Here is a 57,023-nt window from a genome sequence, read left to right on the forward strand (position 1 = left end):
CTTGCCGCCACATGCGCTGTGCCACTGCAGATACGCAATAATTGGGATTGCGAATATGCGATAAATAATAACAACCGCACTACTGCGCATAATAGGCAGGACAGGCAACATTGCCTTACTTGACATTAGGCAATGTTGCGACGTAAAGCATCAAATTACAAAATATGTTGGAGACATAAATATGAAAATTACGCTTCCTCCACTAAATGATACCAGAGAATACAACCGGAAAACAACTGACTATGGCAACGGGATGATAGAAATAGTTGCTTACCATCAACCAAAGGAAACATATATAGGAGAAAGGCCACCATCATCTAAAAATAAGCCTAAATTATCCGATGAAGAACAGGAAAAACGAACCCGTAGTCAAATTCATGCCATCAGGAGACGGATAAAAGGCTATGCTTTAATTAATGATTTTGAATGGTTTGTTACACTGACTCTCGATCCCCAAAAAGTAAACAGTTTTAATTATGACGTTTCAAAAACAGTTCTGCTAAAATGGTGTCGGTCAATGCGTGATAAATATGGGAAATTTAACTATCTGCTTATTCCGGAATTACATAAATCAGGTGCAATTCATTTTCACGGCTTACTCGGAAAAATTCCAAATGAAAACTTTGTACAGGCAGTTAACCCTAAGACAAATATACCCGTAGTAAGAAACGGCCGACAAGTATATAATCTGACAGACTGGAAACATGGATTCAGCGATTGTGAAAAATTAGAAAACTCAGAAAAGGCATCATCATATATAACCAAATATATAACTTCCGCTTTGTTGACTGATAAAGATATGTATGGGAAAAAAAGATACTTTAACTCACAAGGTTTAAAAAAGCCAAAAGTATCTTTTAGCATGGAAGATAATACTAAATTAAATGATTTTATTCCTAATTTTGGTATTGTTGGAACGGATAGTGATGGTAAAAATTATGTAGATGTCGGTTTATACAAACTTACTACAGACAGAGAAACAGGTGCACTAATCCAAAAAGATACGAATTATGTAATTAGAGCAAAGAATGAATATAAGTAGAAAGGAGGTGTTTTCATGATCGATATAAACGTACCTATCAGCGAAAAATACATGCTGACAATGAAAGAAGCCTCCGTATATTTTGGTATCGGTGAAAACAAATTGCGTCGTTTTGCGGAAGAAAGCAAAAATGCGAAATGGCTATTTATGAATGGAAACCGTATACAAATAAAGCGGAAACAATTCGAAAAAATATTGGATGAAGTTGATACTATTTAATGCAAAAAGAGCCAAGATGTGCTATAATATAAGTAAGTCATATCAAGGCTCTTTCCAATTATGGAAGGAGAAAAAAATGGAGAAAAGAAGAGATTTAAAAGGAAGGATATTAAACAACGGAGAGAGCCAGAGAAAAGATGGAAGATACGCATTTAAATATATGGATGCATTTGGAAAAGTACAGTTTGCTTATTCCTGGAAATTGACCGCTACAGACAGAGTACCTAAAGGAAAAAGGGATTGTATATCACTCCGTGAGAAAGAAAACGAAATACAAAAAGACCTTTCAGACGGAATTGATACGATCGGCAAAAAAATGACTCTTTGCGAACTCTACAAAAAGCAGAACGCAAGCCGGGCAAATGTTAAAAAAAGTACCCTGCTAGGCCGCCAGAGGCTTATGAGAGCCTTAGAACAGGATATACTGGGATTACGTAGTATAGACAGTATAAAACCCTCTGACGCTAAAGAATGGGCTGTCCGCATGAAAGCAAAAGGATATGCTTATAAAACTATCAATAATTACAAACGTTCTTTAAAAGCGGCTTTTTATATCGCTATTCAAGATGATTATGTACGTAAAAATCCTTTTGACTACAAAATGAGTGATGTTATTGCAGATGACAGCAAGCCACGGGAAGCATTGACAGAGGACGAAGAAAAGAAACTTCTTGCATTTGCTAAAACGGATATGATTTATAAAAAGTATTATGATGTGATTGTGATATTGCTAAATACAGGGCTTAGAATTTCCGAACTGTGCGGATTGACTGTAAAAGATTTAGACTTTGAGAAAAGGTTAATCCATGTAAATCATCAACTATTGAAAGACAGTGAACACGGTTATTACATAGATACCCCAAAGACTAAAAGCGGTGTCCGCCAAGTCCCCATGAATCAAACAGCTTATGAAGCATTTAAACACGTATTAAAGCAATGTGAAGGTATACAATCGGATATCATAGACGGCTACAGCGATTTCTTATTTCTCACGCAAGAAGGACATCCAGTAATAGCTCAATACTATTCAGCAACTTTTCGGAATCTTGTAACAAAGTATAATAAAACACATGAGGACGAACTGCCGTATTTTTCACCGCATGTATTAAGACACACCTTTTGCACAAGATTAGCCGGAAAAAACATGAATCCGAAAAGCCTGCAATACATCATGGGACATAGCAGTATAGAAATCACGCTTAATCTGTACGCACATGTTACCATAGACGGAATACAGGCTGAAATGGAACGGTTAGCGGAATAAGAATTTACTACTTTTTTACTACGTTTGAAGTGTTCTCTATAATAGAGATATAAGAAGATACGTGAAGTATCTACCAATAGCGAAATATCCACGAAGCCCTGATTTACAGGGTTCCGTGGAGATATAAGAAGATATGAGAAGATATAAGAAGTTATAAGAAAATCTGTATTAAGTTTCATCTAAATCTGAAACATGGATTTCCTATTCTTTTACCTATCTTTATTATTTCAACGCCTAAGAGGGCAGAAAGGAGAAATTTTATGTCAGCAATCATTCATCTCATGGGAAGGGTCACCAGAGATCCCGTCATGCAGCAGGGGAGGAACAACGGAACGGAGTATATTTCTTTAGACCTTGCCACCTCACAAAGAAGCCAGAACGCACAGAATAACCCGGAAAATCCATATGAATCTGTTTTCTATCAGTGCTATCTGAACAAGCATCTGGCAGAACGGCTTTCGAAGGCGGGAGTCAAGAAAGGAACCTGTCTATATATCTATGGAGAGCTTGAACTCCATCCCTTTGTTTACAGTCAGGGACAGAGAGCGGGCCAGGCCGGTTCCGGTGCCAGGATCAATGTACGGGACTGGCAGTTCTGTCTTTCCAACAAGCCAGAAGGAGATGCAGGCGGAAATCAGGCAGGCACACCGCCGTACAATGGAGGCGCAGCTACGCCGGGAGCCGGAGGATATCAAACTTCAGGTCCGCAAAACGGCGGTTATCAGAATCCTGCCGGTGCTGCACAGGGAGGCGTGTATCCTGCCAATGGAAATGCTACCGGAAACGGGAACTATCCAGGTGGCAGTAATCCATCCGGTGGAGGCAGCTATCCCAATGGAGGCAATGGCAATGCAAACGGGAACGGTAATTATTCCAATGCAGGGAATGGCAATGCAGGCGCCAGCTATCCCAATGGAGGCAGCAACATGGGCAACGGCCCGCAACCTGCGAACGGAGGAGCCCCGCAAGGCGGTTCTTACCAGGCAAATGCCCCTGCACAGAATAGTGCGGCTGGAAACCAGATGTACCAGCAGCAGAGAGGGAATGCCCAGTACGGCCAGACACCGCCGCAGGGCGGCTTTGCCGGGGACGGGTTTACCAATATCCCGGAAGGTATGGCCTCACAGCTTCCCTTCACTGCATAACTTCAGAATCACCCGGTTACGGAGCCTGCCAACGATAACTTCAGAATCACCCGGTTACGGAGCCTGCCAACGGCAACCGCTCCTGCAGATCACTTCAGGAAAGGAATTGCGTGTTTACGTTTGAACACAGCAGTTCCTTTTTTTCAAAACAATTCGAACTGCAAAATATTTTTATGAAAGGAATCCACAATGAAAACAAGAAAAGAAGAACACAGAAGTATCAAGATGATAAAAGCAGCGGCACTCGTTTTGTTTCTGGCGCTGCTCTTTACTCCGGAACAAATGAACCGGTCTGTCATTGCCGGCATCGCGATCACCGGGATTGTAGGAAGCTTTCTCTTCCTCCTGATCCCCATGATGCTGCATATCTCAGTCCCGTTTTCTTTAAAAAATACTCACACGCACAAGCGTAAGAAACAAAAGAAGGAAGCCCCTTTCTTTGACATGGAGACGCTGCTGATCCGGCAGATCAGTTACCAGGTTACGGATAAGATCAGGGCGGCTTACCCGGAAGCATCTTGGGAATATACCAGACCCATTAAAGCCGAGTCCCTGCTGAATTGCAACCTTATCCGCATCCGGACCTTCCATACGGGAGATTACAACTTTGCGGATGTTTCCCTCGACCAGTTCGGGCATCTGAAGCTCTTCATGATGACCATTACGGATTTCACGCCCCTTCCGGGACAGAAGAATCCAGATGGCGCTAAGACTGATCATCCTGAAAATCCGGCAGAACCTCCCATCCATGTGGATCCGGAATCCTGGTATTCCCTCATTGGGAAGCCGTTACTGACGGAGTTGATCGGAGACCTGCAGGCAAGGGGACACCAGAAGCTTTTTATCAATGAAGCCGGGGAAATATTTATTTATGCGAACAATACCCCGGAAATAAAAGATACCTTCCAGCATTTCCCGCCCAGAGATTACTGGGTAGCCCTCATGGACATCTTTACCCGTGATGAGCTGAAAGCAGTGGAAACCAATGACACCCTGGAAGTATCCTGGGCATAGAAGGGAGAGAATGATTATGGCAAATGGAAATTTATTACCCAACTGGTCCTTTAAGCGAAAGCTGCCGGAACCGTTCGAGGATTATACCGATGACCCGGTATTTAAAAATGTTTATTCCAAGCATTGCATACAGCCCCAGAAGCGTTCCACGCTCCATGCGGCGACGCTTCGGGCAATCCTGGCATATCTGGAACTGGAATCGCCAACAAGCGGAAAACCGCCGGAGGAACTTGGTGCAATCGGAAGCCAGGGAAATAATTTTACGATTGCGGAATATCCGAGCAAGACCGGAGAACTCCATGTAGTAGCCTACAACCGGATAAACGGCAAGTTTACGGCAGGCTGTTACCAAACACCTCCGGATCCGGAAAGCAATCCGGAAAAATATATGCTGAAAGAGGATGAGAAAAGCGGCGCTGCCCTGATCTTTGCGCTCATCCCAACTGCTATGGCAGATGACGAATTCAATGAGCATTACCAGAAGCTGAGGGAAGACCGGGATAACGGCTATCCAAACATGGACGATACGGTAGAGACTGCGGCAATCCTATGCGATAACCTTTACCGGCGCGTCCGTTACGGAACCTCTCTTCCGACCGGCGGAATCCCAAACGATACGCCGGGCAACGGTTCCATTTCCCAGCTGAAAGCATTTACGGTACAGAAAGGCACTCATTCCCCAACGGATGTCATTCTTGGGACTTTCCAGGTTCTAAAGCCTGGCACTTCTACCCGGAAAGTAATGGCAAGCGTTTCAAAAAAAGATTTCGTAGGCAAATACATCCTGTCCGAATCCCGGACACTGACTCCCCAGGAAGAACTCACCGTGCCGCAGCTCCCTGACTGGTACATCATACCGGCAGAGATTAAACGGATCTGCGAACACGCCAAAATAACCACAAATACCGTGTCACCCATGCGGAACTTCTTATTAAGAGGGCCTGCAGGGACGGGAAAGACCGAAGGTGCCAAAGCAATCGCTTCCGGCCTTCATCTCCCATACCGGTGCATTACCTGTTCTGCAAATACCGAGATCTTCGATTTGCTCGGACAGATCCTGCCCGATGTAGACGGGAAGCTTTCCGCCCTCCAGAGCGAATATCCCACCTTCCAGGACATCATGATGGACCCGGCAACGGCTTACCAGAAGCTGACCGGTACTTACGATGAAACGGTGGATGAGGATGCGGTCTACCAAAAGCTGGTGGATACTATTTTCGATGAGATGCACGACCACTACGCAAAGCAGGATTCCCACCAGAAGTTTAAATATGTGGACACTCCGCTGGTAGGAGCGATCCGTTACGGCTATCTTGTGGAATTACAGGAGCCTACGGTCATTGCCAATCCCGGCGTGCTGGTAGGCTTAAACTCCCTGCTGGACCGCTGTAACAGCGTGTTCCTGCCAAACGTGGAAGTCATTGACCGCCACCCGGATACCACGATTGTCGTGACTACCAACAATGATTATGCGGGCTGTAAGCAGATGAACCAGTCTGTCATCTCCAGGATGAACCTTGTGATCGACCTGGATGAGCCGGATGAGGATACCTTAGTCAAGCGTGTCCTTGGAATTACTGGCTGTACAGATAAAAAGACCGTAACCACCATGGCAAAGATCGTCAAAGCCGTATCCGAATACTGCCGCGAGAACCTGATCACAGACGGATGCTGCGGAGTCCGGGAGCTGATCTCCTGGGTGCAGTCCTTCATGGTCTGCGGGGATATCCGGGAAGCCGCCCGCTACACGGTCCTCTCCTCTGTTTCGGCAGACGCGGAGAGCAGGCAGGAAGTGGAGAACGGCTGTCTCGATTCCATCCTTTCGGCGTAAAGGGGGCTTTTTATGAGGGATTATCAGATCACAGAGGAAGAAATGCGGGGAGTTTTGGCCGCCAATCTTTCTTATCTCAGGAAATCCAAACGGTGGAGGCTCTCCCAGAAAACGCTGGCAAAAATTTTGCACGTACCGAGGAAAGCCATCATGAATTACGAATCCGGCAAAGTCCTTCCGCCGACCTATATCACTTACCGTATGGCGCTGTATTTTTGCTGTACCATGGAAGAACTTCTAACGGAGAAGGTATTTTAAGCGCAACAGCCGTATAGCTCTTTTAAATATGCGCTGTATGGAGCCTTTGCGTTTACAAATAAAAAAATGAAAAGAAAGGATGAATGAATTTTGAACAGCAACCAGAAAAAACTACAGCAGTTGATCAAGGATCAGACCCTTACCCTGACGGATGAGGAACTGTTCCTGTCCTCTGCCTACCAGAAATACCTGTCCTCTATGGCGAAAGCGGCTACCGGCCGCTACCGCCAGGGACTGCAGACGCTAATGGAGTGGGACGCTTCCGATGGCGCCGGACTTGCTTACACGGATAACTATAAGATCCACATCAATGCCGGCAACTCCATTACCCAGAGCTTCCCGTCCCGGATGCTGCGCTCTGAGAGCCTTGTGGGGATGAACGGTCATGAAACGGCTCATCTCTTATTTACAGACTTTACAACCCTTGGGTTATATCTGCGCAGCATGGAGAATGGTTCCTTCTATCCGGAAGAACCGTCTTTCGATGACCAGTACCAGGAAAGCTGTGAGGAAATGCTGGAAGCCGTGCATGAAAGAGACAAGGCTGTATGCCTGACGCTTTCTGAGTGCGCCTCCCATATCAGCAATATTTTAGAAGACATTTACATCGAAGCCCGCATGTGTGACGCCTATCCCGGCTTTTTTAAGCAGGGGATTGAGCTGAACTGCCTGCGGATGAATGAGCTGATGCCGTCCCTTCAGAGCCAGATTGACAATGGCTTCTCGGATTTTGCTATTGTGGCAAACCTTCTCCTGCAATACTGCAGGGCAGGTACGGTTAATAATCTCCACGGTTACACCGGTCCCTATCTGGATTACCTGGAGGACTGCGTACCATATGTGGAGGAATCTATCTACTCGGATGACGTGAAAGACCGGCTCCATGCCTCCAACCATATCCTTGGGATTCTCTGGGAGTATATCAAACCAATGGTGGAGGACACCAGGGACAGGCTTAAAGTTGCTTCGGAGGAAGATGCGAAAAACCTGTTAAATGAGATTCTGGGCGATCAGATCCAGGGCGTCGCCCCTCTGCCCTCCGGCAAAAACGGGGCAATGCCAAAGCAGGCGGAAGCCGGAAAGAAAGCACAAAGCGCCAATCCACCTCTGCAGTTTTCTCCACAGGCACGCCAAAATATCATGTCCGGTGTGCAGGATGTGGTGACGGAAGAAGGCGACCGGATCCAGCTTGCAAAGACTTCCACAATCTTAGAAGGAAACAATCCGGGCATCACTTATAATCACCAGTATCTAGGTTCCGGTTATGAGAAATCCGCCAGTGACCTTTTCCGTATCCTGAACAGTGTGGCAACGGAAAAAGCGGAGGAACAATACCAGCAGGAAATGACGGAAGAACTGCAGAAAGCGGCCAATGATATCCATTACGGCAACGCCCATACAGGGATCCATGTGACGGTAAACCGGATGTGCAGTGTATCGGATGATCTGGTAAAAGCATATCAGTCTGTCGCACCGCCTCTTCTCCGGGCTTCCAAGAGACTGCAGAAGACCATCGCCCCGCTCCTGAAGGAAGAAAGCGAAGGCGGTAAGATAAAAAACCTGCAATTTGGAAAACGCCTGGATACAAGGGCGCTGCACCATGAGGACGGTACATTTTTTATAAGGACAAGGCTCCCTTCGGAAGAGCAAAAGCTGGCGGTAGGACTCCTGATCGATGAAAGCGGCTCCATGAGCAGCTCCGACCGGATCACTTACGCAAGGATGACAGCGATTGTACTCTACGATTTCTGCCAGAGCCTGCAGATCCCGGTCACCATCTACGGACATACCACACCGGACTGTGAAGCCGGGGTTGCGTTATATTCCTATGCGGAATTTGATTCCATTGATACTTCAGACCGCTACCGGCTGATGGACATGAGCGCCAGAAACGGCAACCGAGACGGCGCCGCTTTGCGATATGTTGCAGAGCATCTGAGCAAACGTCCGGAAAACCAGAAGCTGCTCATCATCATTTCCGATGGACAGCCAGCGGATTACGGGTACATCGGCACGGAAGCGGAGGCAGACCTGCGCGGGATCAAGAAGGAATATTCCAAGAAGGGAATCATCCTCTTTGCGGCTGCTATCGGCTCAGACAAGGAGAACATCAAACGGATCTATCAGGAAGGATTCCTGGATATCACAAAGCTCGAAGAACTGCCGAAGAACATGGCGCTTCTTGTAAAGCAGTATTTGAAATAATGACACGTTGAAATTCGTATTGTGCCGTATATTACCTGATGAGATGGTTCCTACAGTACGATGCGAAACAGCTTAATAATATTTAGAAAGAAGGGACATTGATTCATGAATCAGAATTATCAGACGAGGATCTCCCCTCAGATCTGCAAAGTACAGACCGACCGAAAGCTGATCGCCGTCTATGACCAGTTGAAATACGCTGCGCTGACACACTATGCACAGCTCCACGCGAAAGGCGAGTATAAGGAAAATGACCATAAGGCAAATTCCCTGATCAAGCTCACCATCCAGGACTATTCCAACGGCACCGGCGATAAGAATATAATCGCCCAGTTCAACCTGGCTCCCGAACAGATCCAGTTTATTTTAACCCGGATCACTGCAGGGTTCCAAGAATTTGAATGGTCCCAGAGCAAGATCTACGGCGCGCCTGATGCACAGGGGTATTCTACGGCACAGCAGTTTTCCATCTCACGCCATACTAATGATTCCAGCGGACGGCCGATGAAGAGCCCGTGGCGGATCCAGATCGTAAATGGAAAAGGTGTGAAAGTCCAGAACCAGAAAGGCGGTTCCTATATGAAATCCGGAAGCTTTCTCTCGGAGAAAAATGCGTTTATCCAGCTGACGGATATGGACCTCTATACGCTCCTAAAGCGCACGGATTCCTATATCACCAACTGGGAAGCGTGTATGGCGCCGTCACTGATCGCAAACGGAAAGCAGGCGTATGAGAAACAACAGCAGGACTGGCAGTCACAGAATCAGGGGCAGGATCAAGGGTATGCTCAGAACGGGCAATATCAAGGGCAGGCTCAAGAATATTCCCAGAACAGTCAGTACCAAGATCAAACTCAGAATTATGCACAGAACGGACAGTATCAAAACCAGACTCCGTACTATATGCAAAATAATACACAGAATAACCAGTACCAAAATCAGGGGCAGGGAAACACCTATGCCGCTTAGATTTCAGGCACGATCATTTTTGGAAAAGGAAGCGGCCCTATGGCGGCTTCCTTTCCGTTAGAAAGAAGGTGAATCTATGAAATATTCCGATATCTGCACACTGGATGCACAAGGACGGATTGTAATCCCGACCAAGATGCGGAAGATTTTAAATCTTGTGAATCAGGATTCTCTGGAAGCGGAGCTTTCCGGCCAGGAGATCCATCTTAGGAAATGCGGGGAACTGCCAATAGATACACACAGGCTCGCATCCCTCCTTACCATCCTGTACAACAGCAGCCGGCACGCCGTTGCTCTCTGTTCCGATACACAGGTCGTTAGCGCGGTAGGAAGTTTTCTTCCAGACAGAACCCCTGTCTCCAGGGAACTCTCTGCCTGCATCCAGGCTGAAAAAGAATATCTCCCGGACATGAGCAGGCCAGTCTATCTTACCTCCTGTCCAGGCACACCAGTCGCTGCGCTTTTCCCTGTCCACTCCGAAAAACCTCTGGCATTAGCAGTGCTTTCTGCAAAGCCGCTTACCGAGGTAGAAATTGGATGTGCAAGATTAGTTGCAGCCACAATCGCACGTGAATTTGATTAACAAAAAATAATCTCATTTATTTAAAAGAAAGGATAAAAATACCATGAAAAAAATACATCTATTAAACCCGGAACAACAACAGTTTGCAGAGCAGAACCATCAGATCGTAGACCGTTTTCTCTCCAGGAAAAGGCTAGATGCAGAAGAGTTTTATGATGTCGTCATCTTTGGCTATCTGTTAGCCGTACAGGAATATCTGGAGAAACCCTGATTATCCGATTACGCCTTCAGTACCATCGCATGGCGGAACATGAATGACTGCCTCATCAATGAATATGCCTACTGGAACTGCGGGAAGCGGGCGGCTGTTACCGGTCCCTTAGAGGAGGAATACCTGTCCATTGACACGCTTCTCCCCAACCGGATGCAGCGGGCGGCAGAAACTATGGATAACCAGAAACTGCTGGTCAAGCTGCTTGCCTATATCACCCCGAAAGAACAGGAAGTGGTCCGCCTAAAAGCGGACGGCTACACCTATCAGGAGATTGCAGAGAAATGCAGCCTCACCGTATATGGCGTGGAAAGCCGTTTCAGCCGGATGCGCCGACGGTTACGAAGTCTTGCCCTGATGTAGAGGAGGATTCCTATGAACGATTTGCAAATACAACGGGCGGCAGAGCTTCTTCAAAATGAATTTGGCCCGGAATGGCAAACCATTGCCGGGATGCTCGGTACGGAAGGATTACGGAAGCGTGTAGGAAAGGAGCTGACTTCCTTTATGGCGTTTCCGGAGCGCGGAAATGGCGGAGACAGCCACTGGAGAGGGAACTGCTCTCCGGAAGTGGTTGCTTCCATCCTGCGCTATGTTCTGGACTGCAAGCGTTACTACGGCAAAGATATAAGCCAGTTTACCATGATGGACCCCATGAGCGGTTCCGGAACTTCCCAGACTGTAGCAGACCAGTTTCAAGTACGGTCATTGCTTTATGACCTGAACCCGTCTCCAGCTTGCGGATATGGCAACTGGAACGCATTAAGAAATGATGTAGAGGATTCGGCAGACCTGATCTTTTTCCATCCGCCGTACCACGACATCATCAAATACAGTGGAAATATGTGGGGAAGGCCCCACCCGGATGACCTGTCAAGATGCGAGAATTACCAGGACTTCCTGGAAAAATTAAATTACTGTATCCGGAAGTTCTTCTTCGCACTGCGCAAAGACGGCAGGCTCGCGGTACTGGTGGGGGATATCCGCAAAGACGGCCATTTCTACAGCATGCAGAACGACCTGATGCGCATGGGAGACTTTGAATCCTTTCTTGTGAAAGGCCAGTTCAACTGCGTATCAGATAACCGCAGGTACAAAAAACCGTTCATCCCGGTCGTCACGGAATATGTGCTGATACTAAAGAAAGCCGATTCCCTGACAGTCCCCTTTTCCTGCAGGCAGGAAGGCTGCCTGTCGGTAAGCAGGACGGACCTCCAGACGATCACCTGGCACCATCTGATCCGGATGACCATGGAAAGCATGGGAGGGACAGCGGCATTATCGGATCTATACGATCTTCTGCGGGGCCATCCCAAAGCACGGAAGAATCCGCACTATGAGGACCGGATCCGGGCAACCATCTACGAGCATCCGGATCAGTATCTCCGGACAGCCCAGGGATGCTACCGCTTAAATTATGCCGTGGCATAAAAGCATAAAACAAACAAAATCCAACATGGAACTGAAAACAAATCCACAATTTTAAGAAAGGAAGACATCTACTATGAAAAGACACCGAAAACAAGAACTGCAGAATACCAGGAAAGCAACCGTCACCATGACAGGCACCCCATCTCTGCCTCTCCGTGTCGGAGAAAACGCATGGATCCGTACCCGTCACCAGTTCTTTACGACTTCTATGATATTAAAGATCCTGGAGGTAGCAGAGGACGGCATAAAATTTGAGACCTGCAATACCATTTACAATCTCAGATATGAAACTGTTCCTGCCGAGAGCGGGGTGATATGCGCTTGACAAAGATCCATGAACTGGGAAGCAGCCTTCAAAAGCTGCTTTCCACCCTAAAGAAAAACCGTGAGATGATCCCCCTTGAAGTTCTGAGGTCCCATTACCGGCAGCCTTATTATGCCCTGATCCGGCAGATCAACGGCACTGCATCTGCATTTGTGAAGGCGGTCCTTACCGACCGGCTTATCATGAATCCGGATATTTCTATAGAAGAGCAGGCGGCGGTCATCAATCAGGTGATCGCAGATTCCGGCATGGAACAGCAGATGAGTTCCTGCATTTCCATGACCTACAGTGCGGATCAGCTTTATCAGATGGCGCTGGAACTCCGGCAGAAGATTGAATGTGCCTTATGGCCATATATCGACCTAAAAACCTGCCTGGTGTTTGACCTGGACAATCCGGATGCGGAACCTGTCACTTATAACACTTTGACCAGACAGATCTGCAGGAATGGGAGCTGGGAGAATCAGGAATTAGATCTTCAATGGAAATTTATCTTTTACCCAAATACAAGGATTTATCCAGACAATGAATTACCCAAAGAAGAAAAGGAGACAAATCACTATGACTACACAAATGGAACGGAAAACAACTGCACGCCTGTCAGATAAAGAAATGGAGAAAATCTACCGCATACGGCAGCGTTTTTACTGGGAAATGGATTTTATCAGCCGCTGCAGGGAACGTAAACTGGAAGAAATTGGCTTATGCAACCTTCCTTACCAAACGCTTCCGGAGGAGAAAAAGCTTCTTGACCTGGCCTATGAACTCTATAACAATATGGAAGACTCTAATACGACCTATAATGTGACACTTGATCTTGTCATTGATGAGATTGAACGCCGGATACAGGATAACCGGATTGTTACTGCTGCGGAACCTCCCGGAAATCCACGGGTTGTTATTATCATTGAGGACGGAATTGTCAGTACAGTGCTGGCATCGGATCCGGATATCCAGATTGACATTATTGAGCTGGACCGAAATTATGCGGATTCCGAGCTTCGTTCTTCTACTTATGATGCTGCCCTAAAAGAACCCGGCCTTCAAAACTGCAGTTACTCACTGCATGTGCCAGGTTATGAGCAGGAAATGGAAACAGAGGTGGATGAGTAATGGCAAATATCTGTTGTGATGACGTCTATTTCTATTCACAATCCAATCCGGAACATCTGGCTGCATTGTGGGAAGACCTGGAGACATCCATCGTTTTCTGCCGCAATGAAGATCTGGCAGGGATCAGGAACCTGTTTGAATTAAAGGGTATTCCCACAGAAAGTCTCTCCCTCCGGGGAACGGTCATCGCTATGGAACGGAATCCGGATAATATCCTTCTCAGTACTTCTGCCGCATGGTCTCCGCTTTATGGGGCATACCATGCGATTGCCGAAGCTTATCAGGTGGATTTTGTCATGCAGAGCATCGAGCCGGGTTGCAGGACCTATATCAATACCGATCATTCCGGCCAGTATTTCCCAGACCATTATGCAGTATCCATACAAGACGAAACTTTCCTGACACCAACAGGTATTCCGGTGAGTGAGAAACTGGAATATGGAGAACTGTTTACTACGGATGCCGCTCTGCTGGAACACTTTGCCGAGATGGGATATCCTGCAGATACACTGAAAATGCTGGAGACGCTTTTGGAAGATACGAGAATGGAGGTTCACTGCTTTGAAGATCCTTATTCCCTGAATGACTGACAGACGAGGAGGCATGATGTATGAAGCTATATGTATTATGCAGTTATGGAGATGGATTGAACGATCCCGATGTCTCCACAGATTATCAGGAACTCTATGAAAAGATGGAGAAAAGTTTCCGCATGACACGGGATCACGTTTCCCAGACAGAAGAAGAACAGGAGAATACCTATCTGAGCGGATACAGTGCCAGGGCTGTCATACAAGGTGACTGGATGGAATGGTCTATTACGGAGTTGGAACTTCCAATATCCAACCTGTGATAAATCAAAAAAACAAATATATACTGAGCCGCTTGATTTCAGGGCGGCTCATTTCTGTCAGCAAAGCCCGAAAAACCGTGATTTGCTTTTTCAATTGGATAGGCGCAAACTTTTTGCTATAATAAATTTACAATTATGGAGATAACCATATTTGAAATTCGCAAGGAGGTTCGCTCATGGTGGAAGGAAAGTATTTTTTTAATGGAAAAGATATTACTATGAATATGTTCATCCAGATTCGGGATGTGATTGATATTATTCAGGAAACAACCGGGTTAAATTTCCCGGATGCGACTTTGGCTTTTTATGAATCCCAAACATACAAAGCCCTTCAGAACACGGAGAACACCCTATGGGCAGAATCTGCCGGTTATATTGCAGACCGGTATTTTGAGGAATGTACAGAAACAAACTGTATTTAAGGAAATATTACGAGCCGCTCATATTGGGCGGCTCTTTTCAGCAACATACAAAAAGGTTTTTACCTGCAAAACTCATGCGCACGATGATCTCATTGCGGTATCTGTCTTATATGCCGCTGCACATCCCTTATGGCTAACAGTACCTGATATAATAGTCTTCCAGGGAAATATTACATTCTTCCCTTGCGGCTACAAACTGGTATTCTTTTATCAGTTTCTGTCTCTCTCCGGCATCCTTCTGGATCTTCATGAGGATAGAAGCAACCTCAAAATCCTCATAGATATGGCAAATTAATACATCCATCAACTCCCTCAATACCGGCAATCGTTCATACTCTGATTTTAAATCAATCCGTAGAATCCCCATCTGCTTTCCGTCAACCGCATACTTCAGAGATGGGCACACTTCCATCGTTCCAATCAGTAACCCGGTCTTCCTATCCAGAACACTCCACCTGACAAAATCTTTTGCCTCGTATCGGCTCAGCCAGTATTCCACACATCCCCGGAACTTATCCTTATCCGTATAATAAAAATCATCTCCACAGCAGTCCCCGTTAAAAAAGCGTGCTGCTTCCGGATCGGAATAACAGGAAAACAGCCCCTCTGCATCTTCTGCCTCCAGTTTTCTTATCTTGAAATGTCCGGTTTCATATTCTGGACATATAGTAAATACATCCATGTTCTGTCTCATCGTCTCCACCCTTTTTATCCTGCAGTAATTTGCCCATATATATCTGGCATTAGCTCCCATTATATAGAACATACATTCTTTTATCAAGTAGATATTTCCAATCCTCTTTTCCAAATTTTGGCAGCCTTTGTATATAGTATCCCCAATATTTAGTATTATATACACAGATAAATCAATATTTTGTATTTTGTTATTTGACACCATCAAGATATAGTGGTAATATGATATTGTAATTATTTTTTGTGTCAGTCCGAAAAGGATATCACACGCAGTTTAGGTTTGTATATGAAGTCAGGAGAATCACTATGCCCGGCATAGGATCTTCTGGCTTTTTTTGTTTGTAGAAGGGAAGATGTCTCTTTTGCATTTTGCAGGTTTTCTGCATTTAATGGGAGAATGGACGCTTATGGTGTACATTCTCTTTTTTTGCCTGAACGCAGACGGAAGGAGGATGAGTAAACAATCCCTTCGGATGACACCACAAGAAAAGGAGGTCTCACATGACATACGAAACATTTAGGAACGAGGTTTTACAGGGCTTACAGAGCCGGGAGATTGGCAATGTCAGTCTCAGCCTCACAAAGACACTGAAATCCAATGGGGAGATGAAGCACGGGGTTGTGTTCAAAAGCCCTTCCTCAAATACTTCTCCCACAATCTATCTGGAAGAATTCTATGAATTTTATCAGGCAACAAAGGACTTTGATACCGTGATTGACCGGCTTTCAGACCTGTACCGCTCTTTGCCGGTGATACAGGTAAATGAAACGGAACTCTATGATTTCTCTACTGCCAAAAGCAAGATCATTATGAAGCTGGTCAACACAGAGAAAAACCGTACATTCTTGGAAACAGTCCCGCATATCCCATTCCAGGACCTGTCTATCGTCTACTATTATCTCATCGGGAAATCGGACAGGATGCTCCTGGATATGCCAGTCCGGGATGGGCTGTTAAAGAAATGGGAGATTGATACTCTTAAGCTGCATCAGCAGGCGTTGGCAAATTATAACCGTTTGCTGCCAGTAAAATTCGGCAATTTGGATCAGTTTCTTCTGGACAGAGGTTTGCTGGAAAACGAGTATTATGCGGCTCTTTCTGCCAATGACTACACTAATTCCATGTATTTTTTAACAAATGACTTTTTCTCAAACGGCGCTGTCTTAATGACCTGCAAAAACCTGATGGATAAGATTGCAGATTTCTTTGAAGAGGACTTCTACATTATCCCAAGCAGTATCCATGAAGTGCTTTTGTTCCCAAAATCCAAGGCTCCTTCCAAAGAGAAGCTGGATCAGATGATACAGGAGGTTAACCGGGATTATCTGGACCCGGCAGAATATCTGTCTGACCACGCTTATTATTACAGCAGATCAGGTCAGGATTCAAATGGTTATGTCATTCAAAACCTGTTCCAGCGTCTGCCCGGAACTATTTCTTAGGAATACCCCAAAACAACAAAAAGAAAGGACGAATATCATGAACCAGATTCAGGAAATCACATCTCTGGTGCAGGAATTAAATGAGCACAGAAATGCTTATTATAACCTAAACGCACCAACGATCACGGACAAAGAATATGACCAGTTATTTGACAAGCTTCAGAAGCTGGAAGAGGAGACCGGATTCATCCTCTCCAATTCCCCGACTCAGACCGTGGGCTATTACCCGGTCAGCAGTCTTTCAAAAGTGCAGCATCCCATCCCTTTGCTTTCCTTAGATAAGACCAAGCAGGTGACGGAGATCACAGCGCTTCTTGCCAGGAACCCGGCATTACTGATGCTGAAGCTGGACGGACTTACGACCAAACTGGTGTATGAGGACGGGCATCTGATACAGGCTTCCACCCGTGGAAATGGAGAAGTCGGCGAAGAAATTACCCACAATCTCCCTGCCTATCAGAATGTCCCCTTATCAATCCCTTACCGGAAACGCCTGGTCATCACCGGGGAATCCTACATCCACATCAATGACTTTGAACGTCTCAAAGAAACACTCACAGACAGCAACGGAAAGAAATTCCGTAATGCGCGCAATCTTGTCTCAGGCACAGTACGGAGCCTGAATCCGGAAACCTGCGCAAAACGCTGCGTCTATTTCTCGCCATTCAATGTATTAGAAGGGCTGGATGAAAGTCCCTACAGCGACAGCAGGCAGATGCGGCTTTCGCTTTTAAAGGAGCTTGGCTTTGATACCTGCCCCTATATTTCTATAGAAGGGCCGGCGCCGACAGAAGAACTGGCTGCCACCAGTATCGACATGCTGGTAACCGAAGCTTCCAGGCGGCACATCCCGATTGACGGCATCGTTGCAGTCTTCGACAGCCTCAGTTACTCCAAAAGCTGCGGGAAGACAGGACACCATTACAAGGACGGGCTTGCTTACAAGTTTGAGGATGAGCAGTATGAGACCATTTTGCGAAACATTGAATGGACGCCTACCCGCTTCGGAGAGATTGCGCCGGTCGGTGTTTTTGACACGGTTGAGATCGACGGCTGTGAAGTATCACGGGCATCCCTGCATAACTTAAGCTTCATAAAGAATCTGGAGCTGGTTCCAGGGTGCAGGATCCTGATCTCCAAACGGAACATGATCATTCCCCACATCGAGGAAAATCTGGACCGGGGAAGATATCAGGATATGGTCCCGCCGCTCTGCCCGTGCTGCCAGTCGGCCACCTTGATTAAACGGCGGAAAACCAGCGACGGCAGAATCGTGGAGACTGTCCACTGCAACAATTCGGCATTTGACAGCCAGATCCTGCGGAAGTTTGAGCATTTCGTGGGGAAGAAGGCTATGGATATCGAAGGACTCTCTTCAGCTACGTTGGAGAAGTTCTTAGAGCTAGGCTATCTGGATTCCTTTCAGGATCTGTACCATCTGGATCTGTACCGCGAGGATATTCTTGCACTGGACGGATTTGGCGAGAAATCCTATGAACGCCTCTGGAGCGCCATTACCAGAAGCCGGGAGACAGACTTCGTGCATTTCCTGGTAGCAATGGACATCCCCATGGTGGGGCGTACCAAAAGCCGTATTTTAAATACCGTATTTTCCGGAAACCTTCATGACTTTGAAGCCGCTGCTGTCGGCAGTTATGACTTTACAGCGCTGGAGGACTTCGGGGAGATACTGAACCACAACATTCACACATGGTTTTCCAACGAAGAAAACTTGTGTTTATGGAAAGAATTACAGAAAGAACTTACATTCAAATCAAAGGAGGAACACATCATGAGAGAAGTAAAAGAAAATCCATTTATGGGACGAACAGTTGTTGCGACAGGAAAGCTTACGCATTTTACCCGCGACGGTATCAACACAAAGATCCTGGAGCTTGGAGGAAAACCCGGAAGCTCCGTAACGAAAAAAACCGATTACCTGATCTGCGGGGAGAAGGCAGGAAGCAAGCTGAAAAAGGCCCAGGAGCTGAACATTCCGGTTCTGACAGAAGAGCAGTTCCTGGAGATGATTGCGTAACCAGCACTTATCACATAATAAGGGAAACAGCCATGAAAGAAAAGATTTATGAACTATGCCCGCACTGCAATGCGGAGGTCTCGGTCTTATGGGATACAGCGTCACAAGGGTATCTGACAAACTGCCCTTCCTGCGGCAAGCGCTTACTGCTCTGCAGTGAATGTGTAAACCGTGACGGCTGTGACTATGATCAGGAATCCGGTCTGTGCAGACGGGTGGTAGAAGCCATGTGGAAGGAGCTTTCTGATATACCTTTGGAAGTCCCGGACGCCGGAGACGAATTCTTTGCAGAACCATTTACACTGCAGGGGATCTCATTTCCGGCCGGAATCACACGGACAGAACTCTGGCACTGGTTTGATGACCGCCATCCGAAAGGCGTGGCATATTTACTGTATGGATTACGAAAAGAATAAGCAAAGAGAATCATTAGATAAGAGAATGGGAAGGTATGGCTTGATGCCATACCTTTCTTTTCGGAAGGGAAAAATTATGAAATTTGCAGAGAAAATATTTGAGAGGGCAACGGTAAAAGGAATTGCAGATTACCTGTTATACGGCATGGTTCCAGACCGGGATGACCGTAGTTACGAGACACGTCTGGATAATGCGGATCTGACTTACGAGAAAGTTGCCAAACAATATGATGAGGATGGGGCTTCGATTCTGCTGTCTGCTGCAAATGAGCTGGCAAATGAACATGCCAGCGTGTACATGGAACTGGGGCTGCAGGCTGGAATCCTGTTAATCGCCGATCTGTTCCAAAATATCTGGCGGGAAAGAGACCAGGACGGATATCGTATGGCTTCGGATAACCATAGGACACAGGAAGAACAAAATCCAGATACCAAATCAGATGTAGATCTGAATGCCGAATCTACTGTAGATGCAGATACCGAATCTGACGCAGATGCAGATACCGATATGGCATCGGAGTTCCGGCACTCGGTCCTGCAGCAGATCATCCGAAACAGGCTGGATACCGCTTTGGAGAATACCCTTAGAAAAGACAGGAGATACCAGAATTCAAAGCAGAAAGCCAAAGAAAAGGCCGGCAGACTGTCAGAAGATATGTTCACGCCTGAACAATGGAATCTGATTGACGATGCCCTGGAAGAAAGCAATGCAAGCGGTTCCGAATATGGGCGGGTTGCTTATCAGCAGGGATTTTTTGATGCTTTAAGCTTTTTCAAAGACATTCATTCAATGAAGGGGAAATCTATATGAATACACCAGAAAATAAGAATAACACTTTAAAACTGAAACCGATTGGTACGGACTCGTGGTCACGTCCAGTCTATGAAGACCAGTATGGGCATTTATGGAAGGATATTACATTAGGCCGTAACAACCCAAAGCTATGTTCTGCACTATATAATGCATTTGACGGCGAGCCGGATCTGCCGATTCGGAGACCATTTATCATTTTATCCAATGAAAAACAGATTGACGAGGATAAAAGATTTCAATATCAAATGCTGGACAGATACAGATGCGATTGCGACTATTACCTTGGATACGGCAACCGGAATCCTGATGTCTTATCATCAAAAGATGAGCGTGAACACATAGAATCCATGAAAAAGATGTGGCTTAATTTCCCAGACGGAGAAAAACCCAAATGGCTAACATGGGATCAGATTCTTGAATATGAAAAAGCAATGTGTACTGGGGCTTAAAACAAGAGCCATTCCATCCGGAATGGCTCACTTTAATACCTGCATATAGGAAAGGAAAAATAATGTTATTAAAAATTTACAGAAGGGAGTAATACCTATCCGGTGAAACCGGTTGTATTCAGGTTGCTAAAGAAATACATAAAACCAGCCATAACAGCGTGAAAGCTCTGCAAGTAGCATGGGAGGACAGGCTGGTAGCCATTTGCCGCATGGTAAGTGGTTGGTATGAAAATATGTTGGTTCAGTTGTGGAATTTCAAGCTTTGTGGCGTGCTATCTGGCAAAGGATGTAGATGAGATCATTTATACCCATGTTGCCAACCAGCACGAGGACAGTCTGCGCTTTTTACATGACTGTGAAAAGCTGCTCGGACGGAAAATCCACATTCTGCAATCGGATAAATATGACAGCGTTGATGATGTCATAGAACGGACAAGATGCATCAATACCGCCTACGGCGCACCCTGTACAAAATGGCTGAAGAAACAGGTCCGCAGGGACTGGGAACAGAAGCATTATGAACATCACACTTATGTATGGGGATTTGATGTAAACGAAAAGGCAAGGGCGGAAAAACTCTCAGAGACCATGAGCGACTATGACCATGAGTTCCCGCTGATTGACAATTATCTTTCGAAAGAGGAGTGCCACGGCATTGCGGACAAACTGGGGTTAAAGCGGCCGGTTATGTATGACCTGGGCTATCCGAACAATAACTGTATCGGATGCGTCAAAGGCGGCATGGGCTACTGGAATAAGATCCGCGTTGATTTCCCGGAAGTCTTTGAACGGCGGGCAAAACAGGAACGGTTGATCGGACATAGCTGCATCAAAGGGATATTTTTAGATGAGCTGGAACCAGACCGTGGAAATATGAACATGGAGATCATGGAGGACTGCACCATCTCCTGCCAGTTATTAACAATGTAAGCAAAGAAACAATCTCACGAAAAATACGAAAGGAAAAACAAAATGAAAAAATCATTAATGGAAAACGTCACTCCCATTGCGTGGAATGAACGGATACACTTTGAATGTCACCATTGCGGCGCATGCTGCCGCAATGTAAAGGACAGCGTCCCGCTGGAGAGCCTGGATGTCTACCGGATCGCCAGGTTCCTGCAAAGCCAGGACAAATCTCTTGATTCCATAGAACATTTACTGTCCCTGTATGCAGAGCCGGTTCCGATTCATGAGTGTGGTTACTTTATCTACACACTAAAGACAGTCGGCTCAGACGATGCCTGCATTTTCCTAAAGGATAACCGATGTACGATCCAGGCCGCAAAACCGCGGGCCTGCCGTACTTATCCATTGGTAGCGGAGCCGGATGATTCTTCCTCTTTTCAGTACTATCTCAGTATGGAGAAGAGCCACCATTTTACAGGCAGGAAATTCAAAGCACGGGACTGGATGAACCAGTATTTTACACAGGAAGATCGGGCATATGTCAATGCAGACATTTCGGCAGTACCAGAGATTGCGCGGCTGCTCAGGCAGATACCAGAGACTCACAAGCACAGGGCATTGTTCTTTTTTCTGCAATATAAATACACAGACTTTGACCTGGATCAGCCGTTTCAGGAACAATACGAACGAAATAATAGAGAACTAATTGCTTCCTTAGAGGCAATGATTTCATAATCAAGGGAAAAGCTGTAGCTTCCTCTGGCTTCAGACATAAGAGAAATAGTTACCATGCTTGTAAAACTATTATAAATAGACTATAATAGATACACTGAGAGAAAGGGGACTCCAGATAATTGAAAGTACCATCGGATTGCGACTTATACAAAGGTTATGAATCCTAATGAATGGTTGTTGGAGGTATTATATTAATGATAGCAACAAGGTTAAATGTTACAAATACCACAGAATTACGAAAAAATGGAATAAATGCTTTAAAAACTGCATTAGGCGTTACTAGAACCCTCAAATTTTTAGAACAGTTTGATAACGGTGGTTCTGGAGACTGTACTGCCGAAAAATATGAACCCGAAGAAACCGAACCTTCCGATGCAGAAATAAGGAAAATGTTTGGATTTTAGTACCTTCTTCCTTTTTCGCACCATATACAATCAGTTCAATCCTAGAGCTTTCAAGTGATGTGCTCAATGAAATCGCACGAAAGTATGAAAACTTGCAGAAAGGGCGCAAGAGGTTCAGTGAACCTCTGCACTGCGCGGACCGAAGCGGAGCGTAGAAAAGGTGCTATGATGAGAGGATTATTGATTCAAACAGAAGCAAGAACTATTTTAAACCGGGGAATAAGTCAAGGCATTAGCCAGGGCATTAGTGAAACAAAAAAGAAACGGCACTTAGGATGCTGAAAGCGGGAAAGCTGACGGTCGAGGAGATTGCGGAATACTCTGCCCTTAGTGTGGCAGAAGTGGAACAGCTTGCGAATCTTCAGACAATATAAAACAGCGACAAGCAAATAAGGTTACGCAAATTTCTGTTTTGGCTATGTAACTCATTCTAACAAATATAGAAGACATTGAATCCTTCCAATAAAATACTGGGAATAAGCTTATGTTCCTGCCTGCTATATTGAAGGATGAAAGAGCAGTAGTGGGATAGCAGAGGGCAGTATTCATGGCGATATCCCAGAAGTGATTGAAAACTGCAGAAAACAATATAAAAAATGAAGGAGATACAATGAGAGGACCATTGATTCAAACAGAAGCAAGAGCTATTTTAAACCGAGGCATTAGTCACGGCATCAGTGAATGCAAAAAAGAAATAGCACTTAGGATGCTGAAAATGGGAAAGCTGACAGTTGAGGAGATTGCGGAATACTCAGCCCTTAGCGTGGCAGAAGTAGAGCAACTTGCGAATCCTCAGACAATATAAACAGCAGGGAAACAAAATAGACTGAATTTCTGTGCCATCTGGTGATAAGATTACCATAATCACCAGATGGTTTTTTCATGTCAGGAACAAGCTCTGCTGCTCATATTCCTGTTCCCGCCAAAGCTCTGGCGGAGTCTTATGAAGCGCATACTCCGTAAATTTGTCATCATAAACCCAGTCCTCCAATTCACCCTCATCCAAAACCAGCGGCATACGATTATGAACAGGACCTACAGAAGCGTTCGCCTCTGTCGTAAGAATAATAAAACGCGCCCCATCCTGAAACCGGTTATAGAATCCTGCCATAAATAAAACCGGCCTGTCTTCTCTGAAAAATATCACCTTATTCTTATCTGAATCCCACTCATAAAAATGCCTGGCCGGAATCACACAGCGCCTGTGCAATACGCTTTCACGAAATGTCCTCCGTTCCAGTGCCGTCTCTGCTCTGGCATTAATCAGCAGTCCTTTTTTCTGATACTGCAGGAATCCCCAGTGCATTTCATTCAGTTCCAATGCCGGTGAATTTTCCGCTGCAGAACCTGCCAATAACGGATTTTTCTGCCGGCTGTGGCAAGTCAGAATACCGGCAGGCTGGGAGGGGTAAATATCCCCTGTACGCATTTTCTGTATCCGCAGATCTACGCCGCGGATCACCCGTTCAATCTCTTTGGCTGTCCCCTCATCTACATAGAACCGTCCGCACATAATTTTCTCTCCTTTTCCTGTCGCAGCGTATCCATTCATCCAGCGTGAGTGGGGTATAGTCCGAATACATGCAGAAACAATTAATCATATTCGACGGAATTGCCCGTTTCTCCCCGTCCGGATTTTTACGGATACTGCCCCTTGTTATTTCCTGGAATTGTTCAATCAGCCGCTGGTCATAGGTATCATGCACATGGCCATAAAGCATATATACTTTAGGATTCCCATTTCCGTCCAGACGATACTGCCCGTTATAACATATGATAGGATAGTGGCAGAGAATGACCTTCCGTTTGTTATCCTGCAGTTCCTCATAAGGTTTGATCCACACAAAACGGCTGGCATTATAATCCTTATTCTTCAGGAACCGGTCATGGTTCCCCTGGATTAGGTAGAGACGTCCATTCAGCTTCCCTAGCAGTTCATTGGTTTCTTCCGCCTTTCCCCATGACAGGTCACCCAGAATCACCACCTCGTCATTCTTCCGTACCTTTTCATTCCATCTCTGCAACATATATGCATTCATTTCCTCCACATCCGCAAATCCACGGTAATCCATCTTTGTATTCAGGTTCCCATGGAAGAAATGTGGGTCTGCAATATAATATCTCAATCTATCTCACCTGCTTATCTTGTAATCCTAGCAATTTATTTTGATTGCTGGCTGTTTATCATTCGTAATTAATAATCATATTGTATGTAATCAGGCCAGGAAAATCAACTACAGATTATCCCAACTACAGAACCCGCCACTGGCAGCTTCCTACGTATGCTATGGCAAGTAAAAATCCCGGCAGAGTATTAACCCTGGCCGGAATTTTTCTTTTGCAAACCTACGCTCATAAAAAGCAACACAATCAAACGCATGCATTTTGTTCTGACGATGATATTTCCCTGCAATATGGCTTCAGAAGGATGTCTGCTTTTTCCAGAAAATCCTTTCTTCCCGTACTCTCCTGATAGACTTCCCACAATACTTTATGTAAGTTCTCCATCTGGATGCCGCCGCAGTGCCTCTCTAGCATCTTCAAAAAGGGAAGCGCCATAGTCTTGCGAAAGTCCTTTCCAAGCCGCAGGTTATCGCCTTCCAAACCATATACCTCCTGAATACACTCCAGCACAACGTCATAATCTGCCTCAAACCTCATAAGTACCTGATCCATTGACCTCTTCATCTCACAAATCCTGGCCATCTCTCTTACATCCGTACAATCAGTCCGTCAAGGCTCATTCGAGGCAGTCCAACCAGATACCATTCGTCACCCATCTCAATCCTGGTCGGAACCCAGGCATTGTCCACCTTCAGGTCAAAGCAGTCCCCACAGTGCAGCCCGCCGTAATACGAATCCAGACCGAACCGGATATCATACCGTCCGCTTTCTTTATCATAGAACAATGCTCCTTCTCTTTTTTCACTCATAACGCTATTACCTCCTCTAAAATTTATCTTTCATATAAGTAATAGTGTCATTTTTTCTGAGATTGGAAAATTTCTGCATTTTTTTCAAAATATTTTCTCCGGTAGCGGTAAAAAGTAGTGTGAGATAAGCCCAGCTCACGCTTCAAGTCAGCCTGTGTGATTTCACCTGCAGTTACTCTCTGGTATGCCTTGGCAAATTCCTCTTCTTTGATTGCCGGCGGCCGCCCGTAATCATCCCATTCTCCCCGGAGCTTCTTCATGGCGATACCTTCACGTTGGCGTTTTTCCTTCTTCTGGATTTCGGATTCGCTGATGGATGCGTAAAGCTCCAGCATCATGTTATTGATCGTCTCCATCATCAGACGTGCCATGGAGTTATCCATCTTAGACAAATCCATCAGTGTTGTCGGGAGTTCCAGTACCATCAGCCGGACATCCCTGCTCTGTAATTTCCGAATCTGCTCCATAGTGTCTCGTTTATTCCTGCCTAACCGATCCAGTTCTGTCACAAGAAGAATATCCCCCTCCCGGAGAACATCTTCCACAAGAACCGTGTATCTCGGCCTATTAAAGTTTTTACCCGTCTGCTGGTCCGTAAAGATATTTTCCAGTTCCAAATCGTGCTCCTTGCAAAATATTTGAATCTCATGAATCCCTCTGTCAAGATGTTGATCCCGTGTACTGGTCCGATGATATCCGTATGTAGCCATTCTTCCGCCTCCCCATAAAGCACCATACCAAACCGTGCTTCTTCATATATTTCTACCAGTTCTGTACGGCAGACAGCACTAAACGCAACCTTCTAAGTCAAAAAAGCCCCGGAAGATTACTCCTCCGGGATTCTTCATTTTTTTTATTCTTATAAAATGGAAACCGTCTCCATAATTTATACCAAAATGTCCACACTTTCTCCCATATATGCCAAAAGCCGTCATGTATACATTTTGGTACAGGATTTCCACCTGTTTTCTGCTATGCCAAAAAGTGTACTTTTTGAAATATATTTTATCTCATACAGACATAAAAGTAAAAACGCAACACTTATTTTACAAATTTCGGAAAACGGAGCGACTGTTACGCCGCCCTTAGCGAAATGGCTACGCCGTTCGTCCGAAATTTGCACTTATTTCTTTTTTACTTCAAATTTATATCCTATACCTCTAACAGTATGTATGTATTCCGGATGTCGAGGGTCTATCTCAATTTTATTCCGCAAATTATGAATAAGACAATAGACAATATTATCTATATCTTCTAGTATTCCACAATGATAAACTGCTTCATAAATTTGTTTCTTTGTTAATACCCATTTAGGATGTTGTACAAAAAAACAAAGTGCCTTAAATTCATAGTATGTCATAGGTACTGATTTATGATGTAAGTATACCGTTTGCTCGCGCAAGTGAATCTCTAAACCAGAAAAAGAAAGTATATTTGAAGGCATTGATAAATTCATGCTTTGGTATTGTGATTTTTCTTTCAAAAATGTTATCATCTCATGTAAAATCTCACTGTTTCCGATAATTATTAATACCTTTATTACGTCTCTCATATCTAATACATATCCTTCCTTGGAATTTCATTGGATATCCACATTAAAAAAGGATCGATCTAATACAAACATCAAACCGATCCAAACAATAGGAAAAGATACATTATGCAAATATTACTGGCTGCCTATACATATTATTTAAAATGATTTTGTTCATATTCTACATATGCAGAAACTTTTTTGCCCGACCGTTCGTTATTTTCATAAGTACATCCCAAATATGCTTCTATTAATTCCTTTGCAAGCATATTACCTGTCACCTGACTCCCAAGCGTTATAATATTACAATTGTTGGACAAACACGCCCGTTTTGCGGAATAAACATTCAAGACATTTGCTGCATAAGCTCCTTTGACTTTATTTGCCGCAAGCATAACACCTATTCCTGTGCCGCAAAAAAGTATACCTCTATCAAATTCTTTAGCTGCAACTTTCTCTGCTACTTGTTGAGCCACATGCGCATACACAGTATCCTTTGAGCCAAAATCCTTTACCTCATGTCCGAGTTCTTTCACATATTGAATCATTTCCTGCTTAAATTCTTCTGCGTTCGGGTCGCATCCTACCGCAATTCTCATTATTTTTCCTCCTTACGCTATCGTTGTCTTTTTAAGTGAAATAACCAGCGCAGTTCCATTACATCCGAAATATGCCAATGACAATATCAACGATAATATCTTATATATCTCCAAATCAACTCTTCCCATTCCACATAGAATTCCACATATCAGAAATACTCCCAAGATAACAAATGCCGCAATCTTTAAAATTTTTGCAATTCCTGTTACTGTAAATGGAATATCATCCTGATGCATTTCGTTTGCATATTTCTGAAGCTCCGTGCGATACTCATCTTCTTCTTTTTCTTCTTCCACATACTTCTCTTTCGCTCCCGCCATGCCTGCAAAAACAAGATACAGAACCATTGTCAACACGAATGCAGGCAACAGAATCAGATTACGATGAATGATACCTGTCAGCACAAGAGCGAACGAGAATATAATAGAGATACCCCATGCCGCAGCTGCAGCCCAGTTAACATCTTGTTTTTTATATTCATTCCAGTATCTTGTATATCCAATCTTAGGGAATATAAAGTGTTCCGTGATACAGATGACGCCCGCACCTTCCACTGCCATCCCAAGGTATACAAGAATAGCGTCTGCCTTCTGAACATAGGGAAAACATGCCGCGATTGTAATAATCACACCAATTATGTAGGTCATACTTTTCTGGCTGATTTTGTTAAAAACCACATTAAAGGACAATACAATGCGGTAAATCGTAGGGTTTGCCGTTGTCCAGCCTGCTATAATAACTGCAACCAATCCTGTATATCCAAGAAGTGTGAATGTTACTTCTCCTGGATCCAGCAATGTAAGAGGAGTGTTCAAAATAATAGCTGCTGTTGCTCCAAATACACCAGCAATAATCCATGCACAGAAATGACCGATATACATACCGACAGCAGAAGCATATCCATATTTATAGTTTTTCGCGTAGCGCAGCATCGGCATATCATTTAATCCAATGTGCCATGCAAGATTGCAGGTCCACGCAAATCCAATTACATGGAATACTCCTAAATTTTGCCCGGTCTCACTTTCTCCATTCCACACATGCATATTCAGTAAATTCAGAAAATCTGATGGAGAATGGATTCCTCCTCCCCCTGTTGCTTCAATTAACTGTGGCAGTGTAATCAACAGACCCACAAAGAATAAGCCGATCATCCACGGAACACAGGTTGTTGCAAATTTTGATACTCCTTCAAAGCCTTTTGCCACAATTAGCGTAATAACTGTGCCTATAGCAATGACGATAAGAACAAATTTAATACTGGTAGGATACCAGTTAAGCTGTATCGGTACATTGAATACCCGACGAACTGCCGTTCCCGAAATACTGATGCCGGCGGCAGCTAATGCTGCCAGTCCCAGTCCAAGTACGATATTATATACTTTTTGCAGCTTATTTCCAAAAACCCGCCCCAGATAACTGTATAAGGTCAGTCTTGTGTCTGTTGCAATTTTTGCACAAAAAAACGTAAAGCAAAGAACCGCCAGAAAATTTCCGATAAATAAACCTATCAGTATATCACTTGCTGTACATCCGTATTGGACAAGTGTTGCTCCAATCACAAACTCTGTCGCAGCAATATGTTCTCCGCCGTATAATCCAATAAAACTTCCTATCCCATTCTGCTCTTTATCCGCCACCGGCCAATCCGGCCGTGGCGTAGAGCGTACTCTGTCCATTATATTTTTTGTCATATGAATTCCCTTCCCCGCAAAATTTTCACTATGAAAGCAGTTCTATCATAGCATCTGCCATCGCCGTCAGAATAATGCAACATGAAGTTGCTCCTGCATCCAGTACGCCCTTAGAACGCTCGCCCAACCGGCTGGATCTTCCGAATTTTGCAACCATATCCTTCGTGGAATCCCTTCCGTCAGTAGCAGCTTCTTTCATCTTATTAAGCGCTAAAGAAAATTCTTCTCCCAAAACTGCACTTTCTTCAAGAGACTTTACTGCAGGCTCCAAAGTATCCACCAATGTCTTATCCCCAACCTGCGCCTGTACGATTTCTTGCAATCCGGCCAGCCCGCTTCTTAACATTTCAGCCAATACTTTCACATCTATATCTTCCTCATCTTCTCCTGCAGAAGCCGCGTCATTCAGAATCGTCCCGTAGATTGGCCCCATAGAACCCCCAATCTCCGCAAACAGGATTGTTCCTAATTCCTCTAAGCCTTCCGTAAAAGAAAATTCCTTATCTGCAAAACGGCTCTCAAACAGAGTAAAACCTTTGTTCATGTTCATACCATGATCACCGTCTCCGATTAGACCGTCAACCTCTCCCAGATACTCTTTGTTCGCCTGGATTCCTTTTACCATTGCCATCAGTATCTGTTTTCCATCTTTATTTTTAAATGTATTCATTTCTGCACCTCAATTCTGCTTTAAGCCCATGCTGTTAGCGGGTGTATCAATTAGCTCTTTTAACTCATCGTCCAGTTTCATAAGCGTCAATGTTGCTCCCATCATTTCCATAGATGTAAAATAATTCCCCACATATGGGCGATATACATGAATCCCTTTTTCTTTTAGCAGGCACTCTATCTCATCATACAATACATACAACTCCATCACAGGAGTCGCGCCCAAACCGGAAACTAATGCGACAACCTCATCGCCTGCCTCAAAAGGATAATCTGGAACAACAACGTCAACCATTCTTTTTGCCATTTCTGCGGCGTTCTCAAGCTTACATACAGCAATTCCCGGTTCTCCGTGATGTCCGATACCAACTTCCATCGTGCCTGGCTTTATCTCAAAATTCGGATGTCCGACTGCCGGAAGTGTACATGGCGCAAGACCTATCCCAACGCTGCGCGTATTGTCAATTGCCTTCTGTGCAGCAGCAATTACTTCATCAAGATTTCCACCCTTAGCCGCCTTAGCGCCGCCGACTTTCCACATCAGAACTTCCCCTGCAACACCGCGGCGTTTTTCGCACTGTTCCTTAGGTGCAGAAGCAACATCATCATTTGCAACCACTGTCTTTACAGTAATTCCCTGCTTTTTCGCCATCTTTACTGCCATTTTCACATTCATATTATCACCCGAATAATTGCCATACAGACAGGCAACTCCCTGCCCCTGATCAGCTGCTTTGAAACTGTCCAGGAACGCTGCCGCTGTAGGAGAAGAACATATTTCCCCAACCGCAGCAGCATCACAGAGATTCTTTCCTACATATCCGATAAATGCCGGCTTATGCCCTGAGCCTCCACCTGTTACAACACCAACCTTATCTGCCGGGATATTCTTTGCTTTCACAACACGTTTATTATCCGTAGCTTCAACAATATCAGCATGCGCCTTCAAAAACCCGTTTAACATCTCATCTACAATATCATCTGGATTATTCATAATTCTTGGAATCTGAGCCATGGTAATTTCTCTCCTTTCATCTACTCTGCATTCGGCAGAAGTACAACCTTCATTGCACCGTCTTTTCCGGTTTTTGCAAGTTCAAATGCTTCTTTCCATTTCTCTATTGGGAATTTATGGGAAACAACTCCTTCTGTTGGAAGTTTTCCGTTTCCAATCCATTCAATTACAGTATCATAACAGTACGGACTTAAGTGTGCTCCCAAAAGATCCAGTTCCTTACGGTCTGAAATAATACTCCAGTCAACCGTTACCGGCTGTCCAAACACTGAAAACTCGACAAACCGCCCCATCTTACGGATTGCGTCCAGTCCCTGCTGAACACTTGACGGATGTCCCGTCGCTTCAATATAAATATCACATCCATATCCATCCGTAAGCTCTTTAATCTTAGCAACTACGTCCTGTTTTGCCGGGTTCATCACAATATCTGCCCCAAATTCTTTTGCCTTTTTAAGCCTTGCTTCATTCATATCCAACACGATAAAGAGGCTCGGATTCGCCTGATGGATTGCTCCAACCATACCAAGACCAAGAGTTCCGGCTCCCGAAAGAACTACCACATCTTTTGTTGTAATCTGTGCACGCTCAACACAATGGAAAGCGCATCCATAGGGTTCAATCAATGCTGCGTCTTCAATTGGCATATCTGCTGGAACCAAATAAGGAATCGCTTCCTTCGTCAAACGAACATACTCTGCCATACCGCCATTTACATTATTCTGAAATCCAAACAAATCATGTTTTTCACACATCCAGTGTCTTCCGGTTTTGCAAAAACGACACTCTCCGCATGGAACAATTTGCTCCGGACAAATACGGTCACCAAGTTTCCAGTTTCCTTTCACATTTTTTCCCATCTCAACAACTGTTCCGACAAATTCATGTCCGGGAATCATCGGCGCTTTAATGTACTTAGGCTGCCCGTCCAGTCCCCAGAAGCTTGCCGCCCCTCCAAATGCCTTTACATCTCCGGCACAGATTCCACAGGCCTCTACTTTTAATATCATCTCTCCTTCACCTGCATGAGGCGTCTCTACTTCTTCCAGACGATAATCTCCAGGTTCATATGCAACGATTGCTTTCATTTTCTCTGGTAAATTGTTCATTGTTTTTCTCCTTTCATTTTCACACAATTTTTCTTTAATTATTGAATTGCCCTAATATCAATTTTTGACTCCGTAATACATGCTGATTGTTTTCTTGTATTCTTTTGTATTTTTATCAGACAAAAGTGTGTAAAAAAAATTGTCTAAATCTCACCTCCATTAAATTTTTGAGAATTCTTCATTGTCTGAATTCTCTTCACTTTTGTCTTCTCATTGTACATAAGTATATACTTTATGTATTTCTATGTCAATTGCTCTTTTTTACAGTTTTAGCATTAAATTTTTGTGATATTTTCACAATCAAATTTGAATTTGCATTTTTCCAATCTATCTATTATAATGAAATTAAAATTGACTCACAGTATACTTATGTATTTGAACAATGCAAATCTGTTGTATTTAATAATAGCCATTAAAGACAAAAGAGGTATTAAGATTATGATTCAAAGCAACACTGACATTAAACAGATCAACCGTAAAAATGTACTTTCTTATATTTATACACAGCGTAGCGCAACACAGAAATCTATCAAAGATACACTCCAATTAAGTCGTTCAACGATCGTTCAGATTCTAAAGGAATTTGAAGATCAGAAACTGATCCTGCGGGGGGAAGTATTAGAGTCCACTGGCGGACGTCCTGCCACAAGCCTACGCTTTAATCCAAATTCAAAGATTGCAATCGGCATCGAACTTTTGGCTGAACATTATGAAATCATCGCGCTGAATCTATACGGAGAAACAATAAAGTTCGAAAAATTTATTTCTCCTTATGAGAACACCGAAAGCTATTACACGCTGGTATGTAAATCCGCACAGCTTTTAATCGCATCTGTCACAAATGACCCTGACAGAATTCTCGGAGTCGGAATCGTGCTTCAGGGTCTGATATCCACTGATGGGACACAAATAACTTACGGGAAAATTTTAGATTGTACAGGTCTTCGGATTGAATCTTTTTCCCATCATCTGCCATATCCTTGCCTGTTTTTTCATGATGCAGAAGCAGCAACCGCTGATGAAATGTGGCAGTCATCCCAGTTAAATAATGCAATCTACATTCATATCCGAAGCAATATGAGTGGTTCAATAATTGTAAACAGGGAATCTCTGGTTGGCACTGAATTAAAAAGCGGGGTATTTGAGCATATGACAATTGTACCCGGTGGGAAGCCCTGTTACTGTGGAAACCGTGGATGCCTTGATGCATATTGCTCCACGAATGCGCTTTTTAATAAGGAGGAAACACTGGAGTCCTTCTTTCAAATGCTCCGGACAGGAGACATAAACATTAAAAAGCGTTGGCTTGAATATCTGCATTACCTGGCACTTGCAATCAATAACCTCCATATGTTCATGGACTGCCCTGTCATTTTAGGTGGTACAATTGCCAAATATCTGCAAGGCAGCGACATCAAACTGCTACACCAATTTGTTCAGAATAATACAGCCTTTCCAACAGAGCGTGAATTTATTAAAGTTACATGCTGTCCAGATTCCCCAATCAGCAGGGGGGCTGCTTTACATTTTATCAAACAATATCTGCGCTCTTTACTTGGGAACAACGTTACTTTTTGAACATCAATTATTAAGTACAACCTTCCGCTTATGTCAATATCATGCTGTTTGAATCAAATTGGTTAAAAATTTATATACGGTTTATTTGTCAGAGAGCTTTTGACTCTCTATTATATATCAGTTATTTATTTTAATTAGAGGACTATAATTTTAGTAAAACGGTGTATGCATTTTGCACTAACGGTGTACTTAGTCCATTATAATCGGCGCATTTTAGACATTGCCTCTACTATCTAATCCATGTCCTGATAGCCCGTTAAGAGTATCGTAGGTGGCTTCAACGAACCCTTGACAGGCTATCAGGAATGATAATCTCCTAATTAAGAAGCAACGCCGTTCATCCGAAATATTACTCCGTTGAAGCGGAATGACTTCGCTATTCGTCCGAAATTTGCAAGAGGACAGATAAACTCATCCTCTAATTCTTTTTATTATTCTAGTTTTCTAAAATACCGAATACATTTCAATGTTTCTAAAATCAGTTCCTGATACAAATCTTCGTCAAAAACGCCTTCAACCAATGCATTCCGTACCAGCATCGGACGAATCATTTCCAGTATCTGTTTTATAGCCACTTTTTCACCCTGTTTCGCCCGAAACAAAATCTCTTCAAATTCCATCAGCTCTTACCTCCCATCCATTTTCGAATCTTGTAGATAGCATAATAATAGATATTCTTTATCTTATCTTCCTTAATTCCATTTATACAACCTATCTCTCTAAAAGTTCTCTCCTCAAAAACATGCTGGTAAATGAAATGCCTTTCATCCTCTCGAAGCATCATAAGAGCTTCTGTAAGCCTTTGGTCTGCTAATTCATTCCATTCTGGATATTGTCCTTCCCGTTCTTTGGAAAGAATTTCTTCTCTATAACGTAATTCTATCATTTCGTCTATCGAAGAACTAAAATCCACCAAAGATTCTTCTAAAGGCTTTTCTACTCTGCCAATCTTTTCTTTTTTCTTCAGATAATTCCATCTCTTCCATCGGATACATTTCTGCAGATATGCAGTAAAGTAATTCTTTGTTTTATCTCCTGTATAATCATATTCGTTCATATTCTTCCCTCCAAAATCTCCAAAATCAATCTGTTTCAAAGATTTCTAAGGGTGGAGAACGGCAATGACATTCCATGGCAGACTCTATTTCTACATAAAAAATACTGCCAAACCGGCATATTACCAGTCTGACAGCATAAAAAGGTAATCGAATTTCATGTATTATATGAAGCGTTGTTGCGTGATATACTGCATCTATGCAAGTCTCATACACCCACCATGCGGTTACGATTTTTTTAACAAACTACTTACTGCATATTTTCCTTTCCTGCCATATATAAAATTGAATTTCTTGTTTTCCTGCCTGTCACGCATCAAACACGCAATATAATACGCGAAAACAGGTGTTTTAACGCATTTCATATAGTGCATATCTCATGTAAAATATAAGAACTAAGTGAGGTGATACAAATGATGGCTAAGAAATTATTAGGAGATGCGGTAAAAGAAGAACGATTAAGAAGAAATCTGTCCCAGAATGCTCTTGCTGAAATGGTGCATGTATCTCTCCGCACCATCTCTGATATTGAAAATTACAATGGTAATCCCCGGTTTGAAAATCTGTACTTATTGGCATCTTATTTGAATTTATCCATAGATGCAGTCTTTAATGGTGAAAACGAGCCCATGGATTCTACCATGAAACAGATTATCGCAGAACTTAATCAGTGTTCCAATGAAACAAAGCGCCTGGCACTTGGGACATTGCGCGGTCTCTTATCCGCAGTATCCCAGAACCAATAGTCTTTATTTTTGCATCCCATATTGACTTAACCATTGTTTTTGAGTATAAAAAACGAATCTGTGAGTAATCTGTGGTAAATCTGTGCGTTTAGATGGAAGATAGAAAAAATCCAAATATGATAAAAGCAGCCCCGCTTATGATGGGACTGCTTTTTCTTTGTTACGTTTTATAACAGCTATGTTTAATAGTTATAAACCTGATTAGTTCTTGCGGAAGATATCCATTGCATCCATAATGTTCTGGGTTATGCTTTCATCCATTTCCTTCTCTTCAGGCGAAAGATCCAAAACCGAATCGGAAGACTGATCTTCCTTACCAGCAGAGATTGCCAGGCACCCGCTCATGGCTTTTTCCAGTTCTTTCTGTATCAGTTTTTCCAAAAGAGGCTGAAATGATTCCACATGAAAATCAGGGATTCTTTCTGAATCAACACCATCTACATAGCTTAAAATAGCAGCAGCAATCAACTGGGCCTTCTTCTTCGTTCCGTTCAGAATCTCTGCAGCCCGTACATGAACTGGATCTGTTTCATCAAATCCAATGGTAAATACATACGGATTTTTCTTCGCCATATCCATCACTTCCCATTCTCATATGCGCGGTATAACAGGTCATATCCCCTGGCATTCGCCTTCAGCTCTTCAATAAACAGATATTTTCCAAGACGATCCGATCTTTCAAGGAATTGCTTCAGCAGGACAGCACCGCCGCCGATAAAAACCGTATAGGATGTCTTCGTATCTATTCCGCGCTCTCTTATGCTATTCAGCAGATCTGTCACAAAATCCTGCACCATGCTCTCTGTCATACGTACCACGCTGTCATCATAATACTGTGTATTCCCGGCAAGGATGCTGTCAATGTCCGTATCCTCCAGTAACATGTCATACTCGCTGTTGACACTGGAAATAATCTGGTTATACATGGTAATCACACCCTTTTCGAGAGAATCACAATATCCCATATCCGGCTTTCCTTTCCTCATCAGCAGATAATCGGTTGTGAAGCCTCCGATATCAATGCCAACTGCTTTCGGGACTTGCATAATGTCCTGTCCTATGGTCATCATGGCCGCAAAGTCCTGCACAAAAGCCCGAACCTCCTGAATGCAGATATGATAAATCTTTCCGTTAAAATTCAGATCCAATACTTTGCCATCGGCCTTGAAAAACAGCTCATACTTCTCATAAAGTTCTGCAAAATGCTTCGGCGGCAGTCCGATAGGAAGCTGGATCTGCACCACATCCTCCGGCTGAATCTGATCCTTCCCTTCCAACTCCATTGCAATCGCAAACAGTGTGAGAATAAAGAACCGGAAGTCTAACGTCTTATCTCTTTGGTAAGGAATCCTCTGCTCACTGAGGGTATAATACTTTCCCTCATACTGAAGATATTGCTCGCCCCTTGCAGGCTTCTTATCCAGCACATTCAGACCGCTTGTGAAAATAAAATGGCAGGTTTTCATATTTCGGTTTCCATGATCCACCGCAACTCTTAGTTTCTTAATCATATATCATCCACTCCTTTGTCATTAATACATACTCTATACGTGCGAGCTATGTAAAGCGCAACCGATTCTCATAAATTCATGCTCAGATAAGTTTTTATTCCAAATCATATCCTGTCAGTATTATTCTGAATATAGCATGGAAAAAGGCACCGGCCAAATGCCGATGCCCACTGTATTTTCCTGATTCTTCACTGCTTTGCGCAGCACATTAATCTGCACATATTGTTATATTCCAAACATTTTTCTTGTGCTTTCTACCTCTTCTGGCTCGCAGCCGACTTCCGCCGCAATCTGCTCATCTGTAAGATTCGGATTGCTTTTCACTGTCTGAAAGATTCTTCCTGACAGAATCAATCCTTCCTGTCTTCCCTGCTGTTTCGCCTCCTGCTGCTTTACCTGGATATCTTCTTCGTAACTGTACTCTGCAATCAACATGTTCTCAACCTCGCTTCCTTTCCGCTTCAGATAATCCGCCAGTATTCCACGGTCAATACATTCTCTGATTGCCTTCTTAATTGCACTTTCTTCACCGGAATGCGCTCTCACCGTATCAATAAACTGGCTGTATTCCCTCAATATGTCACATTTCTTCAAGAGTTCATGTGCCTTATCGGAATTAATATTGATAACTTTCACCTTTAATTCTGCGGAATTGTTCCCTACCGGATTTATAAATGCATCTGACAGTTTCAATTCCTGCTCTAATGGCTGATCCTTTTGCCCATTGTAAAAAGTGTAAAATTCTGGCGTAGGTATTTTAACCAATGTTGTCCTGTAACGGGCTTTCTTATCGATCAGCTGTTCATACGCCCTTCCCACATATAACAGGCATCTAAGCGGGATGTTCGGGTTCACAGTACTTTGGTGTTCCCCCAAGACAAGCACCTGTCCATCTACTTCAAAGGAAATATCATTTTTAAAATTCTTATACAGAACATCCGGGGTCTTCACTTTCCGAATGACATTCTCATCCTGATACTCTGTATCGTGCAATGCATTATATAAACTTAGCAGATTCTTTTTTGCTGTCTCATCCTGATAGAACAGATCTACAAAGAGACTGTCCTTATGTTTACGGTTCTCCTTCTCCATTATCATATACCGCCTTTCCTTTCTCTTATACTATCAAATTTCAATTTTTGTTTCAATTATGCTTTTATGCTGCTTCATTCCTCGCTTCATCCTTAACATATTTCTCAAATAATTCCTGATACCGCTTATATCCCTGCGAAATCAACGGCGCTTTTAAAGAAGTCTTTGACCACAGAATTAGTTCTTCCTCCTCCACATGATAGGGGTTGCCAGGATAAAAAATCCCGCCGGAATACCTTGGACTGCTTGGCTTTATAATCTCCTCCAGTTCAGCCTTTGTCTTTGCCCTCATGATGAAATCAGCCTTTTTACAGAATACCGTCTCAACCAGTTCCGGCAAAAACCCTTCTTCTTTATACTGAGCCGCAATTCCTCTCATTTTTCTTAGCGTATCAAATCTGTGGGAACGTAATTTTTCCGTCAGTCTATTATCCATTAATAATTCCGTCATATAACGGCTATATTCTAAATCTATCATCTCTTGATTCTCCCTCTAATTCTGAATTTTCTGTACCAGCTTCCCATGCACCAGATAGCGGTAATTCCTGTCCGTATTCACACAGGTCGAAAGTGTTACGATATGGTCTGAATCGTTTATTATTACTCCCGTATCATAACCGGAATAGGAGAGTACTGTATCTACAAACTTCTGGAAATCCTCTGGCTCCGGAAAGGTGTAAGTATATCCAATGCTTCCGTTCCGTCCTGCATAACAGGATATGATCTGATATTCCAGTACAGCTCCCGGAACATAGATATAAAAACATGGATACTCTTGGTACAGCCTTTGATCCTGATAACGGTCAAGCGTGCCGAACATGCTGCCATTTTTCATATTATGGCCATAGACAATGGTATTGCTGTCTGAAAAATCCGGCTGATTATGATAATCCACAAAGATACTCCCGTTTTTATTTTCCTGACCGTCAAACATATGGTGCAGGTAATAGTAATTATCCTTCCCACGTACTACTGGATAACTGATATCCAAAGCTGGAATCTGAATCCATGCGATAACATCCGGGTTCACTTTCTTAAGCCCTGCAAAATCAACCTGCAGATAAATATTTTCGGTATCCTCCGGTGATTCCTTTGAAATTCCATCCTCTGACGATGGCTCGTCCTTTTCTTTCGGCTCCTGTACAAAATTCTGCAGTTCCTCATAGGTTTCCGTTCCCTGATGATATTCTGCATAAATGCCAAACAGCTTCCACGCTGCAAATGCAAAAACTGCAAGCGAAGCAAGCAGTAAAATTAAAGATGCATAATCTCTCTTTCTTCTCATATATCATTTCCTCCTGATAAATAAATGTTTCTTCTAAGAACGCTTTTTATAGTACCTGTAGAAAAGCCAGAGTTCTTATATTCTCTGGCTTATGTAATTCTATTTTTCAAATACTCCCGTTTTATTGTTTCTCCTGGTGGCATAATAAAAATCATCAATCCCTTTTATCCTGCCGCACCATTCACCCTTCTCATCCATGTCCCAGATCATCCTCTGTACCGGCAGGGAAAGGCTCCGGCAGCCTTCATAAAGCTTCTTGCAACCGTTCTGTATGATTTCCCTCTTTTTCGCCTTAAAAGGGCAGTAGTCATGTACACCGGCATCCAGACATTCCCCGCATTTTTTGTGCTGTCCATCACAGTTCACCCGCATCTTCTTATCCATATCGTAAACTTCATAAACCAACTTTAGGTTTCTTTTTGAAAGACTTTCCAACACAGGATGAAGGCTCCGGTACTGATTGACTCCCGGCGCACATAGGAATGTATCTCCAGACAGATAATGGGCAATCGTTCCTTTCAGCGCCCCTTCTGTCACATACATTGTTTCAGCGTCCAGATTCCCAATTACATGCACCGGACTGCCGGAAGAAACGCCCATCTGATAGTTGGAGCTGGAAAGCCAGATGTATTTTCTGGAATCCGTCACAAAATCAAGCCGTATCTGGAATCCCTGTATCAATCCCTCTATAGAAAGAATCGGAATCAGGATGCCGGAGTTCTTTGCGGTAAAATGGATACTCCAAGTTCCATCTTCGCCTTGGTAGAATCCAGGCACTCCTTTCAGAGTACAGCCCTTGTCTGCCAGCCGTTCCGCCAGCTTTTTGACTCCAAACAAAGGCACACTCCGGTATCTCTGTACAGCAATCTGCTCAGGTGTTAATCCTCGTTTCTGTAGATCCTCCTGATGCTTCCGCGATAATGTAAGCATGGAAAGCATCTGGGAATAGGTCTGGTCGATTTCCACATCCGAAGCCCGTTCACTGTTTACCGGCGCTGACGGTTCCAAATCTCTTTCAGGTCTTACTGGCTTTTGGTAATCATCCCTGTACTGTCCGAGATTTAAGGCCTCCCGGATCTGCTGGTTTGCCTCCGTCTTTGTGACGTTATACAGCTTGGAATACAGATCCAGCATCCCGCCGTGCGCATCGCAATAATTACAGCGGAAAACATTTTTTTCAATATTAATGTTTAGCTTCCCCGTCTTGTGGTTGCAAAATGGGCAGTCCACATCATAAGACCGTCCATTTTTGCGGCGGACGGTAAGATTCAACACCCGCACCACATCCCGGATGTCATAGCCGAAGCCGGATATATCATACATCCATAAACACGCCTCCTCTCGTTACCAGAGCATTCCGGAAACTCTAAATTCAGCTTTAACAGATAAAGTTATCCTAATGGAATAAGCTGTCATTAACTAGAACTTCTCGGAATTGCTCAGATAACTGCTTTTGATTTAGAAAGGTATCATTCCTCTAGCTAACCAGCCATTGGCATAGCCGCATTTAAAAGGACTCTGGCTGCAGCCGGGATCAGATGGTTCTTACCGGAATAACTCTGTGCAAACCACTCCAGGTTCTTTGGGCTTTCCACTGCAACTTGGCCCATGGTCTTACCGCCAAACTTCCCATTCCCGTTAATCACTACCTGCGTAGCCTGTTCATACGTCATGCGCTGCACCAGTTCTTCTACCGGAAGTGATTCATCCAGAGAAGTGGCGGGAGAGTACTGACTGGAAGACTGGGAATTCCCTTGCATCTGCGGCATCTGGCCAGCCTGCTGATTCTGATTTCCAAAACTATTCTGCATCTGTGGCGCCCCTACAGAATTCTGCCCGATGGTTGTGCCTTTTTCCTGAGCTTGCTGATAAAACTGGTTCATCATAGGATTGGATTGTGCAGACTCCGAAGATTGCGGATTAGCAGTTCCCTGCGGCATAGACTGTGACTGGCCGTCCTGATTCTGTGGGACTGCCTGTGTGCCCTGATTTGCCGTCATAATATGCTGCGGATTCTGGTTTCCTGTCATAGCAGGCTGTGGATTCTGTCCACCCTGATTAATAGGCGGAGTATTGTTTCCCAGCATATCAGACTGCATCTGTGGGTTCCACGTCATGCCTCCCTGTGGGATATCATTCCCCTGTACCTGGGATTGCGCCGCCATACCCGGAATCTGAATCCCCGCGTCTACCTGCATGGGATCATTCTCTTCCCCCACATCAGCAAACTGCAAACCAAATCCGGCATCAGAGAGTGCACGTCCTACGGCAGCCGTCTCTGCCATCTCTAGAAACTTATCCCCGAAATTCGGATCATTGGTCCGGAACCTCTGGGAAAAGGCATTGGCAATATAATTCTCCTCTGCGTCGCATTTATCCAGATAGATCCTTGCCTCCACGATTGCCATATTCTCTGTAAAGCTTCGGATACTGCTGACAATCTTTCCTAACGGATGTACAAGACGGAACCACAGCTTCCGGTACTTCACATCCAGATAAAGCTGACCCTCCTGTCCCTCCTTAGTAAGTGTTCTTGCCAGCTCCATCGGGTTAAATCCCTCTACACGGTTCAATGCCGCGACTGCCTCTGACCGGTCATATAACTTTTCTTTCATTCGCTTACGCTCCTTTCATTCTCTTCGTGAAAATGAAATGCAGACGATACCCTTTCATAAGAGTAATAGTCTGCATTTCTTTAAGATTGGAAAATTCTTCAATTTTTTATACTTTTTTAATAATTTACTGGAATATCACACATAAAACCAGGAATATGCCTAACGATACTAAGATCATTTCCACAATTCCATGTTTCCTCATAATACATATCCCTAAGATAAGAGAAATCAGTAATTTCATTTCTTCCTCCTTAAACTGCCAGCTTCATCTGTTCCATTTCCTCTGCTTTCTGCCTTTGTTCTGCATTATAATATCTTTGGATTCTCTGCCCTAAGACTGTATTGCGCTTTCCGCTGTCATCCGTATGGATACACTGGCACACTGCGTTCCAGTCTCCAACCAAATAAACCTTGCATTTCGCCCTGGTAATCGCTGTATAGAGGATGTTGCGCTTCAGCATGGTGTAAAATGCTTTTACACACGGGATAATCACGACTGGATATTCGGAACCTTGGGACTTATGGATAGTGATTGCATTGGCATGCTCCACCATCTCCATCTGTTCCCGTTCGTACCGGACCACCCGGTTTTCCGAGAACAGGATCTGCACCTTCTGGTTTTCATCCGAATCCTCATAAATATCCTGGATGATCCCCATGTCTCCATTGCTGACCAAATCCGTATTCTTATTCTGCAGGATCTTGTCACCCACCCGGAATACATCTTTTCCTATCGCCAGTTCATTCTTTCCAGCGGCAGGCGGATTAATCAGATCCTCTAATGTCCGGTTCAATTCCACCACGCCAGCGGCAGTCTTTACACGGTAAGAGGTCAGAATCTGCACCTGCTCCAGCCCATATTTCTGTACTTCCTCCAGATACAGCTTCTTTACCATCTCTGCAGTCGGCTCTGTTCCATCACATGGGACAAATATAAAATCTTCCCCCATAAACAGGTTTGTCCGGTTCTGCTGGATCAGATTTGCATTGACCGGGATATTGCTTGACGCCCCCTGCCGGTATACCATATCTAATACGGTGACCGGGATCAGGCCGCAGCCAATCAACTGCCGGAACACGTCCCCTGCTCCCACGGATGGAAGCTGGTCCACGTCTCCCAAGAGCAGCACTCTGGCACTGTCCTTTACTCTGCTGAAAAATTCGTAGGCAAGGTGCATGTCTACCATGGACACTTCATCTATATTCAGGAATTCTGCTTCCAAATACTGGAACCCCAGGTTGTAGTCGCTTCCTCCGAGCAGACCCAATGCCATATGCATTGTAGATGCGTCTTCCTTTCCGGTGCTTTCCGCCATTCTCCTTGCCGCGCGTCCGGTAGGCGCCATTAGCTGTACCGAAGTCTTGCATTTCAGGCCATGGATATAAAGGATAACCTTCAGAACCGTCGTCTTGCCCGTGCCGGGACCGCCTGTGATGATACTCAAAGGGCTTTCAAACACCATCCTTACCGCCTGTTTCTGCCGTTCGGACAGTGTAATGCCTAAGACCTGCTGTGCCTGCTCCAGTTCATTTTCAATCGGGAATGGCTGTCTTGCTGTCTGTATCCGTTTGGCAATCATCAACGCCGTCAGCCGTTCCTCCTCATATTGCTGGAAAATATATACCTTCTCATGATCCACCACAATGCTCTGCTGCATAACCAGCTGATAGAGTACTCTGCTGACATCTTGCTCTATTACAGCCGGAACCGTCAGATCCTTATTCAGTAACGTCAAGGTTTTATCCATAAGCGTTTCCTGTGTCAGATACAGATGCCCTTCTTTCATAGCTTCATGCAGGATATAACTGATACATCCCGAAATACGCATAGGATCATTCAGCGTCATGCATAACTGCCTGCCAATCGCATCCACCGTCAGAAAGCCAAAGCCTTTTACGGCACATAACATATAGGGCCGGTTCTGGATGATACGGACAGATTCCTCATGGAAAGTTTTTAGGATCATGTTCACCTTCTTCGGCGTTACCTTATAGGGAGCCAGAAATGTCATCAGCTCCCGGAATACCTGGTTCTGCCCATAACATTCCACAATCTCCCTTAACTTTCGCTCAGAAATCCCCCTGATAGACAAGAGTTTTTCCGGAGACTTTTCTATCACATCCAATGTCTGCAGCCCGAACTGCTGGTAGATTGCCTCCGCCGTTCTCTGCTTTACACCTTTAATGGCTCCGGAAGAGAGGTAGCCGATGATCCCCGCCTTTGTCCGAGGCACGATCTCCATAAAGGAGTCAACCTTCAGCTGCAGCCCGTGGCTTCCGTTCTCCCAGTCGCCTTCCATTTCCAGCTCAATCGTATTGGTCAGCGGCAGGTTGTAACCTACCGCCGTAAAACCAATGATATTCCTGCTTTCCAGATATTTATTTCTGGCAGAAAGTGGCACAGATTCATCAGAGGTGGAATAGACAGCGACCGTAAATCCGTTTTCCTCACTTAAGAAGATTTTATTTACATACCTGCAGCGCATCCCATTCCTCCCTCCAGCTTTTTAGAGCTCTGAGTTCAAAAGGCTTTTCCTCACTGTCATACCAATAAACATCCATGCCCTTTACAAACGCTTCTTTGATTTCCCCCGCCATGCCGGAACTAATACGTCTGCCGCAGATAATCAAGGTATCGCACAAATCCATCATCTCCATCCCGATCCGGAGTGCGGTTTCCCGTTCCTCTGGAATCGAATCATCTAATATCAGGGGCAGATACGCGTGGGAAGCAAACGTCCTGCAATGGTAGAGAACCTGCATCCTCTCCATATAAAACTTTGCCATGTCCATGTTATGGCTGACTCCCTTCGCATCAGGGGCAGAAAGCGGAGAGCAGATATACGCTTTTTTCCCGCTTAACATTATGCCGCCTCCTTCTTTACCCGGAATGTCCGGCTCTCTGTGGTTTTTGTATATTCCTCAAAAATATCCGGATGCTGGATTTTCAGCTTTTCCATTGCGTCTTTCCCAACCTGGGTTCGCCTGGTTGGATTATAAGTAATCCGGTAACGGCTGATCCCGTCGGATAAGACTGCCTTGCAGGAAGCGCCAAGCTGTTCTACAAACGGCACACTAAGCTCCCTCTGCATTGCCTCAATTTCCTTTTTCCGTTTTTCCAGTTGGGATTTTTCTTCTGATAAGGTAAGATACTTTTCAAGATCAACTGAATGTTGCACTCCAATCTCAATCTCAGGAAGCTCCTTGTCGGCATACCCGCCGTATTTCCGGATACTTGCAAGGATCAGGTCATGTTTGCCGTTGTATGGCGGCTCTGCCTGCTTTTCCACATATTCCTTCCAGAAATATTCCTCCTGTGCAATGATTTCTTCCTCCTCCATCATATCCCGCTCAATCGGACGGATGACAAATTCATTCTCATTGTTTCCATAGAGACAGGCAATATAGGCTTTGTCCATGTTCATCACAGACAGATAATGCCTTACCTGAAGGATATAATTATCGGGAATCCCTCCGTCCTCCCACTTGGTCCTGGCATTGTAATTACAGGTCTTGCACTCTAAAATACCATACGAGCCATCCGGGAAAATGATGAAGAAATCTACGTCTGCCAGCATAAATGGATACAGCGGATGCCGGAACATCTTCCGCACCGGAAATACGGTAAGCCCTGTCTTCTTGGCGAAGATCTCCGCTACCAGATCCTCCAGCCGGTGTCCGACTTCCTTTGCTACCCAGTTGCTTTCTTCCTCTTCGATCAGCGGTTCGATTCCGAGCTTGTCATTATAAAGATCACGAATGGTTGCAAAGGGTGAAATCCCCATAATGGCAGCAACATCACTTCCACCGATTCCAAGCTTCCGATAAGACAGCCAGTCCTCACGTGAGAGAGTGTCCGTATCAACAATAACCTCCGGTTCATAATTCATATTCAAACTTGTTTCGCTCATCTTAATCCTCCTCATATTATCAAATTTATTGGTATTTCTTCACCTGTTCTGTACAGTGCTTATTAGAAATCACAAACTGTTTGTCAGCTATTTGCTAAAATAATCTGCTATAAAGTTAGGTCTACCACTTAATCGCACCGCTGACATCATATTCTTTCCAGTTCAGCGCCAGTGCGCGGGTAACCTGTTCCTCCAGACTGATAATCCCATGCCCCTGCATCCCTTCACAGGCTGCGAAAAAGCAAGCCTCGTTAATTGCAAAATAAAGGTCATGGGCCGTACAGGGATCTGTCCCGTTCTGGGATTCAAACATTTCCGCCACTTCATTGATCAGCTTCTTCCGAACCCCGATACGCTTCATTACAAGCTTCAGGCAGTTTAATGGATTCCGGATCTCAATATCCATGAGCTTCGTCATATCTGCAACTGCGTCCTGATATCTGGAACAAAGCATACGGAGGTTGTTCATAAACTGTACCAGATCCGCGCCTCCTGTATGGGCCAGCTTGATCGGGCTTCCAAGGCTGATGGTTCGATTCCCGCTGTCACATAACAGCATTGGGTACAGGTTCGCACCGCTGGCCGCCACATCTGACGTGGTAAGCCTTACTGCAGGCGCAATTACCTTGTCGGTCATACCATGATCGGCAAGGGCAGTCCGGTAAGTATCCAGAAGTTCCTGGTTTCCTCCAAGCTCCCACATCGCCGATACAATGGAATGATCAAAGGCACCGGAACCTTCCATATATGTACTTCCTTTGAAATTTGTGTCAAGATACTGCATGGTCGTCTCAAAGACTGCACGCATATCAAGGATGCTGTAATCATGACTGTCTCCGCCGTGAACGGCAGACACCTTTCCATCCGCAATCTTGATCAGCGCATCTCCCTTGGCCACCTTCAAGCAGTAGTTCACCACCCTGGCATAGTTGGACTTTTCCAGCTTGCGTAATCCAGCGCCAGAGATACCTGCACGGTCCAGGATAGTTTTAATGGCACAGTCCCGTACCGGGTAGGTTTCCCCTCTAACCTTTAATGCCAGCTGGGTATTCTTTTCCGTATCCTTAAGGATCTCCTCCCAGTCTGCCGTAGAAGAAGCCTCCATATGTTCTGCCTCCTGGCTGATCGGAACCAGCCTGAGAGACCTGGTAGGCTTTCTGATCCATGTGGCAGCCTTTGCTCTTTCTGCCAGAAAATCCAGCATTTCCTTTGGGTTTGCAAACGTCGTTTCAAATGCGTCTGCGTAGATTCTTGTTTCATTCATGTGTTCTTCCACCTTTCTTAAATAAAAATTTTTTATCCATAAACGGCACGCTGGCCAGTTTTGGCTATCTCATCCGTAAAATCAGCCTGTGGCAATTTCTTTTGGATGATTGCAATAAAAAAGGAATGAAACAGAGATTATCTCCATTCATTCCACACTAACTGGCTGATATGTTAATAAACATTTCCAGCCTAAAAAACAAAAAGTGCCACTACAAGCCGGAAACGGCGTATGGTGACACTTCTTACAAACATAAACAGCTTATGCCAGACAGATTTCTTTTTCTTCTGTCCTCTGCTTTCGGGATTCCTAAGAATCCGAAAGCTTCCCCACAAGGGACATGCATAAAATCAACTATACCAGTATATTAACACAAGATATAGGTGATGTCAATTTTATTTCCACTATATATAGATTATTCTTTTTTCGTATATATAATATGCGGTATTACACATCACTTTCTATGATAAACTCTATGGTCTTTCCCAGAAAATCCTTACATGTATGCTGAACCTTTCCGTACAGCCGATCATCCTGCTTTGCAGACTCACTGCAGGACTCCATATAAGGGCACTGGTCACAGCTATTCTGAATAGCTTCCTTCAGCCATTCGATTTCTCTGACAGTTCCAATTACCTTCATTAGTTTCCACTCCTTCCACTATTAATCATAGCCTAAAAATTGAATTGTTATTTACACAATTATCCCTTTTATATCTCTTCTCAACCATATATCCGTCTACAGGATCTTTCTGCCCCAGAACTTATTTGCAACTGTCTATAGAAAATCCAGAATTGTCTTCTTAAAGTTTTCCTGCCTGCATAATATCCGCAAATTGTCAGGTATAAGTCCAGCTTAATCTTCAAAAATACAATTCTTACTAACAGATTCCGTATAAAGTGTATAATAAGCACTTCCTCTCTTGTATTATATCCATAATGTACGGATATAATCAATCATATACTTCTATATATGACACTTATAACTATTTTAATCCGCAATTCTACATAACTAAATGGGATAAAATGAGGATGCGAGGTGTAGAAGATGGATAAAAAATATGTGGCAGACCGTATCACAGAGTTACGGATCAAGAAAAATGTATCAGAATATCAGATGAGCCTGGATCTTGGCAGGAACAAAAGCTATATCCAGAATATCAGTTCCGGGCGTTCCCTGCCATCCATGAGTCAGTTTTATGAGATCTGCCAATACTTCGACATCACACCATACCAGTTCTTTGACGAGGAATTACACAATCTTCCGTTGTACCAGAAAGCCTGTGACCTTCTAAAGCAGCTAGATGAAGATGACATGATGACGATCATTCCTCTCTTAAAGCGCTTATCTAACAAAGAAAAATAAGGGATTGTACCGGGTTGTCTCCTGACAGCCTGGATTTTTCTTGACCTTTTTTATCATTTCTTGATTTATTTTAATTTTTTTCAAAAATTTTCCAATCTCCCAAATTTCAACACTATTACTTATATAGATGGACAAATAATCCAAGGATTATTTGTGCCTTCACGTACCTTGACAATTCCATACATCTTTCAGGAGATTGATACCGGGTGCTGTAGATAGTGTGCATGAATGCGCGCCTGCAGTTTAATGATTACACAGTAACGCCTGCTACGTGACCGAGAAGGGCATAGGAACTGGCTTCTGGAAGATCACCAACATTATTAATTTGAAATTTACAAGGCAGCAAAAGGGACGTATAATAGAAATATGAGGAGTTTTGGCTATACGTTACCCATGCTGTCAAAAGAAAGGAGTACATATGACAGCAAATTCTAATCAAGAAACATCTGCTGTACATCCAGGAGGATCAACGACCTACTCCGTACAAGAAATTGCCGTCATTTTAGGTATAAGCAAAAAATTAGCATATAAATTATGTGAAGAGAACTGCTTTATCTCAAAACGAATCGGCAGAATCATACGGATAAATAAGAGATCCTTTGAGGACTGGCTGAATAGCGGAGCACAATAAAAGAGGAGAAAACGTATGGCTACGATTATCAAACGTAAGAAAAATTATTCGGTTATTTACTACTATGAAACCGAATCCGGCGAGAAAAAGCAAAAATGGGAGACATTTACAAACCGTAAGGATGCCAACAAACGGAAGATCGAGATTGAGAACCAACAGGAACAAGGGATTTTTGTCGCTCCTACATCACAAACACTGGAAGATTTTCTATATGATTTCGTAAATTTATATGGTGAGAAGAAATGGAGCATAAGCACATATGACAATAATGTGTCACTGATTGGTAATTATATTACCCCTATCATTGGAAAGACTCCAATCCAGAATATCAATCGGAAATTTGTAGATCAATACTATAACACGCTTAAAAAGACAAAACCTGTAATGGTACAAAATAAGCAACCCAGAAGTGAATACTTGCCGCCACAAACGATTGAACGGATATTCAAGCTGTTATCCTGTGCTTTCAGGCAGGCGGTGAAATGGGAGCTTGTAGGAAAGAATCCTTTTGAACTTTCAGATGCATTACCCAAAATAAAGTATAAAAAGCGTGATATATGGGATGCAGAGACTATTTCTAAAGCACTCGATGAATGCAGGGACGGAAAGTTGTATGTTGCAATGAATCTTTCTTTTGCATGTTCTATGAGAGAAGGAGAGATTCTTGGCCTGACCTGGGATATGGTGCACATTTCGGATGAAGACATCAAAGCTGACAACACTTATATAGATATTCAAAAAGAATTGTTGAGAGTCTCAAAGCGGACGATTGAAATTCTTGATAAAAAGGATATCTACTTTATCTTTCCGCCGCTGATGCCAAATACATCCACAAGGGTTGTCTTAAAGAAGCCAAAGACCGACAGCAGTATCCGCCGCGTATGGATTCCGAAAACTCTTGCTTATATATTAAGAGACTGGAAAAAGCATCAGGATGAGCTGAAAGAATTCCTTGGCGATGAATATCAGGATTTCAATCTTGTTGTGGCTCTTCAGAATGGACGTCCCTGTGAGGGCAGAGTTCTTTTGAAGTCATTTGAAGAACTTCGTACCAGGGCAAAGCTGCCAAACGTAGTATTCCATTCACTTCGTCATTCCAGTACGACATATAAGCTGAAATTAAACCATGGTGATATTAAAGCTACGCAAGGGGATACCGGGCATGCACAAACGGATATGATCACAGAAATTTATTCCCACATTCTGGATGAGGACAGAAAAGTAAACGCTCAGAAGTTTGAAGCTGCTTTTTATAAGAATCCTGATTTACGCAAATCTGGACCGCCGGCTTCAGATACACAGACAAATTCCGGTGATATTGATCTGAATATTTTGATTAAAAAGTTAAAAGACTCTCCCGAATTAGCAACAACATTGGCTCAGTTATTAGTTCAATAACTTATTAGCACGAAAACCTGCTAATTCTCCTATTAGCAGAGGTGCTGATTTTATTAGCAAACTACGGCGTTATGGTTCGTTTCCATATTAGCAAATATGATTTTTTATACATTTCACATTTTGCATGAACAAAGAAATAATCTGTTTTGTTAAAAAACGCCGCAAACCTTATGTTTACGGCGTTTCTACGTTCCTGACTGGAGTCGAACCAGCGGCCTATTGCTTAGGAGGCAATCGCTCTATCCTACTGAGCTACAGGAACTTGTGTATATTATAACGGTTTTATTCAACCATTATAAACAAATTATGCAGTTTTTGTTTTGAACGAGCACCCACTTAGGAGGCGGTCGCTCTATCCAGCTGAGCTATAGCGACATTCTGAATATCTGTTCCTATTTACTTTATCTATTCTTTTACAGTCCAGATACTCAACACTGTTTATTTTAACACCAGACCTGTATAAAATCAATCATTTTTTTCATTTCAGCGCAATTTTCATGGGATTTTTTGTAAACCATGATCTTTCTGACCGCCCATGAACCTTTTTAGAAATTGATATCCCCCTGCAGCCAGATGGTCCCTTTAAAACGTCTCCCGATCTCTGGTTCACCGAGCAGTTCTTTTTTGGGGACACATACGTCAAACTGCAGTTCATTGACATCCAGGCGGAGCTGGTACAGCTTCTCTTTCGTGATCTGATTTTCTGCCTCGCTGACATCCAGGATCTCTCCCATGATCGAGTAGATATCACACTCCACTCCATAAGGCATAAAATATGTATCCACAATTGTAAAGACATCCTCGTATAAAAGCCGCCTTGATACCTGGGAATAGATGTCGATATCATCCAGGGTCAATGTCTCAATGGCACTCTGGTCGCCATTTCTTGCGGCGTTCAGAAGATTTCTGCGGTTGTCTGAAGCTTCGCTTACGCTGTCGATCTGCCGCTGACTCTTCTGCACGGGAAGCAAAATCTTTCCCGAAAGAGCCAGACCGGAAAATGTAACGGAGGTATTCAGCTTGGACATTCCTCCAAGCTGACATTCCTTTTTATATTCAATTCCATTTTTCAGACAGAAGATCAGGCTGATCCCAACTTTTGGGTCCTCGCAGATTCCAACATACTGCTCCCTGTCTATTCTCTTTTCTACAATGACTTCTGAAAACGTGGTAATTCCGCTGCCGTTAAAATAGGGAATATAGTAATCTGCATCAAAATTTTCATTTTCATCCATTTCCCCATACAAAGCAATCCCGATCCCCCTTCCGAATTCCTTTCGAAATTCGCAAAAGTCGGTGGATTTGTTATATGATATAATTGTCTGGTGTTTAAAATTTTTTTCAACCTGAGCCAGTATTTCTTTTAACTCTTTTTTTGTAGAAAAATTTCCGAATCCAATTGCTTTTAAATATTGATGCATAATATTCTCCATTTTTCATATTTATAGAGAACCGCAGCAGTATGAAAATGCCGGCTATGCGGCAGACTGATCAGCGGTTCCGGATATCTGTTATTGTATTTATTGTTACTATTCACAGTCAGGCAAAAAATGTCAGTCAGATCCGTCAAATGCAGCTTGTTAGAAGCTGATTAATAATTTTTATCTGACTGGAATCAGTCACTTCACCCACATAAGAAAAATTTCAAGATGCCCGACATCGGCAGACATCTGCCGGCTGTTTTTGCGCATGTGAGTGAAATGACTGTGATTAGTAACGATTTATTTTTTCGGAGTGATCATAGTAGTTCCTCCCATATAGGGCTGCAAAGCTTCCGGAATTTTTACAGAACCGTCTTCCAGAAGATTATTTTCCAAAAATGCGATCAGCATTCTCGGAGGAGCAACTACCGTATTATTCAAAGTATGAGCAAAATATTTGCTGTCTTTTCCTTTTACACGGATACCAAGCCTTCTCGCCTGGGCGTCTCCTAAGTTGGAGCAGCTTCCCACCTCAAAATATTTTTTCTGTCTGGGAGACCATGCCTCAACGTCAACGGATTTTACTTTCAGATCCGCAAGGTCACCGGAACAACATTCCAAAGTGCGGACCGGAATATCCAGGGAACGGAACAAATCCACCGTATTTTTCCAGAGTTCATCATACCACTTCGGGCTTTCTTCCGGCTTGCAGACTACAATCATCTCCTGCTTTTCGAACTGATGGATACGGTAAACGCCCCTCTCCTCGATTCCATGCGCTCCTTTTTCTTTTCGGAAACACGGGGAATAGCTGGTCAGTGTCTGGGGCAGTTCTTCTTCCTTCAACTGTGTATCAATAAATTTTCCTATCATGGAATGCTCGCTGGTTCCGATCAAATACAGATCCTCGCCTTCAATCTTATACATCATTGCATCCATTTCCGCAAAACTCATGACTCCTGTCACCACGTTGCTCCGGATCATGAAGGGCGGTACGCAATAGGTGAATCCGCGTCCGATCATAAAATCTCTTGCATATGCGATGACTGCGGAATGAAGCCTTGCAATGTCGCCCATCAGATAATAAAATCCATTTCCGGCAACCTTTCTCGCACTCTCCATGTCAATGCCGGAAAACCGTTCCATAATATCCGTATGGTATGGAATCTCAAAATCAGGTACTACCGGCTCACCAAAACGTTCAACCTCAACATTTTCCGTATCATCTTTTCCAATCGGCACAGACGGATCTATGATATTCGGAATGGTCATCATATCCTTCTTCAGTTTCTCTTCCACTTCTTTTTCTTCTATAGAAAGTGCTTCCACCCGATCCGCATTTTCAGCAATCTGCCGTTTCAGTTCCTCAGCCTCTTCCTTTTTTCCCTGAGCCATCAGACCGCCGATCTGCTTGGAGATTTTATTCTTTTCCGCACGAAGTGTTTCTACCTCCTGCTTGATCGCCCTGTTTCTGGCATCCAGCTCTAATACTTCGTCAACCAGCGGCAGTTTTTCATCCTGAAATTTATTCTTAATATTCTGTTTTACAATATCAGGATTTGTCCTTACAAATTTTATATCTAACATTGTTCATTCCTCCGTTTTATGTTTTCGGCAATAACCATTATTTCTTTAGAGCTTATTTACAAATTCTTATAGTAAAAGGCACACTATTATGGCCATTCGGACCCTCCACAAAGTATACCCAAGGGCGCCCCATCATGGCCATCCGGCCGTTTCATGTGGTACATAATCTGGTATTTTTTTATACAGTTTACAGTTATCTTAATTTTTTCAGATCCATATCCTTGAAGTCATATGCTTCTTGAAAAATGGCCCGTTCTAACGATTCTTTTTCTTCCTCGGCAAGCTCAATATAACTTTCTCCCTTGACGATCTCTTTGATATAGGTGTAACATGCATCCCTGCTGTGCATCGCATTTAAAACCCAGCCGCTGTCTTCTTCGTCCAGCATTGTCAGGGCGAAACTGAGATTACCTCCCATTTCCTGAAACGCATTGTACCGGATGATTCCAACTTTCTGATAATTTTTCCTTATCCTTTTATTCATTTTACGAATCTGCTCTTCATTCTTCCTCGTAACCCTGGAAATCTTATCCAACTCAGCGAATTTATCTAAAATGCTTTCTTCCAGATTCTTTCCATCTTTTCCTCTCATAAACATGGAATAGTTTCTTTTCAGCCTTTTATACTTCATGTTGACACTTATCAATAATACAAATAAAAATATTTGGATCAAGAACAGCAATGCGATCAGTTCATCTGTCTGAATGCCTATTTTGGAAATGAATGCACTTACCATAAATGTCCTCTCTTGCGTGAGTGAAAAATCAAACAAGCAAAATTTTTGTTATTGGCTGATCGTCATAATCAGATCATAAATTCTTTCTAATTCTTCTTCCGAATAATATTCTATTTCGATTTTTCCTTTGCCATTCGCTTTTGCATTGATATTGACCTTTGTTCCCATAATATTTTTCATTTTATCAACAAGGTCATCATACACAAACACATGTTCTATCTTTTCTTTTTCAACCGGCATCTTCGGATTCTTTAAGGATTTGACCAGTTTTTCCGTCTCCCGAACACTCAGCTTTTCATCAAATATTTTCGTTGCAATTGTATACTGCTGCTCTTTGTTATCAATCGCAAGCAGTGCTCTGGCATGTCCGGTTGAAATCATATCGTCAATGATCATCTGCTGAACCTTGTCGTTGAGCTTCAAAAGCCGCATGGAATTTGTTACCGCAGTCCTGCTTTTTGATACTCTTTCCGCAACTTCGTCCTGCTTAAGGTTGAACTCCTCGAGCAGTCTTTTGAACGCTACTGCTTCTTCAATTGGATTGAGATTTTCTCTTTGTATATTTTCAATCAGGGAAATTTCAACGACTTCCTGCGGTGAATATTCTTTTATGATTACCGGAACTTCTTTTAACCCGGCAAGCTTTGCTGCACGCCATCTTCTTTCGCCTGCTATGATCTCATGATACCCTTTTTTTCTCTGAACAATGAGAGGCTGCAATATGCCGTATTGTCTGAGAGAATCTGCAAGCTCAAGAAGTGCATCCTCGTCAAATTCTTTTCTTGGCTGGCTTCGGTTCGGCTCTACTTCATTGATATTCAGCAGCAATTCTCCGGTCTTATTTTCCGGTTCAATGATCTCTGTTTTAACTATTTGCGTCTCTTTACTTTTTGCAGCTTTTTCATCAGGTGCTTTTGATTCAATCTCTGTTTTAACATTTTTATCTGGTATCAGGCTGTCTAATCCTTTGCCAAGTCCATTTCTTTTTATTGGCATTCATCACTCCTCCTCTCCTCTGTGAATCACTTCATCTGCTAACTGCATATAGCTTTCTGCACCTGCTGATTTTGGATCATAGACATTGATCGGCATTCCATAGCTCGGTGCCTCAGCAAGCCTTATATTTCTTGGAATAATTGTTTTATAAATATTTTGATTCAGATTGTCTTTTACATTCTCCACTACCTGCAGTGAAAGATTTGTCCTGGCATCATACATTGTAAATACAACGCCTTCAATCTCCAGTGATGAATTAAGACGTTCCTGAACCAGTTCAATTGTATGTATCAATTGGCTTAATCCTTCCAGAGCATAGTATTCACATTGGATTGGAACTAAGACAGAATCAGCGGTGGTCATAGCATTGATCGTGAGCATGCTTAAAGCAGGAGGACAGTCTATAATCACAAAATCGTACTTATCCTTTATTTTTTCCATTTCTTTTTTGATAATAAATTCTTTATTATCTACGCCAATCATCTCTATTTCTGCCGCTGACAGATCAATATTCGAAGGGAGTACATCAAGGTTGTCCAACACATTTTCGCAAATGCATTCTTCTATTCCGGCATTTCCTATGAGAAGATCATAAACGCTGCTTTCGATCTCGTCCTTGTCAACACCTAACCCACTCGTCATATTCCCCTGTGGGTCCAGGTCAAGTGCCAGAACTTTTTTTCCAAGATCTGCCAGACATGCTGATAAATTTATGGCAGTCGTCGTTTTTCCTACGCCTCCCTTTTGGTTGGCTATTGCAATTACTCTATTCATTTGTAGTACTCCTTTCTTTAATACAGTTTATTATATCACTATTCAAAAATAGAATCTACACCAAATATTTAAAATATTGTATATATTTTGGATTCTGTTTGTTTTCAGTCGGGGTTTTTGGTAATACGAATTGTATTGTTTTGTTTAATTATGGAGTTTTAAGATTTTTGTTAGTTTATGAAGGTAGAAAACATTTTTGTAGATATGAAGTTTCATGAAGTAACAAGTTTTAGTAGTATGTTTTAGAATCTATTTGCAAATATCTATTGATGGTTTTGGGATCGTATAATTTTTCTATATATTTGACAATTTTAATTTAGGTATCTGTAATTTGAAAGTTTATAATTTCTTTTAGATGTTTCACGTGAAACATTTTATAAAACTTACTTTAATAGTGAATTATTTTTATTGTTGTTTTCTTTTTATTTTTCTTTAAACTTTCTAACTTATGTATATATAGTAAAAAGCAAGAATTTGAATAGCATTACAGTTGGTTATTCTAAAATCATTATTACTTTCCATATCTACATTATTAACTTTGTCCATTACATTTTTCACTCAATATATACTTGCTTAAAAATTATACTCTACTTCAATTTTTACAATTATTTAGTTTTACTACATTTCTTAAAACAAAAAGAATCTCTTATCTACATTCAATAAAACTTTTTTAGTACTCCTTCTTAACTCTGGAGATTCAATCTATATTCCAATTTGTTAT

The 57,023-nt window shown here is 43.3% G+C and carries 64 protein-coding genes and 1 tRNA gene; 33 read left to right on the top strand and 32 right to left on the bottom strand.

Going from position 1 to position 57,023, the window contains the following annotated elements; translation table 11 throughout:
• Window positions 1–181: 181 nt before the first annotated feature.
• The 19 genes from EBB54_RS23450 (at window position 182) to EBB54_RS23535 (ending at window position 14,885) form a co-directional block, all read left to right on the top strand.
• Entirely contained in the window at window positions 182–1,042 is an 861-nt protein-coding gene (locus tag EBB54_RS23450) for a rolling circle replication-associated protein (RefSeq protein WP_125129206.1), read from the top strand.
• Window positions 1,043–1,057: 15 nt separating this feature from the next.
• On the top strand, window positions 1,058–1,261 hold the full coding sequence (locus EBB54_RS23455) for an excisionase (protein ID WP_125129207.1): 204 nt from the start codon (window positions 1,058–1,060) through the stop codon (window positions 1,259–1,261).
• A gap of 76 nt (window positions 1,262–1,337) precedes the next feature.
• Complete coding sequence (locus EBB54_RS23460) at window positions 1,338–2,525, top strand: site-specific integrase (protein WP_125129208.1); 1,188 nt, start codon at window positions 1,338–1,340, stop codon at window positions 2,523–2,525.
• Window positions 2,526–2,785: 260 nt separating this feature from the next.
• Window positions 2,786–3,670: a single-stranded DNA-binding protein gene (locus tag EBB54_RS30720; RefSeq protein WP_193554383.1), complete on the top strand. Its 885-nt coding sequence runs from the start codon at window positions 2,786–2,788 to the stop codon at window positions 3,668–3,670.
• Between the two features lie 189 nt (window positions 3,671–3,859).
• Window positions 3,860–4,684, top strand: a complete 825-nt coding sequence (locus EBB54_RS23470) for a hypothetical protein (protein ID WP_125129209.1) — start codon at window positions 3,860–3,862, stop codon at window positions 4,682–4,684.
• Between the two features lie 16 nt (window positions 4,685–4,700).
• Window positions 4,701–6,515, top strand: coding sequence for a P-loop NTPase family protein (locus EBB54_RS23475; RefSeq protein WP_125129210.1), 1,815 nt, complete (start codon window positions 4,701–4,703; stop codon window positions 6,513–6,515).
• Window positions 6,516–6,527: 12 nt separating this feature from the next.
• Complete coding sequence (locus tag EBB54_RS23480; RefSeq protein WP_125129211.1) at window positions 6,528–6,773, top strand: helix-turn-helix transcriptional regulator; 246 nt, start codon at window positions 6,528–6,530, stop codon at window positions 6,771–6,773.
• 90 nt (window positions 6,774–6,863) lie between these two features.
• Window positions 6,864–8,978 carry a vWA domain-containing protein gene (locus EBB54_RS23485; protein WP_170178106.1) on the top strand — a complete coding sequence of 705 codons (2,115 nt, stop codon included), beginning with the start codon at window positions 6,864–6,866 and terminating at the stop codon, window positions 8,976–8,978.
• A gap of 105 nt (window positions 8,979–9,083) precedes the next feature.
• A complete protein-coding gene (locus tag EBB54_RS23490) occupies window positions 9,084–9,947 on the top strand; it encodes a hypothetical protein (RefSeq protein WP_243127786.1) in 864 nt (287 codons plus the stop codon).
• Window positions 9,948–10,023: 76 nt separating this feature from the next.
• A complete protein-coding gene (locus EBB54_RS23495; RefSeq protein ID WP_125129212.1) occupies window positions 10,024–10,530 on the top strand; it encodes an AbrB/MazE/SpoVT family DNA-binding domain-containing protein in 507 nt (168 codons plus the stop codon).
• A gap of 43 nt (window positions 10,531–10,573) precedes the next feature.
• Window positions 10,574–10,741 carry a hypothetical protein gene (locus tag EBB54_RS31415; protein WP_243127787.1) on the top strand — a complete coding sequence of 56 codons (168 nt, stop codon included), beginning with the start codon at window positions 10,574–10,576 and terminating at the stop codon, window positions 10,739–10,741.
• A 39-nt stretch (window positions 10,742–10,780) separates the two neighbouring features.
• The gene (locus tag EBB54_RS31420; protein WP_243127788.1) at window positions 10,781–11,104 is read left to right on the top strand and encodes a sigma factor-like helix-turn-helix DNA-binding protein; all 324 of its coding nucleotides are present in this window, start codon (window positions 10,781–10,783) and stop codon (window positions 11,102–11,104) included.
• 12 nt (window positions 11,105–11,116) lie between these two features.
• Entirely contained in the window at window positions 11,117–12,172 is a 1,056-nt protein-coding gene (locus tag EBB54_RS23505) for an SAM-dependent methyltransferase (protein ID WP_125129213.1), read from the top strand.
• Between the two features lie 73 nt (window positions 12,173–12,245).
• Window positions 12,246–12,497, top strand: a complete 252-nt coding sequence (locus EBB54_RS23510; RefSeq protein WP_243127789.1) for a hypothetical protein — start codon at window positions 12,246–12,248, stop codon at window positions 12,495–12,497.
• Window positions 12,488–13,105 carry a hypothetical protein gene (locus EBB54_RS23515; protein WP_125129214.1) on the top strand — a complete coding sequence of 206 codons (618 nt, stop codon included), beginning with the start codon at window positions 12,488–12,490 and terminating at the stop codon, window positions 13,103–13,105. Before EBB54_RS23510 ends, EBB54_RS23515 begins: the two co-directional genes overlap by 10 nt.
• Window positions 13,059–13,610 (top strand): hypothetical protein, encoded by a 552-nt coding sequence (locus tag EBB54_RS23520; RefSeq protein ID WP_125129215.1) that lies wholly within the window; start codon window positions 13,059–13,061, stop codon window positions 13,608–13,610. The genes EBB54_RS23515 and EBB54_RS23520 overlap by 47 nt, the downstream gene beginning before the upstream one ends.
• Window positions 13,610–14,200, top strand: coding sequence for a hypothetical protein (locus EBB54_RS23525; protein ID WP_125129216.1), 591 nt, complete (start codon window positions 13,610–13,612; stop codon window positions 14,198–14,200). The genes EBB54_RS23520 and EBB54_RS23525 overlap by 1 nt, the downstream gene beginning before the upstream one ends.
• Window positions 14,201–14,220: 20 nt before the next feature.
• The gene (locus EBB54_RS23530; RefSeq protein ID WP_125129217.1) at window positions 14,221–14,463 is read left to right on the top strand and encodes a hypothetical protein; all 243 of its coding nucleotides are present in this window, start codon (window positions 14,221–14,223) and stop codon (window positions 14,461–14,463) included.
• Window positions 14,464–14,639: 176 nt separating this feature from the next.
• Window positions 14,640–14,885 (top strand): hypothetical protein, encoded by a 246-nt coding sequence (locus EBB54_RS23535; protein ID WP_193554384.1) that lies wholly within the window; start codon window positions 14,640–14,642, stop codon window positions 14,883–14,885.
• A gap of 133 nt (window positions 14,886–15,018) precedes the next feature.
• Here the strand turns inward: EBB54_RS23535 and EBB54_RS23540 are convergent, their stop codons facing one another.
• The gene (locus EBB54_RS23540) at window positions 15,019–15,651 is read right to left on the bottom strand and encodes a GNAT family N-acetyltransferase (RefSeq protein ID WP_243127790.1); all 633 of its coding nucleotides are present in this window, start codon (window positions 15,649–15,651) and stop codon (window positions 15,019–15,021) included.
• Between the two features lie 428 nt (window positions 15,652–16,079).
• Between EBB54_RS23540 and EBB54_RS23545 the strand changes: the two genes are divergently transcribed.
• From EBB54_RS23545 to EBB54_RS23585, 9 genes are all read left to right on the top strand, one after another.
• Window positions 16,080–17,021: a DUF5688 family protein gene (locus tag EBB54_RS23545; RefSeq protein ID WP_125129218.1), complete on the top strand. Its 942-nt coding sequence runs from the start codon at window positions 16,080–16,082 to the stop codon at window positions 17,019–17,021.
• A gap of 37 nt (window positions 17,022–17,058) precedes the next feature.
• Complete coding sequence (gene ligA / locus EBB54_RS23550; protein WP_125129219.1) at window positions 17,059–19,059, top strand: NAD-dependent DNA ligase LigA; 2,001 nt, start codon at window positions 17,059–17,061, stop codon at window positions 19,057–19,059.
• Between the two features lie 32 nt (window positions 19,060–19,091).
• Window positions 19,092–19,475: a hypothetical protein gene (locus EBB54_RS23555; RefSeq protein WP_125129220.1), complete on the top strand. Its 384-nt coding sequence runs from the start codon at window positions 19,092–19,094 to the stop codon at window positions 19,473–19,475.
• A gap of 76 nt (window positions 19,476–19,551) precedes the next feature.
• A complete protein-coding gene (locus EBB54_RS23560) occupies window positions 19,552–20,286 on the top strand; it encodes a hypothetical protein (protein ID WP_125129221.1) in 735 nt (244 codons plus the stop codon).
• A complete protein-coding gene (locus EBB54_RS23565) occupies window positions 20,283–20,738 on the top strand; it encodes an LPD11 domain-containing protein (RefSeq protein ID WP_125129222.1) in 456 nt (151 codons plus the stop codon). The genes EBB54_RS23560 and EBB54_RS23565 overlap by 4 nt, the downstream gene beginning before the upstream one ends.
• Before the next feature lie 225 nt (window positions 20,739–20,963).
• Window positions 20,964–21,668 carry a phosphoadenosine phosphosulfate reductase gene (locus EBB54_RS23570; protein WP_125129223.1) on the top strand — a complete coding sequence of 235 codons (705 nt, stop codon included), beginning with the start codon at window positions 20,964–20,966 and terminating at the stop codon, window positions 21,666–21,668.
• A gap of 42 nt (window positions 21,669–21,710) precedes the next feature.
• A complete protein-coding gene (locus tag EBB54_RS23575; protein WP_125129224.1) occupies window positions 21,711–22,382 on the top strand; it encodes a YkgJ family cysteine cluster protein in 672 nt (223 codons plus the stop codon).
• A gap of 194 nt (window positions 22,383–22,576) precedes the next feature.
• Complete coding sequence (locus tag EBB54_RS23580; RefSeq protein ID WP_125129225.1) at window positions 22,577–22,786, top strand: hypothetical protein; 210 nt, start codon at window positions 22,577–22,579, stop codon at window positions 22,784–22,786.
• Window positions 22,787–23,354: 568 nt separating this feature from the next.
• On the top strand, window positions 23,355–23,591 hold the full coding sequence (locus EBB54_RS23585) for a hypothetical protein (RefSeq protein ID WP_148099399.1): 237 nt from the start codon (window positions 23,355–23,357) through the stop codon (window positions 23,589–23,591).
• 75 nt (window positions 23,592–23,666) lie between these two features.
• Here EBB54_RS23585 and EBB54_RS23590 read toward each other — a convergent pair whose 3' ends face one another.
• The 11 genes from EBB54_RS23590 to EBB54_RS23640 form a co-directional block, all read right to left on the bottom strand.
• A complete protein-coding gene (locus EBB54_RS23590; protein ID WP_125129227.1) occupies window positions 23,667–24,299 on the bottom strand; it encodes an SOS response-associated peptidase in 633 nt (210 codons plus the stop codon).
• Window positions 24,274–24,912 carry a metallophosphoesterase gene (locus tag EBB54_RS23595; protein ID WP_125129228.1) on the bottom strand — a complete coding sequence of 213 codons (639 nt, stop codon included), beginning with the start codon at window positions 24,910–24,912 and terminating at the stop codon, window positions 24,274–24,276. Before EBB54_RS23595 ends, EBB54_RS23590 begins: the two co-directional genes overlap by 26 nt.
• 244 nt (window positions 24,913–25,156) lie before the next feature.
• Window positions 25,157–25,492, bottom strand: coding sequence for a hypothetical protein (locus EBB54_RS23600; RefSeq protein ID WP_125129229.1), 336 nt, complete (start codon window positions 25,490–25,492; stop codon window positions 25,157–25,159).
• 5 nt (window positions 25,493–25,497) lie between these two features.
• Entirely contained in the window at window positions 25,498–25,719 is a 222-nt protein-coding gene (locus EBB54_RS23605) for a DUF5348 domain-containing protein (protein WP_125129230.1), read from the bottom strand.
• Window positions 25,720–25,766: 47 nt separating this feature from the next.
• Entirely contained in the window at window positions 25,767–26,429 is a 663-nt protein-coding gene (locus tag EBB54_RS23610; protein ID WP_125129231.1) for a recombinase family protein, read from the bottom strand.
• A 413-nt stretch (window positions 26,430–26,842) separates the two neighbouring features.
• A complete protein-coding gene (locus EBB54_RS23615) occupies window positions 26,843–27,271 on the bottom strand; it encodes a winged helix-turn-helix domain-containing protein (protein ID WP_125129232.1) in 429 nt (142 codons plus the stop codon).
• 134 nt (window positions 27,272–27,405) lie between these two features.
• Window positions 27,406–27,849 carry an RpiB/LacA/LacB family sugar-phosphate isomerase gene (locus EBB54_RS23620; protein ID WP_125129233.1) on the bottom strand — a complete coding sequence of 148 codons (444 nt, stop codon included), beginning with the start codon at window positions 27,847–27,849 and terminating at the stop codon, window positions 27,406–27,408.
• Between the two features lie 12 nt (window positions 27,850–27,861).
• Window positions 27,862–29,544: a purine-cytosine permease family protein gene (locus EBB54_RS23625; protein WP_125129234.1), complete on the bottom strand. Its 1,683-nt coding sequence runs from the start codon at window positions 29,542–29,544 to the stop codon at window positions 27,862–27,864.
• A 28-nt stretch (window positions 29,545–29,572) separates the two neighbouring features.
• Window positions 29,573–30,214, bottom strand: a complete 642-nt coding sequence (gene dhaL, locus EBB54_RS23630) for a dihydroxyacetone kinase subunit DhaL (RefSeq protein ID WP_125129235.1) — start codon at window positions 30,212–30,214, stop codon at window positions 29,573–29,575.
• 9 nt (window positions 30,215–30,223) lie between these two features.
• Window positions 30,224–31,219, bottom strand: coding sequence for a dihydroxyacetone kinase subunit DhaK (locus EBB54_RS23635; protein ID WP_125130996.1), 996 nt, complete (start codon window positions 31,217–31,219; stop codon window positions 30,224–30,226).
• Window positions 31,220–31,248: 29 nt separating this feature from the next.
• On the bottom strand, window positions 31,249–32,337 hold the full coding sequence (locus EBB54_RS23640; protein ID WP_125129236.1) for an alcohol dehydrogenase catalytic domain-containing protein: 1,089 nt from the start codon (window positions 32,335–32,337) through the stop codon (window positions 31,249–31,251).
• A 438-nt stretch (window positions 32,338–32,775) separates the two neighbouring features.
• Between EBB54_RS23640 and EBB54_RS23645 the strand changes: the two genes are divergently transcribed.
• Window positions 32,776–33,915 carry an ROK family protein gene (locus EBB54_RS23645; RefSeq protein WP_162307189.1) on the top strand — a complete coding sequence of 380 codons (1,140 nt, stop codon included), beginning with the start codon at window positions 32,776–32,778 and terminating at the stop codon, window positions 33,913–33,915.
• Window positions 33,916–34,346: 431 nt separating this feature from the next.
• Here the strand turns inward: EBB54_RS23645 and EBB54_RS23650 are convergent, their stop codons facing one another.
• Together EBB54_RS23650 and EBB54_RS23655 are read right to left on the bottom strand one after the other, a co-directional pair.
• Window positions 34,347–34,535, bottom strand: coding sequence for a helix-turn-helix domain-containing protein (locus EBB54_RS23650; RefSeq protein WP_125129238.1), 189 nt, complete (start codon window positions 34,533–34,535; stop codon window positions 34,347–34,349).
• Window positions 34,535–34,972 (bottom strand): sigma-70 RNA polymerase sigma factor region 4 domain-containing protein, encoded by a 438-nt coding sequence (locus tag EBB54_RS23655; RefSeq protein ID WP_125129239.1) that lies wholly within the window; start codon window positions 34,970–34,972, stop codon window positions 34,535–34,537. Before EBB54_RS23655 ends, EBB54_RS23650 begins: the two co-directional genes overlap by 1 nt.
• Before the next feature lie 411 nt (window positions 34,973–35,383).
• On the opposite strand from EBB54_RS23655, the gene EBB54_RS23660 reads away from it, so the two are divergent.
• Window positions 35,384–35,716 carry a helix-turn-helix transcriptional regulator gene (locus tag EBB54_RS23660; RefSeq protein ID WP_243127791.1) on the top strand — a complete coding sequence of 111 codons (333 nt, stop codon included), beginning with the start codon at window positions 35,384–35,386 and terminating at the stop codon, window positions 35,714–35,716.
• Window positions 35,717–35,917: 201 nt separating this feature from the next.
• Here the strand turns inward: EBB54_RS23660 and EBB54_RS23665 are convergent, their stop codons facing one another.
• The 12 genes from EBB54_RS23665 to EBB54_RS23720 all read right to left on the bottom strand — a co-directional run bounded on the left by EBB54_RS23665 (window position 35,918) and on the right by EBB54_RS23720 (window position 48,036).
• A complete protein-coding gene (locus EBB54_RS23665) occupies window positions 35,918–36,289 on the bottom strand; it encodes a stage III sporulation protein AF (RefSeq protein WP_125129240.1) in 372 nt (123 codons plus the stop codon).
• Between the two features lie 5 nt (window positions 36,290–36,294).
• Window positions 36,295–37,227: a ParM/StbA family protein gene (locus EBB54_RS23670; RefSeq protein ID WP_125129241.1), complete on the bottom strand. Its 933-nt coding sequence runs from the start codon at window positions 37,225–37,227 to the stop codon at window positions 36,295–36,297.
• 225 nt (window positions 37,228–37,452) lie between these two features.
• Window positions 37,453–38,325, bottom strand: a complete 873-nt coding sequence (locus tag EBB54_RS23675) for an RpnC/YadD family protein (RefSeq protein WP_125129242.1) — start codon at window positions 38,323–38,325, stop codon at window positions 37,453–37,455.
• Between the two features lie 58 nt (window positions 38,326–38,383).
• Window positions 38,384–38,797, bottom strand: a complete 414-nt coding sequence (locus EBB54_RS23680) for a hypothetical protein (RefSeq protein ID WP_125129243.1) — start codon at window positions 38,795–38,797, stop codon at window positions 38,384–38,386.
• 15 nt (window positions 38,798–38,812) lie between these two features.
• Window positions 38,813–39,604, bottom strand: a complete 792-nt coding sequence (gene srtB, locus EBB54_RS23685) for a class B sortase (RefSeq protein WP_125129244.1) — start codon at window positions 39,602–39,604, stop codon at window positions 38,813–38,815.
• 99 nt (window positions 39,605–39,703) lie between these two features.
• Entirely contained in the window at window positions 39,704–40,927 is a 1,224-nt protein-coding gene (locus EBB54_RS23690; protein WP_125129245.1) for a CHC2 zinc finger domain-containing protein, read from the bottom strand.
• A gap of 158 nt (window positions 40,928–41,085) precedes the next feature.
• Window positions 41,086–42,219 (bottom strand): mediator complex subunit 15 domain-containing protein, encoded by a 1,134-nt coding sequence (locus EBB54_RS23695; RefSeq protein WP_125129246.1) that lies wholly within the window; start codon window positions 42,217–42,219, stop codon window positions 41,086–41,088.
• 251 nt (window positions 42,220–42,470) lie between these two features.
• Complete coding sequence (gene recD2, locus EBB54_RS23700; RefSeq protein WP_125129247.1) at window positions 42,471–44,705, bottom strand: SF1B family DNA helicase RecD2; 2,235 nt, start codon at window positions 44,703–44,705, stop codon at window positions 42,471–42,473.
• Window positions 44,683–45,084 (bottom strand): DUF7768 domain-containing protein, encoded by a 402-nt coding sequence (locus tag EBB54_RS23705; protein WP_125129248.1) that lies wholly within the window; start codon window positions 45,082–45,084, stop codon window positions 44,683–44,685. Before EBB54_RS23705 ends, recD2 begins: the two co-directional genes overlap by 23 nt.
• Window positions 45,084–46,130, bottom strand: a complete 1,047-nt coding sequence (locus EBB54_RS23710; RefSeq protein WP_125129249.1) for a YqaJ viral recombinase family nuclease — start codon at window positions 46,128–46,130, stop codon at window positions 45,084–45,086. The genes EBB54_RS23705 and EBB54_RS23710 overlap by 1 nt, the downstream gene beginning before the upstream one ends.
• Before the next feature lie 121 nt (window positions 46,131–46,251).
• Window positions 46,252–47,394 carry a transposase gene (locus EBB54_RS23715; protein ID WP_125129250.1) on the bottom strand — a complete coding sequence of 381 codons (1,143 nt, stop codon included), beginning with the start codon at window positions 47,392–47,394 and terminating at the stop codon, window positions 46,252–46,254.
• 447 nt (window positions 47,395–47,841) lie between these two features.
• Entirely contained in the window at window positions 47,842–48,036 is a 195-nt protein-coding gene (locus EBB54_RS23720) for a 2-ketoisovalerate ferredoxin oxidoreductase (protein WP_125129251.1), read from the bottom strand.
• Window positions 48,037–48,441: 405 nt separating this feature from the next.
• Between EBB54_RS23720 and EBB54_RS23725 the strand changes: the two genes are divergently transcribed.
• The 3 genes from EBB54_RS23725 to EBB54_RS23735 all read left to right on the top strand — a co-directional run bounded on the left by EBB54_RS23725 (window position 48,442) and on the right by EBB54_RS23735 (window position 50,788).
• Window positions 48,442–48,759: a helix-turn-helix domain-containing protein gene (locus EBB54_RS23725; RefSeq protein ID WP_125129252.1), complete on the top strand. Its 318-nt coding sequence runs from the start codon at window positions 48,442–48,444 to the stop codon at window positions 48,757–48,759.
• 418 nt (window positions 48,760–49,177) lie between these two features.
• A complete protein-coding gene (locus EBB54_RS23730; RefSeq protein ID WP_125129253.1) occupies window positions 49,178–49,390 on the top strand; it encodes a helix-turn-helix domain-containing protein in 213 nt (70 codons plus the stop codon).
• Between the two features lie 15 nt (window positions 49,391–49,405).
• Complete coding sequence (locus tag EBB54_RS23735) at window positions 49,406–50,788, top strand: site-specific integrase (protein WP_125129254.1); 1,383 nt, start codon at window positions 49,406–49,408, stop codon at window positions 50,786–50,788.
• 188 nt (window positions 50,789–50,976) lie between these two features.
• Here EBB54_RS23735 and EBB54_RS23740 read toward each other — a convergent pair.
• The 6 genes from EBB54_RS23740 to EBB54_RS23765 form a co-directional block, all read right to left on the bottom strand.
• A tRNA-Arg gene (locus tag EBB54_RS23740) sits at window positions 50,977–51,050 on the bottom strand.
• A 283-nt stretch (window positions 51,051–51,333) separates the two neighbouring features.
• The gene (locus EBB54_RS23745) at window positions 51,334–52,209 is read right to left on the bottom strand and encodes a DUF3881 family protein (RefSeq protein WP_125129255.1); all 876 of its coding nucleotides are present in this window, start codon (window positions 52,207–52,209) and stop codon (window positions 51,334–51,336) included.
• Window positions 52,210–52,509: 300 nt separating this feature from the next.
• The gene (gene serS / locus EBB54_RS23750) at window positions 52,510–53,796 is read right to left on the bottom strand and encodes a serine--tRNA ligase (RefSeq protein WP_125129256.1); all 1,287 of its coding nucleotides are present in this window, start codon (window positions 53,794–53,796) and stop codon (window positions 52,510–52,512) included.
• 193 nt (window positions 53,797–53,989) lie between these two features.
• The gene (locus EBB54_RS23755) at window positions 53,990–54,532 is read right to left on the bottom strand and encodes a DUF4446 family protein (RefSeq protein WP_004071682.1); all 543 of its coding nucleotides are present in this window, start codon (window positions 54,530–54,532) and stop codon (window positions 53,990–53,992) included.
• Between the two features lie 48 nt (window positions 54,533–54,580).
• Entirely contained in the window at window positions 54,581–55,528 is a 948-nt protein-coding gene (locus EBB54_RS23760) for a ParB/RepB/Spo0J family partition protein (protein ID WP_125129257.1), read from the bottom strand.
• Window positions 55,529–55,531: 3 nt separating this feature from the next.
• The gene (locus tag EBB54_RS23765; protein ID WP_004071687.1) at window positions 55,532–56,302 is read right to left on the bottom strand and encodes a ParA family protein; all 771 of its coding nucleotides are present in this window, start codon (window positions 56,300–56,302) and stop codon (window positions 55,532–55,534) included.
• Window positions 56,303–57,023 lie beyond the last annotated feature (721 nt).

It is taken from the genome of Schaedlerella arabinosiphila, from assembly GCF_003885045.1.
In the GTDB taxonomy this organism is placed as follows: Bacteria; Bacillota; Clostridia; order Lachnospirales; family Lachnospiraceae; genus Schaedlerella; species Schaedlerella arabinosiphila.

Excerpts from the sequence above, each read along its gene's own strand:
- EBB54_RS23450 (WP_125129206.1), top strand. The coding sequence starts at position 182 with ATGAAAATTACGCTTCCTCCACTAAATGATACCAGAGAATACAACCGG.
- EBB54_RS23455 (WP_125129207.1), top strand. The coding sequence starts at position 1,058 with ATGATCGATATAAACGTACCTATCAGCGAAAAATACATGCTGACAATG.
- EBB54_RS23460 (WP_125129208.1), top strand. The coding sequence starts at position 1,338 with ATGGAGAAAAGAAGAGATTTAAAAGGAAGGATATTAAACAACGGAGAG.
- EBB54_RS30720 (WP_193554383.1), top strand. The coding sequence starts at position 2,786 with ATGTCAGCAATCATTCATCTCATGGGAAGGGTCACCAGAGATCCCGTC.
- EBB54_RS23470 (WP_125129209.1), top strand. The coding sequence starts at position 3,860 with ATGAAAACAAGAAAAGAAGAACACAGAAGTATCAAGATGATAAAAGCA.
- EBB54_RS23475 (WP_125129210.1), top strand. The coding sequence starts at position 4,701 with ATGGCAAATGGAAATTTATTACCCAACTGGTCCTTTAAGCGAAAGCTG.
- EBB54_RS23480 (WP_125129211.1), top strand. The coding sequence starts at position 6,528 with ATGAGGGATTATCAGATCACAGAGGAAGAAATGCGGGGAGTTTTGGCC.
- EBB54_RS23490 (WP_243127786.1), top strand. The coding sequence starts at position 9,084 with ATGAATCAGAATTATCAGACGAGGATCTCCCCTCAGATCTGCAAAGTA.
- EBB54_RS23495 (WP_125129212.1), top strand. The coding sequence starts at position 10,024 with ATGAAATATTCCGATATCTGCACACTGGATGCACAAGGACGGATTGTA.
- EBB54_RS31415 (WP_243127787.1), top strand. The coding sequence starts at position 10,574 with ATGAAAAAAATACATCTATTAAACCCGGAACAACAACAGTTTGCAGAG.
- EBB54_RS31420 (WP_243127788.1), top strand. The coding sequence starts at position 10,781 with ATGAATGACTGCCTCATCAATGAATATGCCTACTGGAACTGCGGGAAG.
- EBB54_RS23505 (WP_125129213.1), top strand. The coding sequence starts at position 11,117 with ATGAACGATTTGCAAATACAACGGGCGGCAGAGCTTCTTCAAAATGAA.
- EBB54_RS23510 (WP_243127789.1), top strand. The coding sequence starts at position 12,246 with ATGAAAAGACACCGAAAACAAGAACTGCAGAATACCAGGAAAGCAACC.
- EBB54_RS23515 (WP_125129214.1), top strand. The coding sequence starts at position 12,488 with ATGCGCTTGACAAAGATCCATGAACTGGGAAGCAGCCTTCAAAAGCTG.
- EBB54_RS23520 (WP_125129215.1), top strand. The coding sequence starts at position 13,059 with ATGACTACACAAATGGAACGGAAAACAACTGCACGCCTGTCAGATAAA.
- EBB54_RS23525 (WP_125129216.1), top strand. The coding sequence starts at position 13,610 with ATGGCAAATATCTGTTGTGATGACGTCTATTTCTATTCACAATCCAAT.
- EBB54_RS23530 (WP_125129217.1), top strand. The coding sequence starts at position 14,221 with ATGAAGCTATATGTATTATGCAGTTATGGAGATGGATTGAACGATCCC.
- EBB54_RS23535 (WP_193554384.1), top strand. The coding sequence starts at position 14,640 with ATGGTGGAAGGAAAGTATTTTTTTAATGGAAAAGATATTACTATGAAT.
- EBB54_RS23540 (WP_243127790.1), bottom strand. The coding sequence starts at position 15,651 with ATGTTCTATATAATGGGAGCTAATGCCAGATATATATGGGCAAATTAC.
- EBB54_RS23545 (WP_125129218.1), top strand. The coding sequence starts at position 16,080 with ATGACATACGAAACATTTAGGAACGAGGTTTTACAGGGCTTACAGAGC.
- ligA (WP_125129219.1), top strand. The coding sequence starts at position 17,059 with ATGAACCAGATTCAGGAAATCACATCTCTGGTGCAGGAATTAAATGAG.
- EBB54_RS23555 (WP_125129220.1), top strand. The coding sequence starts at position 19,092 with ATGAAAGAAAAGATTTATGAACTATGCCCGCACTGCAATGCGGAGGTC.
- EBB54_RS23560 (WP_125129221.1), top strand. The coding sequence starts at position 19,552 with ATGAAATTTGCAGAGAAAATATTTGAGAGGGCAACGGTAAAAGGAATT.
- EBB54_RS23565 (WP_125129222.1), top strand. The coding sequence starts at position 20,283 with ATGAATACACCAGAAAATAAGAATAACACTTTAAAACTGAAACCGATT.
- EBB54_RS23570 (WP_125129223.1), top strand. The coding sequence starts at position 20,964 with ATGAAAATATGTTGGTTCAGTTGTGGAATTTCAAGCTTTGTGGCGTGC.
- EBB54_RS23575 (WP_125129224.1), top strand. The coding sequence starts at position 21,711 with ATGAAAAAATCATTAATGGAAAACGTCACTCCCATTGCGTGGAATGAA.
- EBB54_RS23580 (WP_125129225.1), top strand. The coding sequence starts at position 22,577 with ATGATAGCAACAAGGTTAAATGTTACAAATACCACAGAATTACGAAAA.
- EBB54_RS23590 (WP_125129227.1), bottom strand. The coding sequence starts at position 24,299 with ATGTGCGGACGGTTCTATGTAGATGAGGGGACAGCCAAAGAGATTGAA.
- EBB54_RS23600 (WP_125129229.1), bottom strand. The coding sequence starts at position 25,492 with ATGGCCAGGATTTGTGAGATGAAGAGGTCAATGGATCAGGTACTTATG.
- EBB54_RS23605 (WP_125129230.1), bottom strand. The coding sequence starts at position 25,719 with ATGAGTGAAAAAAGAGAAGGAGCATTGTTCTATGATAAAGAAAGCGGA.
- EBB54_RS23610 (WP_125129231.1), bottom strand. The coding sequence starts at position 26,429 with ATGGCTACATACGGATATCATCGGACCAGTACACGGGATCAACATCTT.
- EBB54_RS23615 (WP_125129232.1), bottom strand. The coding sequence starts at position 27,271 with ATGAGAGACGTAATAAAGGTATTAATAATTATCGGAAACAGTGAGATT.
- EBB54_RS23620 (WP_125129233.1), bottom strand. The coding sequence starts at position 27,849 with ATGAGAATTGCGGTAGGATGCGACCCGAACGCAGAAGAATTTAAGCAG.
- EBB54_RS23625 (WP_125129234.1), bottom strand. The coding sequence starts at position 29,544 with ATGACAAAAAATATAATGGACAGAGTACGCTCTACGCCACGGCCGGAT.
- dhaL (WP_125129235.1), bottom strand. The coding sequence starts at position 30,214 with ATGAATACATTTAAAAATAAAGATGGAAAACAGATACTGATGGCAATG.
- EBB54_RS23640 (WP_125129236.1), bottom strand. The coding sequence starts at position 32,337 with ATGAACAATTTACCAGAGAAAATGAAAGCAATCGTTGCATATGAACCT.
- EBB54_RS23645 (WP_162307189.1), top strand. The coding sequence starts at position 32,776 with ATGATTCAAAGCAACACTGACATTAAACAGATCAACCGTAAAAATGTA.
- EBB54_RS23650 (WP_125129238.1), bottom strand. The coding sequence starts at position 34,535 with ATGGAATTTGAAGAGATTTTGTTTCGGGCGAAACAGGGTGAAAAAGTG.
- EBB54_RS23655 (WP_125129239.1), bottom strand. The coding sequence starts at position 34,972 with ATGAACGAATATGATTATACAGGAGATAAAACAAAGAATTACTTTACT.
- EBB54_RS23660 (WP_243127791.1), top strand. The coding sequence starts at position 35,384 with ATGATGGCTAAGAAATTATTAGGAGATGCGGTAAAAGAAGAACGATTA.
- EBB54_RS23665 (WP_125129240.1), bottom strand. The coding sequence starts at position 36,289 with ATGGCGAAGAAAAATCCGTATGTATTTACCATTGGATTTGATGAAACA.
- EBB54_RS23670 (WP_125129241.1), bottom strand. The coding sequence starts at position 37,227 with ATGATTAAGAAACTAAGAGTTGCGGTGGATCATGGAAACCGAAATATG.
- EBB54_RS23675 (WP_125129242.1), bottom strand. The coding sequence starts at position 38,325 with ATGATAATGGAGAAGGAGAACCGTAAACATAAGGACAGTCTCTTTGTA.
- EBB54_RS23680 (WP_125129243.1), bottom strand. The coding sequence starts at position 38,797 with ATGATAGATTTAGAATATAGCCGTTATATGACGGAATTATTAATGGAT.
- srtB (WP_125129244.1), bottom strand. The coding sequence starts at position 39,604 with ATGAGAAGAAAGAGAGATTATGCATCTTTAATTTTACTGCTTGCTTCG.
- EBB54_RS23690 (WP_125129245.1), bottom strand. The coding sequence starts at position 40,927 with ATGTATGATATATCCGGCTTCGGCTATGACATCCGGGATGTGGTGCGG.
- EBB54_RS23695 (WP_125129246.1), bottom strand. The coding sequence starts at position 42,219 with ATGAAAGAAAAGTTATATGACCGGTCAGAGGCAGTCGCGGCATTGAAC.
- recD2 (WP_125129247.1), bottom strand. The coding sequence starts at position 44,705 with ATGCGCTGCAGGTATGTAAATAAAATCTTCTTAAGTGAGGAAAACGGA.
- EBB54_RS23705 (WP_125129248.1), bottom strand. The coding sequence starts at position 45,084 with ATGTTAAGCGGGAAAAAAGCGTATATCTGCTCTCCGCTTTCTGCCCCT.
- EBB54_RS23710 (WP_125129249.1), bottom strand. The coding sequence starts at position 46,130 with ATGAGCGAAACAAGTTTGAATATGAATTATGAACCGGAGGTTATTGTT.
- EBB54_RS23715 (WP_125129250.1), bottom strand. The coding sequence starts at position 47,394 with ATGAATGAAACAAGAATCTACGCAGACGCATTTGAAACGACGTTTGCA.
- EBB54_RS23720 (WP_125129251.1), bottom strand. The coding sequence starts at position 48,036 with ATGAAGGTAATTGGAACTGTCAGAGAAATCGAATGGCTGAAGGAAGCT.
- EBB54_RS23725 (WP_125129252.1), top strand. The coding sequence starts at position 48,442 with ATGGATAAAAAATATGTGGCAGACCGTATCACAGAGTTACGGATCAAG.
- EBB54_RS23730 (WP_125129253.1), top strand. The coding sequence starts at position 49,178 with ATGACAGCAAATTCTAATCAAGAAACATCTGCTGTACATCCAGGAGGA.
- EBB54_RS23735 (WP_125129254.1), top strand. The coding sequence starts at position 49,406 with ATGGCTACGATTATCAAACGTAAGAAAAATTATTCGGTTATTTACTAC.
- EBB54_RS23745 (WP_125129255.1), bottom strand. The coding sequence starts at position 52,209 with ATGCATCAATATTTAAAAGCAATTGGATTCGGAAATTTTTCTACAAAA.
- serS (WP_125129256.1), bottom strand. The coding sequence starts at position 53,796 with ATGTTAGATATAAAATTTGTAAGGACAAATCCTGATATTGTAAAACAG.
- EBB54_RS23755 (WP_004071682.1), bottom strand. The coding sequence starts at position 54,532 with ATGGTAAGTGCATTCATTTCCAAAATAGGCATTCAGACAGATGAACTG.
- EBB54_RS23760 (WP_125129257.1), bottom strand. The coding sequence starts at position 55,528 with ATGCCAATAAAAAGAAATGGACTTGGCAAAGGATTAGACAGCCTGATA.
- EBB54_RS23765 (WP_004071687.1), bottom strand. The coding sequence starts at position 56,302 with ATGAATAGAGTAATTGCAATAGCCAACCAAAAGGGAGGCGTAGGAAAA.